The following is a 55,424-nucleotide window of genomic DNA, read 5'->3' on the forward strand; positions in this document are numbered from 1 at the left end:
TGGGCCCTGGGGTTCGGGGCTTTGGGGCCCTTTTCCCTGCCGACGGATGTAAGTAGAGCACACGATTGAGTTGTGCACAACTGAATGGCTCGCGAGCATCCTGGGCCCGCCGCTCCGTGCCCACCGGCAAGGAGACCCTGGGCCCGCCGCTCCGTGCCCACCGGCAAGGAGACCCTGGGCCCGCCCGCCACTCCACGCCCACCGCCAAGACAAGGCCCACCGCCAAGACAGCGCCCACCGCCAAGAAACAAGAGGGCGGGAGCCGTCCCACCCGGCCCCGCCCTCGATCGCCGCCCCGCCCCACCCCGCGGCACCACCGATCCGCCGCGGCGTCAGAACCCGTGCCGTGCCCCGCCGTCCACCGACAGCATCACGCCGGTGATGTACGACGCGGCGGGGGAGAGCAGGAACGCGCCCGCGCGGCCGAACTCCTCCGGGGTGCCGTACCGGCGCAGGGGGATGCCGGACTCGTTGGCGGTGCGGCGGGCCTCGGGGTCGGCGGACAGGCCGTCCAGCTCGCGCATCCGATCCGTGCCGATCCGCCCCGGCAGCAGCCCGAACACCCGGATGCCGCGCGGCCCCAGTTCGTCCGCGAGCGCCTTGGCGAACCCGGCGAGCCCGGGGCGCAGTCCATTGGAGATGACCATGCCGGGGGCGGGTTCATGGACGGTGATCGACAGGACGAAGCCGATGGTGCCGCCGTCCCCGAGTTCCGCGGCGGCGGCGCGGGCGAGCCGTACCGAACCGAGGAACACCGACTCGAACGACGACTGCCACTGCTCGTCCGTGTTGTCGGCGACATTGCCCGCGGGCGGTCCGCCGACGCTGATCAGGATGCCGTCGAAGCCGCCGAACGTCTCCCGCGCGGTGTCGATCAGCCGCTGCGCGGCCTCCGGGTCGGCGTTGTCGACGGCGACCCCGGCCGCGTTCGCGCCCAGTGCGGCGGCGGCCTCGGCGGTGCGCCCGGCGTCCCGGCCGGTGATGACCACCTTGGCGCCGTCGGCGATCAGCTCGCGCGCGACGGCGTTGCCGAGACCGCGGGTGCCGCCGGTGACGATGTACACGCGGTCCTTCAGTTCCAGATCCATCCGGTTCCCTGCCGTTCCCTGTCGTCCTTGTCGTTCCCCTGCGGGGTCCGGTGCTCGCGCTCCCGCACCCGCCGGATCATCGCTCTAGGTTTTCTAGGTCAGTGACCTAGAGCCTGATCGCAGTAAACTAGGTTGGTGACCAATAGGCAACAGGGTGACCGGCTGGATCCGGCCACGGTGATCCGTACGGCGCTGGACCTTCTGGACGAGAAGGGCCTCGACGCAGTGTCCACCCGCGCGGTCGCCGACCGGCTCGGCGTCCGGATCAACACCGTTCAGTGGCATGTCAAGACCAAGGCCCGGATGCTGGAGCTGATGGCGGACGCCGTCCTCGGCGAGATCCGGCTGACCGGACTCTCCCCGGCCTCCGGCGAACGCGTCCGTGAGCTGGCCCGGCGCTACCGTCGCGCCCTGCTCTCTCACCGCGACGGCGCCTCCCTGGTCGTCGGCACCTACCCGGCCGAACCGAACACCCTGCGCTTCGCGGACGCCCTGGTCGGCGCGCTCCTGGACAGCGGCCTGGACGACCGGGCCGTCGCCTGGACCTCCTGGGCGATCATCTACTTCACCCTCGGTCTCACCCAGGAGGAACAGGCGGTCGACCAGCGTCCGCTGGGCGACATCCTGACCGAGGCGGTCTCCGAGACCACCCACCCCTCCCTGCATCGCGTCGTCGGCCATCTGGCACCGGGTTCGTTCGACGACCGGTTCGAATTCGGGGTGAGCGCGATTCTGTCCGGAAGCTGATGACCCGGCCGCGCCGTACGGTCGCGGGGGCGCGACCGGGTGGCGCCATCGTGGCACGCCGGGGCCCGGGACCGGCGGTCCCGCGCACTCCTCCCCTCACACCATGAGACGGAAAAGACATGCGCCATAATGGCGCCATGGAGGTAGGTTCGTGCGCGGACAGACGCGGGTGCGACCGGCATCCCCTCCAGCACGGAGGTCCCCCCGTATGAGAAGGGAAAGCCATGCCCGCTTTCGACACTCCTGAGCCGATCACCCTCAGGGTCGACGTCGGCGCGGTCGGCGATGTGCAGATCACCGCCGAGGACCGCACCGACACCGTCGTCGAGGTACGGCCGACCGACGAGACCGACAGCTCCGATGTGAAGGCGGCCGAGCTGACGACCGTCGAGTTCACCGATGGTGTGCTGGTGGTCAGGACCCCGAAGCCCCGGGCGCTCGGCTTCTCCCGCAAGACCCACTCGGTGGATGTGACGATCGCGCTGCCCAGCGGCTCGCACCTGCGGGGCGACGCCCCGGTCGCGGATCTGCGCTGCACCGGCCGACTCGGGGAGTGCGCCTTCAAGACGGCCACCGGTCATCTCCAGGTCGACCGCACCGGCCCGCTGCGGCTGAAGACCTCCGCCGGTCATATCACCGTCGGCCGGGTCGACGGCGACGCCGATGTCTCCACCTCCACCGGCCGGATCCGGATCGCCCGGGTCGAGGGCGCCGTCACCGTCAAGAACTCCAACGGCAACACCGACATCGGCACGGTCATCGGCACCCTCCAGGTCCGCTGCGCCAACGGCGACATCTCCGTCGACCACGCCCTCGGCACCCGTACCGATGTCGAGACCTCCAACGGCGGCATCCGTCTCGGCGAGGTCACCGGTGACACCGTCGCGCTGAAGACCGGGACCGGCGATCTGGAGATCGGCATCGGCGCCGGCCGCCCGGCGAAGCTGGAACTGAGCACCGGGTTCGGCCGGGTCCACAACATGCTGGAGAGCACCACCGAGTCCCCCGGACAGGCCGTCACCGTAAGGGGACACACCTCCTTCGGCGACATCACCGTCCTGCGCGCCTCCTGACAGAACGAACGCCCCTGCCCGGCGGAGGCCGGAGCAGGGGCGTCAGGTGTACGGTCCGGGCGGTCCCGCTCCGGCCCCGGGCGGGCGCTACTGCACCCAGCCGTCGAACCGCTGCTTCCCCCGGGGGGTGCGCTTGCTGTTGGCCAGCGCCGCGGCGGAGGCCCGCACCATCCAGGCGTTGACCGAGATGCCCTGCCGGGCCGCCGCCGCCTCGATCTGTTCCTTCATCTCCTGCGGCGGCCGGAAGTTGATCCGGGCCGTGGCACCGCCCGCGGTACCGGCGAGCGCCGCCGCCGACCACTCGCTCGCCGCCTCACCGGAGTCGTCCGAGGTGTCCTCGGCGGCGCCGGTACCGGCGGGCGGGGTCACCACGAAGCTGGGTTCCATCCCGCGCAGCCGCAGATCCACCGAACCGGGCGCCAGATCCCGGGTGATCTCCTCGGTGGCGGCGGACAGCACATTGAGCAGCGTGAGCCGGACGGCCGACTCCAGGGGAGCGATGAGCCGTTCGGCGACCGCGCGGGTCTCGGCGTCGCCCGCCGCGGAGGCCGCGACCAGCTCCTCGCGCAGGCTCTCGACGTACAGTCCAAGTTCCATGGAACCATCATGGCACGCTGATTGCGCCGCGCGGCACCTCCCCGGCCCCACAGCCGCCCGGAACCCCTCTGGCCAGGTCAAACGGGCCCAGGAAAGGCATGCGGCGATGATGTCCCAGCGCCGCTCCGGCCGCTGAGGGAAGGGTTTTGCGGACGCTTCCCGGCCAGGTTGGCCCCTCCATGGCGCCAGAAACGCGCCGCGCCCGATCGGCGGGCGGCCGGGGGAGGGGATCGGCAGCGGCGTCCCGTACGTCGCCCCCGCTCACCCTCACCCCGGCTGCCACACCTCCGCCAGCGCCGCCGGGGTCAGGACCTCGTCCGGACGCCCCTGCCCCACCAGCCGCCCGTCCCGCAGCAGCAGACAGACATCGGCCGTGCGGGCGGCGGTCAGATCATGGGTGGCCTGGACGACCGTCACCCCGTCGGCGACCAGCTCCGCGAGCAGCGCGGCGATCCGGTCCCGGGCCCCGGGGTCGAGGCCGGTCGTCGGTTCGTCGAGCAGCAGCAGATCGGAGCCCTGGGTCAACCCCTGGGCGATCAGGGCCCGTTGGCGCTGTCCGCCGGAGAGCGCGCCGAGCTGCCGGGCGGCGAGGTCGCCGATCCCGAGGCGGTCGAGGGCGTCGTCCACCAGGGCGTGATCCCGCCGGGTCAGCCGCCGCCAGGGACCTCGCTCGCCCCAGCGTCCCATCTCCACCGTCTCCCGCACGGTCAGCGGCAACGCGTCCGGCACCGCCGCCCGCTGGGGCACGAAGGCGGGCGGCGGGGCTCCCCGGCGATCGAGGGTGCCCGATGTCGGATGGATCACACCGGCCAGCACTCCGAGCAGGGTCGACTTGCCGCTGCCGTTCGGGCCGACGAGCGCGGTCATCGCCAACGCCGCTATGCGGGTGGTGAGTTGATGGAGCACGGGGCGGCGGTCGTAGCCGGCGGACAGTTCGACGAGAGTGAGACGCGCGGTCGCGTCCTGCTCCCGCTCGGGCCCGTGGGGCGGTTTGTTGAACATGGTTTTCATTGTAGTGTCGCGGCCATGGAGTGGTTGACGGCCCCTTTCGAGGTCACTTTTGTGCAGCGCGCCCTATGGGGCGGAATCCTGGTGTCCGCGATCTGCGCGCTCGCCGGGACCTGGGTGGTGCTCCGGGGAATGGCCTTCCTCGGCGACGCCATGTCCCATGGACTGCTGCCGGGGGTCGCGCTCGCGGCACTGCTCGGTGGCAGTCCGCTGCTGGGCGCGGTGCTGAGCGCGGCCGTCATGACCGCGGGCGTCACCGCGCTGGGGCGGGCGCCGAGGCTGTCCCAGGACACCGGCATCGGGCTGCTGTTCGTCGGGATGCTCTCGCTGGGCGTGATCATCGTGTCCCGCTCGCAGTCGTTCGCGGTGGACCTGACCGGCTTCCTGTTCGGGGATGTCCTCGCGGTCCGGGAACGGGACCTGGCCCTGCTGGCCGGTGCGCTGCTGGTGGCGCTGGTGGTCGCGGTCCTCGGTCACCGGGCCTTCCTCGCCCTCGCCTTCGACCCCCGCAAGGCCCGCACGCTCGGACTGCGGCCCCGGCTCGCCCATGCCGTACTGCTCGGGCTGCTGGGACTGGCGATCGTGGCCTCGTTCCATGTCGTCGGCACGCTGCTGGTCCTCGGGCTGCTCATCGCCCCGCCCGCGGCGGCCCTGCCCTGGGCGCGCGGTGTCCGCGCGGTCATGGCGCTCGCCGCGCTGACCGGGGCCGCCGCCACCTTCGGGGGACTGCTGCTCTCCTGGCATCTGGGCACCGCCGCCGGAGCGACCGTCTCGGCGCTCGCCGTGGCCCTCTTCTTCCTCTCCCACCTGGGCTCGGCCCTCCGCCACCGGACGGCCGGGACGGCACGGCTCCGTCCGCCCTGAGCGGCAACCGCGAGCGGCAGCCACGAACAGCACACCTCCACTCAACCGACCGCCACCCACCGAGGGAATCCCGAGGCGATTGCCTTGACCGTTCGACGAATCGTCACCTCACCTGCCCCGCCCACCGCGCCCGAGCGCACAGCCCGCCCGCTCGCACCCCTGCTGCTCACCGCCCTCCTCGCCACCGCCGCCTGCGCCGGACCCGGGGACGGCGGCGAGGACAACAGGCCCCCGGCGGGCACCGGTTCCACGTCCGCCACCACCCCGCACGGCCATGTCGAAGGCGCGCAGGAGACCGCCGAGCAGCAGTCCCGGCTGCTGCTCAACGACCCGGACAGCGGCAGCACCCGGGTCCTCGACCTGATCACCGGCGAGGCACACGACACGGCCCCGGTGCGGGACGCCGAACGGCTCGGTACGGACGGGCGGTTCGGGTTCCTGCACACCAGCGGGGGCGTCCGGGTGCTCGACACCGGGGCCTGGACCGTCGACCACGGGGACCACGTCCACTACTACCGCGCGGACCTTCGGGATCTCGGCGAACTCCCCGCTGCCGATCCCGCCCAGGTGCGCGGCGACACCACGGTCACCGCAGTGACCGACGGCCGGGGGCGGGCCGTGCTGTACCAGCGGGAGGAGTGGGAGGAGGGCCGCACCGGGACCGCCCGCCCGCTCCCGGGGACCTACACCGGAGCCGTCGTCCCCTACGCCGAGCATCTGGTGGCGCTGGTGGCGGGCGATGGCGGGGCGGCGCGGCTGACGGTGCTGGACCGGCAAGGGAAGCCGGTCGAGGTGCCGGACGCCGAGTGCGCGGAGCCGGCCGGGGACGCTGTCACCCGGCGCGGGGTGGTGCTGGGGTGCGCGGAGGGGGCGCTGCTGATCGGGGAGCGGGACGGTGACCTCACCGTCGAGGAGATCCCCTACGGGGAGCAGGTGCCCGAGGAGGAGCGGGCCGGAGACTTCCGGTACCGGCCCGGCAGCGACACCCTCACCGCGCCCGCCGGGGACGACGCCGTCTGGGTGCTGGACGTCGGGGAGAAGACCTGGACGCGGGTGGAGACCGGGCCGGTCGTCGCCGTGAACACCGCCGGTGAGGGCTCCCCGCTGCTGGTCCTGGCCGCCGATGGCACCCTGCGCGGGTTCGACATCGCCAGCGGTGAGCAACTCGCCCGCACCGAGCGGCTGATGACACCCGGAGGGGCGGCGGTCGCGCCGGTCATCGAGGTCGACCGCAGCCGCGCCTATGTCAATGACCCGCTCGGCAAACGGGTGCTGGAGATCGACTACAACGACCGGCTGCGGATCGCGCGGACCTTCGCGCTGGACATCGCGCCTCGGCTGATGACGGAGACCGGGCGATGAGCGGGGCACGGATGAAGGGGCGGGTCCGGGTGGCGGTGGCACGGGTGCGCGGGCTGCTGATGACGCTGGTCGCGCTGGTCACCGTCGCCGCCGCCGGGGCCTGTGCCCAGGGCGACGAGCCGCCCAGGATCGTCGTCACCACGAACATCCTCGGTGACATCACCCGGCGGATAGTCGGCTCCGAGGCCGAGGTGACGGTGCTGATGCGACCCGGTGCCGATCCGCACTCGTTCGGGCTGTCGGCGGTGCAGGCCGCCGAGTTGGAGCGGGCCGACCTCGTCGTCTTCAACGGGCTCGGTCTGGAGGAGAACGTGCTGCGGCATGTGACGGCGGCCCGGGAGGGCGGGGTGGCCACCTTCGAGGTGGGCCGGTCGGTCGATCCGCTCCGCTACCGGGCGGGGGACGACGGCGGCCCCCGGGGCGAGGCGGGCACACCCGACCCGCACTTCTGGACCGACCCGGACCGGGTCCGTACCGCCACCCGGCTGATCGCCGAGCAGGTCGTCGAGCGGGTCGACGGGGTGGACGGCACGGCGATACGCGCCAACGCCGCGCGCTACGACCGCGATCTCGCCGCCCTCGCCGACTGGATGACCGACTCCTTCGACCGGATACCCGAGGACCGGCGGGCCCTGGTCACCAATCACCATGTCTTCGGCTATCTCGCCGACCGGTTCGGCTTCCGGGTGATCGGCGCGGTCGTCCCCAGCGGCACCACTCTCGCCTCCCCCAGCTCCGCCGATCTGCGCTCGCTGACCCGGGCGATGGAGGACGCCGGGGTGCGCACGGTGTTCGCCGACTCCTCCCGGCCCACCCGGCTCGCCGAGGTGCTCCGCGCCGAACTGGGCGGCGGGGTCCGGGTGATCGAGCTGCACTCCGAGTCACTGACCGCCGAGGGCGCCGGAGCCGACACCTATCTGCGGATGATGCGCGCCAACACCACGGCCATGACCGACGGCCTGACCGGCGACTGAGTTCCGCTCTCCCCAGCCCTCAACCGTCCCATCCCCACGCCGCACCCACGCGGCATCGAAAGGAAAGACACAACGGTGAACACCTCCCGATCCATATCCCTGCCCGCGCGCGGGCGCCGGAGAGCCCTCGCGGGTACGGCCCTCACCCTCGCCGTGGCCACGGTCCTGACCGCCTGCGCGGGCGGCGGGTCCGGCTCCCCCCAGAAGCCGTCGTCCGAGGCGCGCGCCAAGAACGCGCCGAGCGCCACCACCTCCGCCACACCGGTCGAGAACCCCCTCGTCGCCACCTTCGACGGCGGATTGCACATCCTCGACGGCGAGACCCTGAAGGTCGCGAGCACCATCGAGCTGCCCGGCTTCAACCGGGTCAACCCGGCCGGGGACGCGGACCATGTCATCGTCTCCACCGACACCGGCTTCCGCGTCCTGGACGCGACCGCGCAGACATTCACCGGCATCGACTACCCGGGCGCCGAGCCCGGCCATGTCGTACGGCACGCGGGGCGTACGGCGCTGTTCACCGACGGCACCGGTGAGGTCGCCGTCTTCGACCCCGCCGACCTCGGCGGCGGCGAGAAGCCCGAGAGCCGTACCTACACCTCCGCCGTGCCGCATCACGGGGTCGCCGTCGAGCTGAGCAACGGGGAACTGCTCAGCACCCTCGGTACCGAGGAGGAGCGCACCGGGGCCCTCGTCCTGGACCGGGACAACCGGGAGATCGCCCGTGCCGAGAACTGCCCCGGGGTGCACGGCGAGGCCGCCGCCCGGGGTGAGGCCGTCGCGGTCGGCTGCGAGGACGGTGTCCTCCTGTACCGGGACGGCGAGTTCACCAAGGTCGACGCCCCCGACGCCTACGGCCGGATCGGCAACCAGTCCGGCAGCGACGAGTCCCCCATCCTGCTCGGCGACTACAAGACCGACCCGGACGCCGAGCTGGAGCGGCCCACCCGGATCTCCCTCATCGACACCGAGAAGGCCACCCTGCGCCTGGTCGACCTCGGCACCAGCTACTCCTTCCGCTCGCTGGGCCGCGGCCCGCACGGCGAGGCACTCGTCCTGGGCACGGACGGCGCCCTGCATGTCATCGACCCGGAGAGCGGTGAGGTGACGAAGGAGATCCCGGTCGTGGGGGAGTGGGAGGAGCCGCTGGACTGGCAGGAGGCCCGGCCCACCCTGTTTGTGCGCGGCCACACCGCGTATGTGTCCGAACCGGGGAAGAGCGCCCTGCACGCGGTCGATCTGGACGCCGGGAAGAAGACCACCTCGGTGACCCTGCCGGACCGCACCAACGAACTGTCGGGAGCGGTCTCCGGCCACTGACCGGCGTATGGCGGGAATGACGGCGAGGCCGCCCTCCGGGGAGGGCGGCCCGTCGTCCGTCAGAGGGCCGTGAGGTGTGCGGGGGCCGTCAGCAGACGGTGGGTGACGTCGGTCAGGTCGGCGATGAACATGCCGGCGAGTTCGGCGGTGAACCCGGTGCGGACCACCAGACGCAGTACGGACACGTCCTGGCAGGGCGCGGGGAAGTCGTAGGCGGGCAGATGCCAGCCGCGGGCGCGCATGGCGGCGGAGACGTCGAAGACCGTGAAGCCCGGAGTGCCGGGGGCCAGCCGGAAGGCGAAGGCCGGGAGTTCGGAGCCGTCGGTGACCAGCTCGTAGGGCGTGAGGGCGCGGATGCGGGCGGCGAGGGCACGGGCCGTCGTCCGGTTCTGGGCGGCCAGATTGCGCAGGCCCTCGAAGCCGTAGCGCAGAAAGCTGTAGTACTGGGCGACGACATGGGCGCCGGGGCGGGAGAAGTTGAGGGTGAAGCTGGGGGAGCTGCCGCCGAGGTAGTCCACCTCGAAGACCAGGTCGTCGGGGAGCGCGGCGGCGTCCCGCCACAGGGCCCAGCCCAGACCCGGGAAGACATGCCCGTACTTGTGGCCGGAGGTGTTGATGGAGGCGACCCGCTCCAGCTGGAAGTCCCACATCAGACCGGGGTCCAGGAACGGGGCGACCATCGCCCCGGACGCGCCGTCGACATGGACCGGGATGTCGGTGCCGGTGGCGGCCTGATAGCCGTCCAGGGCCAGACAGATATCGGCGACGGGCTCGTAGGAACCGTCGAAGGTGGAGCCGAGGACCGTGACGACGCCGATGGTGTGGTCGTCGCAGTGGGCGGTGAGGGTGTCGGGGGTGAGGTGGTAGCGGCCCGGCTCCATCGGGACGTAACGGGGCTCCACCTCGAAGTAGTTGGCGAACTTCTTCCAGCAGACCTGGACGTTGGCGCCCATCACCAGATTGGGGCGGGCGATGTCCTTGCCCTGGGCGCGGCGGCGCTGCTGCCAGCGGCGCTTGAGGGCGAGCCCGCCCAGCATGGCGGCCTCGCTGGAGCCGGTGGTGGAACAGCCCCGGACCCGCTCCGGGCGCGGCGCGTGCCACAGCCGCGCCAGCATCCGTACGCAGCGCTCCTCCATGGCCGTGATCTGCGGGTACTCGGCGCGGTCGGCGAGGTTCTTCTCCGCCGTCTCGGCCATCAGCTGCCGGGCCTGCGGCTCCATCCAACTGGTGACGAAGGTGGCGAGGTTGAGCCGGGCGTTGCCGTCGAGCATCAGCTCGTCCCTCACGCGCCGGGAGATCAGCTCGGGCGCGGACGCGGTGAGGGGCAACTCGTCGAGGGGCGGCGCTACATCGGCGAAGACCTCCGGGGATGGGAGAGGGGAGGGGGAGGGGGAGGGGGACAAGGACGGGAGCGGCGCGGTGCCGGTGCTGGTGCCGGTTCCTTCCTCGGGTTCGCTCTCGCTCTCTCCGTCGTACTCCCCGGAGCGGCCGGTGCGGGTGGTGGTGCCGGGCCTGACATCGGTCTGCGGTAGGGACATGGCTGCGAAGCTGCCTTTCTGGTGTGCGGCCCCCGTCGCATCCGACGCTAGATCGCCAAGGGGCCCGGCTGCCTCGCGGATTCCACCGATCCAGTGATCGATTTACATACTGATGAACTGGATTTTCCCTGGGACATACGGGGGGCGACCCCTCAAAGCGCCGGACTCACCCGCGGTCGTGGTCCGACCCGGAGCGGGGGGACTCGGTCCCGGCGTCGACCCAGGGAGCCACCGCCCCGGCGCAGCGCTCCCGTTCCTCCTCCAGCGGGAGGGCGGCGAGCAGCGGCAGCAGCAGCCCGGCGAGTTCGCGGGCGGTCTCCGGGTCCCGGCTGGTGAGGAGCGTCCACACCGCGTGGGCGTTGCGCAGGGTCCGGTGGGTCTCCTCGTCGGGGGCCTCGGCGGCCCGTCGGCGCTGGGTCGTCTCGACCAGATGCGCGGCCGTCTCCGCCCAGGCGTGGGTCCGGGCGGCCGACAGCAGGGTGAGCCAGGCCCGTACGGTCAGCGCGTTGACGGTGTACGGGTGCAGGGGGCCGAAGTCCTCGTCGAGGGCCGACTCCAGGCGGTCGGCGGCGGCGACGGCCTCCGGATAGCGGCCCGCGGCCACCCGTTCGGTGAGCCGCGCCCACAGCGGGTCGTACGCCATGGGCAGCGGGGCGGCCCAGTCGTCCGGTGCGAGTTGGTCGGTCACCGCGTGCGCTCTCCGATCCCTCCGGCGTCCCCGGGCGCCCGTCCGGCACAGCCGGTCCTCATGGTGGGCCCGTGACAGCGGTGGCGTCAATGCCGGGGCCGGTGCGAGCGCCGAAGGGGCATGTTCGGCGCCCACTCGGGCAGTTCACCCCGGGGCGGGCAGGAAGCGGGCGATCAGGGCGGCCAGCAGGCCGGGGCGCTGGAGATGCAGATCGTGACCGGTGCCGGTGACGCTCACGGCCAGCTCCGGCATCCTGCGCCGCAGCAGATCGTCGACCTCGGCCGGGGCGAGGAACCCCGACTCGGCGAGCACCAGCAGGGTGGGGCAGGAGATCCGGTCCCAGTCGGCCGCGAACGACCTCTCGGCGGTCTCCGCCAGCGCCCCCACCAGCACCTCCCGATCGAACCGGGGCCACAGACCGCCGTCCCGCGCCTGAAGCCCGTCCGCCCACCCCGCACTGACCGCGCCCCCGCCGAAGAACCGCACCGCGTCCCCGTACGAGGGGAACGGCACCGGCCAGGAGTCCAGCCAGCGGCCGATCCGCTCCGGCCCCTGGGGGTCGGGAGCGCCCGCCCCCGCCTCGACCACCACCAGCGCCCGGACCAGCTCCGGATGCCGGGCCGCCGTCAGCACCGCGGTGTGCCCGCCCAGCGACTGCCCGGCCAGCACGACCGGCACCGCGAGCCCCAACCCTTCGACCAGCGCGACGACATCGGCCACATACGCGGCCCGCGACACCTCACCGGGCCGCCGCTCGCTCCCGCCGTGCCCGCGCTGGTCCGGCGCCAGCACCCGCCAGGCACCGGTGAGCCGCCCCGCCAGCGCGTCCCACTCACCGGCGTGCCCGGCCAGCCCGTGCAGCAGCACGATCGGCGGCCCTTCCCCGCCCCAGTCCCGGCACACCAGCCGGACGCCGTCCCGTACGACGGTCCGCTCGGTCCACTGCACCCCGGTCACCTCGGCCTCCGGCCCGCTCCCCGACGGTCGTTCCGTCCGGGCGGGAACCCCCGTGGTACCACCGCGCCGGGCGGCGGCGCACCCGCGTTGTCGCCGAGGGGGCCTGCGCCGTCGCCCGGCTGCGCCGGACGGCCAGGGTGCCGGGGCTCCAGGGCGGCGGTGGCGCCTGCGCGCCGGCGGCCCTCGCACTGGGCGGCGGCGGTCAGAACGCCGATCAGGGGCCGGTTCAGGGTGCGCAGCCGGGCGGCGGGGCGGGGAGGGGGGTTCGTGGGAGCGGGCTCGGCGGGGGTGCGGTCCGGCGCGACGGCCCTGGGCGGACACTTGGGTACATCTCGTCGGTTGCGCTCGCGTGAGGGCGGGCTGCCATCGCGGTTGCGGGTCGGGCGGTAGGGAGGAGAGGCGAACGGTGGGGAGACTGTGTGTTCTGACGGGGGCGCCGGGTGCGGGGAAGACCCTGCTGGCCCGGGAGCTGCGGGCGTATCCGTTCGCCGCCGTCGACTTCGACGAGCTGCTGGAGCCGGACGGCAGCGTGCTGGGCATCGACATCGCGTCCCCGTCGGTCTCGGCGGAGTCGGTGTGGCCCGCGTACAACCGGCTGTGGCTGCGGATCACCGCGCTGCTGCTCCGGGCGGGCGGGCCGGTGCTGGTGCTGTGCCCGCTGACGCCGGGGGAGTGGGCGGCGGCCGGGCCCGACCTCGCCGGACTGCCGTCGGCCGACTGGGCGCGGCTGGACTGCGCCGACGCCGACCGGACCGCCCGGCTCACGGCCCGCGGCTGGGCGTCGGCCGACATCGCCGACGCCCTCGCGGACGCGGGGGAGCTGAGGGCGGTGGTGGAGCGGGAGTTCTCCACCACGGGGTGCGCCCCCGCGCGGGTGGGCGCGGGGGTCGCGGAGTGGGTGGTCGGGGGTGGGGGCTAGCGCTGGTCAGGGCTGTTTCTGTGGGTGGCGGGGGGACTCCGACTCCTGGTGGTGGGCTCGTTCGCCGGTCTTGTCCGGTGCTTCGGGCCTGGCGTGGGGGCGTGGGGGATGCAGGGCGATGGTCAGGGGGGAGGCGATGAAGACGGAGGAGTACGTGCCGACCGCCAGGCCGATGAGCAGGGCCAGGGCGAAGTCGGTGAGGGCGTCGTCGGCCAGGACGGCCAGGGTGGTCAGGATGATCGCCGCGCCCATCCCGGTGTTGACCGTGCGGGGGAGGGTCTGGAGGATCGCGCGGTTGGTGAGCCGGGCGATCGGCGTGGTGCGGTCCCGGGCCAGCAGTTCGCGGATGCGGTCGAAGAGGACCACCGAGTCATTGACCGAGTAGCCCACCACCGTCAGCAGCGCGGCCAGGAACAGCCCGTCGATCGGCTTGCCGAGCCAGGCGAACACCCCGACCAGGATGACCACGTCGTGCGCCAGCGCGCCCACCGCACCGGCGGCGAACATCCAGCGGAACCGCACCGAGAGATAGAGGAGCTGGGCACCCAGCGCCAGTCCCAGCGCGATCAGCGCGTTGCGCCGCAGCTCCTCGCCCAGGCTCGGGCCGATCAGCTCGTCCCGCAGTTGCTCCGCCTCACCGCCGAGCCGCCCGATGGTCTCGGCGACGGTGTCCGCGTCGGCGTCGCTCAGATCCTCCGCCCGTACCGTCACCGCGTCGTCCCCGGAGGACTGGACGAGCGCGCGGGGCACCCCGGCGTCGGCGAGCGCGGCGCGGGCCCGGTCCGGGTCGACCGGGGCGCTCGTGCGGTACTCGATCAGCCGGCCGCCGGTGAACTCGATCCCGAAGTCCAGCCCGCGCACCAGCACCCCCGCTGTGGCGAGCACCAGCGCGGCGGCCGAGACCGCCAGCCAGCGGCGCGGCCGGCGCATCAGGAACGGATCCCTGCGGGTCAGCCGCTCCCGCACCCACCCGATGCTCGCGATACCGCTGATCCGGGGCCTGCGCCGGACCAGTTCCCGGCCCGCCGCCCACTCGGCGAGCACCCGGGTGATCACCAGCGCGCTCACCATGGACGCCAGCACCCCGATACCGAGGGTGACCCCGAAGCCCCGTACCGGCCCGGAGGCCAGCGCGAACAGCAGCCCGGCCGCGATGAGGGTGGTGATGTTGGAATCGGCGATGGCGCTCAGCGCGCCCCGGAAACCGGCCGTCAGCGCCGAGCGCGGACTCGGCCGGCGGCGGGCCGCGTGCTCCTCCCGGGCCCGTTCGAAGACCAGGACGTTGGCGTCCACCGCCATGCCGATCGCCAGCACGAACCCGGCGAGACCGGGCAGGGTCAGGGTGGCGCCGAGCGCGGCCAGGGCGGCGTACGAGATCAGGCCGTAGCAGGCCAGGGCGACTGTGGCGAGCAGGCCCAGCAGTCGGTAGACGACGATGATGAACAGCGCGGTGAGCGCGGTGCCGATGACGGCGGCCCAGGCGGCGGCGGAGATCGCCGCGTCCCCGAGGGTGGCGCCGATGGTGCGCTGCTCGATGGTCTCCACCGGCACCGGGAGGGCGCCGCCGGAGATGAGCAGGGCCAGCTCACGCGCCTCGGCGTCGTCGAAGGAGCCGGTGATCTGGGTCGACGCGCCCGGGATGCCCGCGCCGCAGCCCACCGACGGGTCGACCTGCGGGGACGAGATCACCGTGTCGTCCAGCACGATCGCGACCCGGCGCTGCGGATCCCCGGCCGGATGGCAGGCGGCCTGCGCGGTCAGGGCCGTCCAGCCGTCCCGGCCGCCGTCACCGAAATCGACGGTGACATGCCAGCCGGTGCCGCTCTGCGGATCGAAGCGGGCCTCGGCGCCTTCGACGTCCTGGCCGGTGAGACCGGCGGGTCCGAGGCGCAGGGGCTGGCCGGATTCGTCGGGGAGGACGCGTTCGCCCTCGGCGGGTTCCTCACCGGCAGCCGCCGGGTCGGCGGGGGGCAGGACCGGGTGCATGGTGAGCTGGGCGGTCCGGCCGAGCACCTCGGCGGCCTGCTCCGGGTCCTGGACCCCGGGCAGTTCGACGATGATCCGCTGGTCCCCGGAGCGGACGAGGGTCGGTTCGGCGACGCCGAGCGCGTCGATCCGGCCGCGCAGCACCTCCAGGGTGCGGTCGGTGGCCGCCCGGTCGGCCTCGGTGGTCGGGGTGGAACGGGTCTCCAGCACGATCTGGGTGCCGCCGCGCAGATCCAGTCCGAGTCGGACGGGCACGGTCAGCGCGATGGCCAGTGAAGCGGCGAGCACGGCGAGGGCGAGCAGCGCGCGCAGGCGCTGCCCTGGGTGACGGCGTGTCAAGTCGGTGCCTCCGGCAGGCAGGTCACGGCACGACGGCGCCACGGCACGACTGGGCCGGGTCACCGACGCGGAAGTCGGGGGACAAAGGGGGGAGGGGGATGGGGGTAGGTCAGCTGCCGGGGTGTGCCGGAGGTGCCCGGCCGCGGTGCCGGTCTGCGGGGCCGGGGGAGAGGGACGGTGCCGGGACCCGCGCCGCGGCGAGGGCGGCACCGGCCGGGGCGGGCGCCGGGAAACGGGCCTGGGTGGCGTGCTGGTCCAGCGGGGACGGACGCTCACCGGGATGCTCGTACCGCGCCCCGCGGGCCTGGGCGGCACAGCCGGTGACGCAGGGTTCGTCGGCCCGCTGGGAGGTGGAGCCCGTGTGCTGGACCCCGGCGACCGACCCCGCCGGACCGGCCGGGGCCGCCCCGGACAGCGCGGTCGGCAGCACCGCGAGCAGGACGGCGAGCAGCGCGCCGACGGTCGCCGCGAGGCGGTGACCCGCGGGCGGACGGAGGGAGGGGCCGGGGCAGCGCGACGGCGGCCCGGCGGTGGGCGTCAGGGCTCCACCAGCCCGGCGCGGATCGCGTACCGGGTCAGCTCCAGCCGGTCCCGCAGCGCCAGCTTGTGCAGCAGATTGGCCCGGTGGCGGTGCACGGTCTTCACACTGATGAAGAGGATCTCGGCGATCTCCTTCGACGAATGCCCCTCGGCGATCAGCTTCAACACCTCCTCCTCACGCGGGGTGAGCACCTGCCCGGGATTCTCCTCCCCATGCCGCACCCGGTCCAGATAGCTGCGGATCAACGCCGTCACCGCGCCCGGGTACAGGAACGGCTCGTCGCGCATCGCCGCCCGGCAGGCGGCGACCAGATCCCGGTCCGCGACCGACTTCAGCACATAGCCGCACGCCCCCGCCTTCAGCGCCTGGAACAGATACTGCTCGTTGTCGTGCATGGTCAGCATCAGGATCCGCAGCCCCGGGACCAGTGTGCTCAGTTCACGGGTGGCCTGGAGGCCGGTGAGCCGGGGCATGGCGATGTCCAGGACGGCGAGATCGACCTCCAGGCCGCGGGCCGCCTCGATGGCCTCCGCCCCGTCCCCGGCCTCCGCGACGACTTCGAGGTCCGGCTCCCGGTCCAGGATCAGCCGCACCCCCCGGCGGACCAGGGCGTGATCGTCGGCCAGCAGGATGCGGATGGGCCGCGCCGGGGCCTGCGCGGCGGCGGCGGACGGCACGGGGGACGGCGGGGACAGAAGCGGGTCGGGCATGGTCACGGCTGCTTTCCGGTCGCGGCGGGCACGGGGGTGGTCAGTCGGACACGGGTACCGGCGGCGGGCGGGGAGGAGATGTCCAGTGCCGCCCCGGCCAGCAGGGCGCGCTCGCGCATACCGCGGATCCCGGCGCCCTCGTGGGCGGCCTCGATGCCCCGGCCGTCGTCGGCGATCTCCAGCACGACGGCTTCCCCGGCCCGGCGCAGCGTCACCTCGACCCGGGCGGCCCCGGCGTGCCGGGCCGTGTTCGTCAGGCTCTCCTGCGCCACCCGGTACAGCACGAGTTCCGTCTCCGGCTCCAGGGCGGGCAGCTCGGCGTCGAAGCGGCGCACCACCCGCAGCCCGGTGTGGGTGGCGAAGTCCTGGGTCAGCGAGATCAGCGCGCTGACCAGGCCCAGATCCTCCAGCACCCCGGGCCGCAGCCGCCGCACCAGCCGCCGTACCTCGTCCAGGCTCTCCCGGGTGATCTCCTGCACCTGCTGAAGCTCCGCCCGCAGCGGCTCCGGGGCGTCGTCGGCGGCCCGCTTCAGCACCAGCAGGATCGCGGTCATGCCCTGCCCCACCTCGTCGTGCAGCTCCTGCGCGATCCGGCGGCGCTCCGCCTCCTGCGCCAGCAGCGCACGGGCACTGGAGGTGGCCCGCTCGTGCTCCAGCCGGTCCAGCATCGCGTTGAACGTCCGGATCAGCTCGGCGACCTCGCCGCCGCGGCCGGGGGTGTCCTTGCCGGGGGTTTCGGCGGCGGGGGTGTCCTTGCGGTGGGTGTCTTTGCCGTGGGTGTCCTTGCGGTGGGGGTGCGTGTCGGGGGTGTGCGTGCGGTGGGGGTGCGTGTCAGGGGTGTGAGTGCCGGGGGTTCCGGGTACCGGCAGCCGTTGGCCCGGCCGCAGCAGATCCACCGTGCCCATCAGCCGGGTCAGTCGGCCCAGCGGGGCCAGGCCCCAGCGCAGCAGGGCGGCATTGGCGACCAGCATCACCCCGAGACCGCCGACCAGGACGACCGCCTCGGTCAGCAGCACCGGCACCGGCACCGACACCGTCACCGGCGCCCACAGCAGCAGCCCGGTGGCGGCGCCCAGCACCACGGCGTTCAGCCCGAAGATCCGCCAGAACAGCGACACCGGGTACGTCTCCTTCCACACCTTGCACGACCTGATCCGACCGGGTGGGTCCCGAGGGGTCGGCTCCTGCCCTCACCGTGCCTCGCCGCGCGCCCGCGCGTCGATGGGGTCCAACCCCCATTTCGCAGGTCACGGGCTACCCACGCAGGATCACCGCCCACCGCGTGTGGTCATCGCGTCCCCCGCCAAATGGGGTCCGCGCCCGATGGGATCCGAGCGCGCCGACACGCACAGTGGAGGCAGATCAGGCCGTCCGGTCCGGCGTGCTCCCCGTGGTCGCCGACGACCATGGGCCGCCGGACCCGACGGCCGTTGCTGCGCGTACCGCGCCTTGAGAGAGGAGCCGCCGTGGCGCTCGACATCTCCCCCAGTGGGAACTCCCCCAGCGGGAAGTCGGCCGAGGACCGGACGAGGGGGTCCAGGACCGCCGGGCCGGTGGTGCACGAGGCCCGCCAGCGCCTCGAACACGCCCGCAACAGCCGACTGGCCCAGCTGCACGCGCTCGAAGGCACCGGCCAGAGCGCCGACGACCATCTGATGTCCGTGCAGGCGGAGGCGATCCGCCGGGTGCTCACCGAGATCGACGAGGCGTTCGACCGGGTCGGGGCCGGTACCTACGGCGACTGCGTCGGCTGCGCCAGGCCGGTCGCCGCCGAGCGGCTGGAGATCCTCCCGTACACCCGCCACTGCGTCACCTGCCAGCGTCACGCGGCCGGCTGACCGGCCCGGCCGTACGAGGCTATGAGGTGATGCCGTGAACCACCGGACCGCCGACGACCGCGCCGCCGCCGAGCCGCCGCCCGAGGACCGGGGCCTGTCGCCCGAGGACCTCGCCGCGGTGCGGGAGAACCTGCGCGAACAACGGCTCTTCCGTCAGGAGCAGCTCCGCCAGATCGCGGCGGCGCCGCGCGCCGAGTATCTGCGCGGACGCCGCAGCGCGGGCCAGACCGAGGTGCAGATCAAACTCGCCGCGTCCGCGCGCATGGTGCTCGCCGATGTGGAGGCGGCCCTGCGCCGGATAGCCGAGGGCCGCTACGGCGTCTGCCGCCTGTGCCGCCGTCCCGTCGACCGCGAACGCCTGCTGATCGTCCCGCAGGCCCGCTACTGCGCCCGCTGCCAGCAGGTACGGGAGGCGGGGAAGGCGGAGGCGGTTCGGGTGGTGAGGGAGGTCGTGGGGGTGGCTGAGGTCGTGGGGAACGCGGAAGTCGTGGGGGAGGGGGAGCGATGACGGGCCTGGGTATGCCCCCGATGGGGCGGGGCGGGGGGTTCGGGGCGGGGTCCGGGTCTGGATCCGCGCCGGGTTCCGTGCCGGGCTCCGGGTCTGGGCCTGGGGCTGGATCGACGCCGGGTTCCGGGTCTCGGCCTGGGTCAGGATCGACGTCGGGTTCCGCGCCGGACGGCCTTCGCTCCCGCGATCCCGCGCCCCCGTCCCTCACCGACCCCCCGGCCGTCCCCCGGCACCGGCCCTGGCCGTTGTGTCGGCCGTGCTGCTGTGTCGCGCTGGATCTGGGCAGTGCCCGCACCCGGGCCTGGGTCGCCGGGCGCGGGCTGGTGCTGGACGTCCCCACCGTCACCTTCCCGGGCGCGGTGTACCCGGTCCGGCGCGGTGACATCGTCGACGTGCCGGGTGCGGCCCGCATGATCGACCGGCTGGTCGGCCGTCGGCTGCCCCGGCTGACCCGTCCGCTGGTGGTGATCACCGCGCCGGTACTGTCCGGGCCCGGCCACCGGGAGCGGGTCCGTGCGGCGGTACGGGTGCTGCGGCCCCGGTCGGTGCTGACCGTGCCGGCCGCGCGTGCCGTCGCCCTCGCCGCCGACGCGGATCTCTCGCTGCCGCTCCTGGTGGTGGACATCGGCGCCCAGCTCATCGAGGTGGTGCTGCTGGTCGACGGTTCCGTCTTCGACGCCCGGCGCACCTCGCTGGGCACCGCCGACCTCGGCGACGGCACCGCCCCGGCGGACCTCGTCGACACCGTCGTCACCATGATCGGCTCGATGCTGCGCCAGGACCCCACGACGCTGGTCGCGGACGCGCTGAGCAGGGGCGCGCTGCTCGCGGGCGGCGGGGCGCTGCGCCCGGACCTGGTCCACCGGCTCACCCGCGATCTGCACTCGCCGCTGTGGCCGGTGCCCGCACCGCACACCGCCGCGATCCGGGGCGCCGCGCGCATCCTGCGCTCCGCCCACGCCCACCCGTCCACCGGCGCCGCCCCGCGCCCCGTCTGACCTCCGCCCGCTCCCGACTCCTGTCCCCGTCCCCTGCCCACCCCCGATCCCGACCCCTGTCCCCGTCCCCTGCCCACCCCCGATCCCGACCCCTGTCCCCGCCCCCTGCCCACCCCCGATCCCCGTCCCCACCCCCGCCGCCACGGCCGGTGCGCCCCCACCGGTCGTGGCGGCCCCTTATCCGCATCCCCGGCTGGGCGGCCCAAGCTCCGATTCCTCGGCTCCCCGGTCCTGACGATCCGTCAATCTCCTTCTCCACGACCCGGCCGACCAGGGTCGCCCGCCCCAGGGCCCCCGGTCCCGACGATCCGTCAACTCCCGTCCACCGCAAGGAGGCCGGTCCCATGTCCGGTGCCATACCCCCCGCCCAGCCGCCGCCTCGCCCGCGGCCCGTCCGCCCCGTCCGTCCCGTTCCCTTCTGGCGCTGGCGTCGCAATCCGCTGCGCCGCCGCACCGACCGGCTCGAAGCGTGGAGCGCCCTCGCGCTGGTGCTGCTGGTGCCGCTGCTCGGACTCGCGGCCCTGTTCACCGCGGGCGACACCGCCGAGCGGCACTACCGCGCCCTCGCCGAGCGCGAGGCGAGGACCCGGCACCATCTCGCCGCCGTGCTGGTGCGGGACGCGCCGGAGCATCCCGAGCCCGGTTCCGACGAGGCCCGGCTCGCCCGCTACCCCGCCGAGGTCCGTTTCACCGCCCCGGACGGCCGGACCCGTACCGCCACCGCCGAGGTCACGCCCGGACTCGCCGCCGGGGACGGGGTCCGGGTCTGGGTCGCCGCCGACGGCACCCTCACCGAGCCGCCGATGACCTCCGACGAGATCCGCAGCCGCACCATGGGCTGGGCGATGCTGGCGTTCCTCGCCGTCACCCTGGCCGGATTTGTCGTCCACGGTGTCGCCGTTCTGGCGCTGCGCCGACGCAATCTCGCCGCCTGGGACGCCCGCTGGGCGGAGACCGCGCCCCGCTGGACGACGTCCACCTGAGCGACCGTTATGCCGGATTTGTTGAGTGGCGTTCGATTCTGTCGGGGATATTAGGAAAACGACACCCAAAATTCTCTTCGGCGCAACGATTGACTATGGACATCCCTGTACCTACGCTCCCTCATGTTCATGGTTGTCCCTACACAAAGCGGTGGGCCGATGAAGATCGCGGTTGTCGGAAGTTACGGAGCCGGCCTCACCATGAGGCTGCCGAAGGCTCCGGTGGCGGGGGAGACCGTCTCGGGCGGGGTGTTCGATCCGGGCCCCGGCGGCAAGGGCAGCAATCAGGCCATCGCCGCCGCCCGGCTCGGCGCCGAGGTCGCGCTGCTGACCGCCGTCGGCGACGACGACTTCGGCCGGGCCGCGCGCGAGCTGTGGCGGGCCGAGGGCGTCGACGCCGGGCAGGTGGTCACCGCCCAGGCCCCGACCATGGTCGGCTTCATCCTGGTCGAGCCGTCCGGCGAGAACCGCATCGCCATCGCCCCCGGCGCGCTGGACGCACTCGACGCCGCCGCGGTGGAGGGCTTCCGGGCCGAGATCGCCGCCGCCGATGTCCTCGTCGTCTCCATGGAGATCCCCGAGGCCGCCGTCGTCGCCGCGCTGCGCACCGGCCGGGAGACCGGCACCCGGACCGTCCTCAACCCGGCACCCGCCCGGCCGCTCCCCGACGACTGCTGGCCGCTGATCGATGTGATCATGCCCAACCAGACCGAGGCCCCCGTCCTGCTCGGCCTCACCGACGGGCACGGCCTCGGCGACGAGGACCTGGTCCGCGCCCTGCGCGAGCGCACCGGCGGTGCCGCGATCCTCACCCGGGGTGGCGCGGGCGCGCTGATCGCCCAGGAGTCCGGCCTCACCCCTGTCCCCCCGCACCCCGCCGGGACCGTCGTGGACACCACCGGCGCCGGGGACTCCTTCACCGCCGCGCTCGCCGTCGCCCTCGCCGAGGGCCGCCCCCTTGAGGAGGCCGCCGCCTTCGCCGCCGCCGCGGGCGCCCACACCGTGACGATCGCGGGCGTCGTCCCCGCCCTGCCCACCAGAGACCAGCTCACCGCCCGGATGGGAAACGCCTCGTGACCTCGACGACCTCCAAGCCCCCGACCACCGCCGCACCCCCGGCCGCCGACTCCGCCCGCCGGGCACCCGAGGCCCTGCGCAGACTGCTGCACGCCCGGGAGGCCGGGGTCTTCGCCGCACTGGTGCTGCTGTTCCTGCTCGGCACCGGTCTCTCCCCGACCTTCGCCTCCTCCGACAATCTGCTCTCCGTCGGCCAGCAGATCGCCCAGATCGGCATCATGGCCGTCGGCGTCACCTTCGTGATCCTCAACGGCGAGATCGATCTCTCCGTGGGCTCCACCTACGCGCTGTCCGCGATCTCCACCGGCATGCTCATATCGGACGGCTGGAACTGGACCGCGGCCATGCTGGTCGGCCTCGCCGTCGGCGCCCTCGCCGGGCTGCTCAACGGGCTGGCCGTGGTGCTGCTGGGCGTCCCGTCCTTCATCGTCACCCTCGGCACACTCAGCGTCTTCCGCGGGGTCGCCCTGCTCATCTCCGACGGCGCCCCGATCTCGCTCAGCTCCTCCACGCCCGGCGTCGCCGACTTCAACCTCCTCGGTCAGGGGCGGCTGTTCGGCGTCATCCCGATGCAGTTCCTGTTCTTCGCCGCCGTCGCCCTCGTCGGCGTCGCCCTCCTCGCCCGCTCCCGCTTCGGCTTCAACACCTACGCCGTCGGCGGCAACCAGGAGGCCGCCCGGCTGGTCGGCATCAATGTCAAGCGGGTCAAGCTCACCGCGTTCGTCCTGTCCGGGTTCACCGCCGGACTCGCCGGTGTCCTCGGTCTGTCCTTCCTCTCCTATGTGCAGGGCGTGACCGGGCAGGGCCTGGAACTCACCGTCATCTCGGCCGTGATCATCGGCGGCGCCGCGCTCTTCGGCGGCTCCGGCACCATGTGGGGCACCGTCATCGGGGTCGCCTTCATCGGTCTGCTCCAGAACATCCTCAACATCAAGGGCATCTCGTCCTTCTGGCAGACCGTCGTCACCGGTCTGGTCATCGTCGCCGCGGTCGCCGCGGACACCTGGCAGCGCCGCCGCAAGGCCCGCGCCTAGCTCTCCCCTCCACCCCGCTCGCCCCGGGAAAGGCACGACATCCGCGCCCGACCCTCGCCCCCACCCCGCTCGCCCCAGGACACGACAAGGGAGTCACCATGTCCCCGCGCACCCTCCTCAGATCCCTCGCCGCCGCCGCCGCCACCGCCGCCGCGGCGGCTCTCGCCCTCACCGGCTGCGGCGCGGTCACCTCCGCCGATTCCTCCGCCGACTCCGGTTCCGCCGGTGACGGATCCTTCCAGCTCGCCTCCTACATCCAGGAGCGCGTCGACGCCGACAAGCCGATGCGGATCAAGCTGAGCTACCACGACCCGTCCCTCGCCTTCGCCACCCCGATCGGCGCCGGTATGGACAAGGCGGGCAAGGAACTCGGCGCCGAGGTCCAGCTGATCGGCCCGACCGGCGGTGACGCGGGCAAGCAGGTCTCCGAGATCCAGACCCTGATCCAGCAGAAGGCGGTCGACGGACTCGCTGTCTCCTCCGCCTCCAGCGACGCCCTCAAGCCGGTGATCAGCCAGGCGTACAAGGCCGGGATCCCGATCATCTCCTTCAACACCGACAACCCCGACTCCGAGCAGATGGGCTTCGTCGGCCAGGATCTGAAGGGCTCCGGGAAGGCGCAGGCCGAACAGCTCCGCAAGGACCTCGGCGACAGCGACGTCAACGGCAAGTCGGTCGTCGTCTTCTCCGTCGACACCGGCGCGGGCTGGTCCCACGACCGCTTCAGCGGCTTCGAGGAGGGCCTTGAGGGCAGCGGCCTGAAGATAGTCGGCCCGGTCAACGTCGGCAACGAGCCCAACGCCGCCTACAACACCGTCGAGTCGACCATGTCCGGCAAGAAGGACGTCGTCGCCGTCGCCGGGCTGGACTGCTGCTCGACCACCGCCGCCGCCAAGTGGGTCGCCGGGTCCGGCAAGGCCGACACCATCACCATGGGCGGCTTCGACCTGCTCACCCAGACCGCCGAGTACATCGACCGGGGCGTCCTGAACTTCACCATCAGCCAGAACCCCACCGAGCAGGGCTACCAGGCCGTCAAGGTGCTCCACGACTTCCTCACCCAGGGCACCGAGATCAAGGGCGTGGACACCGGCGCCCAGTTCATCACCGCCGACAACCTCGACTCCGCCACCGTGGAGGACTGATGTCCCCGGCACCCCCCGACCCCGGCTGCGCCGTCAGCGTCCGCGGACTCACCCGCAACTTCGGCCCGGTCCGCGCCCTGCACGACGTCTCCTTCGACGTCCCCGCCGGCGAGATCACCGCCCTGCTCGGGGAGAACGGCGCCGGCAAGTCGACCCTGCTGAAGATCCTCGCCGGGCTCCAGCCGCCCAGCGACGGCACGGTCACCGTCTTCGGTGAGCCGGTCACCGCCTACGACCCGGCCACCGTCCTCGGCCGGCACGGCGTCGCCATCGTGCCGCAGGAGCTGTCGCTGCTGCCCGACCGCACGGTCGCCGAGAATGTGCTCAGCGGTGTCGAGCCCGGCAGCCGCTGGTTCCCCTCCCGGCGCCGGATGCGCGAACGCACCCGCGAACTCCTCGCCGAACTCGATCTCGACCTCGACCCGGGCGCCCCGGTCCGCACCCTGGACCTGGCCACCCAGCAGCTCATCGTGGTCGCCCGGTCCATCGCCCGGGGCTGCCGGGTGCTCATCCTGGACGAGCCGACCGCGATGCTCACCCCGGCCGAGGCCGACCGGCTGTTCGCCCTGATGGCCCGGCTCAAGTCGGCCGGGACGACCATGCTCTACGTCTCCCACCGGATGCCCGAGGTGTTCCGCCTCGCCGACCACATCCAGGTGCTCCGCGACGGCGGCCATGTCGCCTCCTGGCCGCGCGCCGCGACCACCCCCGACCGGGCCGTGGCCGCCATGGTCGGCCGCGAGCTGGGCCAGTTCACCCGCCGGGCCGCCCGCCCCGGCGACCCGGGCGTCGCACCGGTCCTCACCGTGCGCGAATTGAGCGGACGCCGCCACCACGGCGTCTCCTTCGACCTGCGCCCCGGCGAGATCCTCGGTGTCGCCGGACTGCCCGACTCCGGACGGGTGGAACTGCTGCACAACCTGTTCGGCGGCGACCGCGGCACCGGCGGCAGCGTCGAACTCCTCGGCCGCCCCTACGACAAGCGCGACCCCATCGCCAGCGTCGAACGCCGTCTCGCGTTCGTGCCCGGCGAGCGCCGCGCCCAGGGCCTGCTCACCACCATGAGCGTCGGCGAGAACATCGGCGCCCTCACCACAGGGACGTTCAGCAGGCTCGGCCTGGTCCGCCGACGCGCCTTCGACGCGAGCGCCGCCGACCAGGCACGGCGGCTGCGGGTCAAGACCGCCACCATGGGCCAGCCCATCACCAGCCTCTCCGGCGGCAACCAGCAAAAGGCCGTCCTCGGCCGCTGGCTGGCCATCGACCCCGGTGTCCTCATCCTCGACGAGCCCACCCGGGGCGTCGACATCGGCGCCAAGGCCGAGATCTACGAGCGGCTCTTCGCCCTCGCCGCCGACGGCCTGGCCATCCTCTGCTCCTCCTCCGACCTGCCCGAACTGCTCACCCTCACCGACCGGATCGCGGTGATGAGCGAGGGCCGGCTGGTGGACGTCGTGGACACCGCCCTGGCCACCGAGGAATCGATCATGACCCTGGCCACCGGAGCGGCCCCGGCCGCCGCCGCCTGACCCCGAAGCCCCCCCCGCGTGAAAGGCAACGCCCCATGAAGCGCTCCGGCATCCTCAACGCCGAACTGAGCGGCGCCCTGGCCACCCTCGGCCACACCGATCTGCTGCTCGTCGTGGACGCGGGCTTCCCCGTGCCCCGCGACGCCCACCGCATCGACCTCGCCCTCGCCGAGAACCTGCCCGATCTGCGGACGGTCCTCGCGCTGATCGCCGACGAGATCGTCGTCGAGGGCGTGGTCCGCGCCGAGGACGTCCCCAGCCACAACCCCCGGCTCGACGCATGGCTGCGCCACCGCTTCTCCGACGCCGAGTTCAGCACCCGCCCGCATGCCGACGTGCTCGGCGAACTGGCCCGCGAGGCCAAGGTCGTCGTCCGCACCGGCGCGTTCGAGCCCTGGGGAAACATCGGCCTGTACTGCGGTGTCGACGCGCCCCGCTGGTTCGGCGGGGAGGGCGTCGTCGTCCCCCCGCAGTACGCCGACAAGGTCTGAGCCACCGGCTCCCCGGCCCCACCCCCCCCACGCACCACCCCCACCCCACCAAGAGGAGATCACCCCGTGTCCGAAACCACCGCCACCGCGGTCGCCGCCGACCTCACCCCGGCCCGGCTGGCGCCCTACATCCAGCACACCAAGATCGATCCGGACGCCACGCGCGACGCCATGGCCGCCCATGCCCAGGAGGCCGTCACCCACGGCTTCAACGCGGCCATGGTGCCCGCCTCCTGGATCACCGTCGTCGCCGCCGAACTGCGCGGCACCGGGGTGGAGGTCGCCTCCGCCCTGGACTTCCCGACCGTCGGCGTGATGACCAGCGCCGGGAAGGCCGCCGAGGCCGCTGAGATCGCCCGCCTCGGCGCCACCCAGCTGGACATCGGCGTCCAGGTCGGCTGGCTCAAGAGCGGTCGCTACGACGACTTCCGCGAGGACATCGCCGGAGTGGTCCGCGCCTTCGGCGGGCCGGTCAAGGTGATGCTCGAACTGCCGCTGCTGACCGACGCCGAGAAGGACGCGGCCGTCGACCTCGCGATGGAGGCGGGCGTCGCCTTCCTCAAGAATGCGAGTAGCGGGCAGATCGAGACGGCGAACCCGGCCAGCGTTCGCTACCTTGTCGAGCGGGCGCGGGACGGTGTCCGGGTGAAGGCGTCCGGGGCCATCAAGACCTACCCGCAGGCCGTGGAACTGCTGCGCGCGGGCGCGTCCCTGCTCGGCACCAGCGCCGGACTGGCGATCATCACCGACACCGGTGACGCGTCGACCGTCAGCTACTGACCGGCCGTCGCCGCCGCGCCCCGGCCACCCGACTACCGTGGCCGGGGCGCGGCGGCACCCGCCCGCCGGGGCGACGACCTGGGGCGACCTGGGGCGATCCGGGGTGACCTGGGGTGAACCCGGGTGACCTGAGGTGAACCGGGGTGACCTGGGGTGACCTGGGGCGACGTAAGAAGACCTGAGCAGAGCCGAGAAGGAGACACGACGAACGTGACGGCCGACAATGGGGGACTTCCGGACATCAAGCGTGATGTCCCCACGGCGATCCACGCGCAGATCTCGGAACACATCCGGCTGCGCATCGCCAGTGGTGAGTGGCCGGCCCACTACCGCCTGAAGAGCGAACCGGAACTCGCCGAGGAGTTCGGTGTCAGCCGCGGCACCCTGCGCCGCGCCCTCACCACCCTCATCGAGGAGGGCCTGCTGCGCCAGGTCCGAGGTCGCGGCACCTTCGTCACCTCGACCACCATCGAACCCGCCATCGCCCAGAAGCTGAGCACCCTCTCCGAGGACTTCGCCAGCCAGGGCGTGGTGACCACCACCTCGGTCCGCGAGTGCTCGCTGATCGTGCCTCCGCAGCCGGTCGCCGCCCTGCTGGACGTCGCCCCCGGCATCCGCGTCCTGCGGCTGGTCCGGGTCCGCTCGACCGGCGAGGGCCCCGTCGCCCTGCTCTTCAACTTCGTCCGCACCGATCTCGCCCCCGGTATCGAGCAGACCGACTTCACCACCTCCAGCCTCTTCGGTGTCCTGGAGGGCACCTACGGACTGAAGATCGCCACCGCCCGCCGTACGTTCAGCGCGGAGGCCGCCACCCCCGAGGTCGCCGAGGCGCTGGCACTGACCGAGGCCGCGCCCGTCCAGTACCTCCAGCAGGTCACCTATCTCGCCGACGACCGGCCGGTGGAGTACTCGGACGTCTGGATCCACAGCGGCCGACTGCGGGTCACCTCGCTGCTGCTGCGCCGCTGAGCCCTCGCGCAGGGAGAGGCGGGAGGGGCGGGGCCCGGTGGTGGCCCCGCCCCGTGGAGCGCGGGGTCAGCTCCCGCCGAGCATCCCGTTCATCCGCTCGATCTCGGCGGACTGGGTGGTGATGACGGCATCGGCCATGTCCAGGGCGGGCCGGTAGGCACCGTCCTTCTTCTCGGTCTCGGCCATGGCCACCGCGCCCTCGTGGTGCTTGACCATCAGGGTCAGGAACGCGGTGTCGAACGCCGCCCCGGACGCGTTCTCCAGCTCGGTCATCTCGTCCTCGGTCATCATCCCGGACATGTCGTGCCCGCCATGACCGGAGCCCTCGGCGGGGACATCCTCGCCCCAGCCGGTGAGCCAGCCGGTCATCGTCCGGATCTCCGGGTCCTGCGCCGCCTTGATCTCCTCGGCGAGGGTCTTGACCTCCTCCGACCCGGCGCGGGTCGCGGCCAGATCGGCCATCTCCACCGCCTGCCGGTGGTGCGGGATCATGCCCTGCGCGAAGGCGATGTCGGCGGCGTTGTGCTCCCCCTGCGAGGCCGGGGCGGCTGCCGGGGCCGAGACCGAGGAGGTGGGGGAGGCACTGGACCCGTCGTGGCCGCCGTGCCCGGAGGACCCGGCGTCGCCGTCCCCGGAGCCGCAGGCCGCCAGAACGAGAGCGGCGCCGGTCCCGGCCGCCGCGAGGGCGGACCGGCGGAAGAACGTACGGTGTGCGGTCATGCTGCTGGAACTCCTTGTGCCGCGCGCCCGGGATCACGGGCGCGAAAGGGGATGAAGAGACGGTCCGGAGCACGGCGCCCGGCAGACAGGCCGGTGCCGCGCGGGTGTCTCTAGATCCGCAGGAGTTGCAGCTGCGCCAGATCGGGCGGCGCCCGGTCACCCCCGGTACCCGCCGCGACCCGCCCCGCGGGCAGGGGCGACACGGACGCCGGGCCGTCGGGGGCGGGCGCGAGCGCGGGAGTGGCGTACGAGGTGGAGACGCCGCTCGCGGCACAGGTCATGTCCGCGTGCCGCAGATGCCCTGAGCCGCCGTCACCTGCGGTCGCCTCGACACAGTGGACCGTGTGCGGGGCGCTCGGGATGGTGCCGGGCGCCGGGGTCATGGGGTCGCCGTGGGCGGCGGTCGGGGTGGTGGCCGGGGCGGCGGCTCGGGGCGGGGCCGTCGTGCCGTGCGCCGAGTGGGACGCGGGTGCTCCGGACGGGCCCAGCCCGTGCATCGCCAGCACCCCCGCCAGGACCGTGAACACCAGCAGCAGCACCGCGCGCCCCGAGGGGCGTCGGCCGGTGTGCTGCGCGGTGCTGGTCACCCGGCCATCGTAGAGGCCGCCATCGGCGGTGCCGGGCGCCGCCCCGCCGTCGGACACCCGTACGGCCTCGATCGTGCCCGGCGCGGTTGTGTGGTTAGACTGAGAGTCCAGAGGTTGGATTCTCAGTCCAAGGGGAGATGGGGCGGCAGAGATGGACGGACGGGAACGGGAAGCGCAGCGGGACGCGATCCTCGCCGCGCTCGCCCCGGTGGTCCAGGGCATCGCGGCGACCTTCGGCCCGGTGTGCGAGGTGGTGCTGCACGACTACCGGCGGCCGGAGCGGTCCGTGGTCGCCGTGGCCGGGTCGCTGACCGGGCGGGCCGTGGGCGGCGCGATGAGCGAGATCGGCCTGCGGGTCCTGTCCCGGGGCGACGCCGCCGAGGACGAGCTGAACTACCTCACCCGCACCGCCGCCGGGCATCTCGTCAAGTCCTCCACGATGGTGCTCCGCGACACGACCGGCGCGGTCTTCGGCGCCCTGTGCGTCAATGTCGACGCGGACGCGGTGGACCGGGCGCGGGCCCTGCTCGACGCCCTCGCCGGGCCGGTCGCCCTACGCCCCCCGGACCCGGTCACCACCTTCGGCGATGACATCGACGCGGTGGTCGACGCCCTGGTGGACGCCCATCAGGACACCGCCTGGGCCGCCCTCAACCGCCCCGGCCGCCTCGCCCTCTTCCGCCGCCTGGACGAACGCGGGGTCTTCGCCGTACGCCGCGCCGTCGAACAGGTCGCCGGGCGCCTCGGCATCTCCCGCGCCTCGGCGTACAGCTATCTGTCCCAGTCGCGGGACGGGGGGCCGGAGAGTGCGGCGGGCGCGGCCGATTCCGGGGGCGCGGCGGTGAACTGAACGCCCTCGGCACCATCCCCGCCACCTCGCAGCCCCCCCCCGCACCCGCCCCGGCACCCCAGGGAGAACGTCCGTGACCATGACCGCCACCACCCCGCCGCCCGTCACCCAGGACGACGTCCGTGACGCCGCCGCCCGTCTCGCCGGTGTCGCCCACCGCACCCCGGTCCTGCGCTCCCGCACCCTCGACGCCCTGGTCGGCGCCGAGGTGCTGCTCAAGTGCGAGAACTTCCAGCGGGTGGGCGCCTTCAAGTTCCGCGGCGCCTACAACACCGCCTCCCGCCTCACGCCCGCCGAACTGGCCCGGGGGATCGCCGCCTACTCCTCCGGCAACCATGCCCAGGCCGTCGCCCTCGCCGCCCGTGAACTCGGCTCCACCGCCGTCATCGTGATGCCCGAGGACGCCCCGCCCGCCAAGCGCGCGGCCACCGAGGGCTACGGCGCCGAGATCGTCACCTACGACCGCTACACCGAGGACCGGGTCGCCCTCGGCGAGGCCCTCGCCGCCGAACGCGGCCTCACCCTCATCCCGCCCTACGAACACCCCCATGTCATCGCCGGTCAGGGCACCGCCGCCCTGGAACTCCTGGAAGAGGCCGGAGAACTGGACGCGATCCTCACCCCCGTCGGCGGCGGCGGGCTGATCGCGGGCAGCTCGACCATCGCCAAGGCCCTGCACCCCCGTATCCGGATGATCGGCGTCGAACCGGAGTCCGGTGACGACACCCGGCGCTCACTGGCCGCCGGCCATCGGGTCACCATCCCCGTACCGCACACCATCGCCGACGGCCAGGCCCTGCACACCCCCGGTGAGCTGACCTTCTCCATCAACCGGCGGCTGGTGGACGAGATCGCCACGGTCGGCGAGGACGAGATCCGCGCGGCCATGCGGTTCGCCTTCGACCGGCTGAAGATCGTCGTGGAACCCAGCGGCGCGACTCCGCTGGCCGCGCTGCTCAGCGGGCGGACCGGCCCGCTCACCGGTCGGCGGATCGGGGTGATCATCTCCGGCGGCAATGTCGACACCCGGCGCTTCGCCGAACTGTGCGGCACGGCTTCCTGAGGCTCGTCCCGGCACGTTGGCCGTTCCCGGCCGCCGCCGGGGCCGTCCCGGCGCCTCGCGGTCGGTCCTGGCCGCCCCTCGGAGCTGTCCCGGCGCGCCTTGCGGCCGACCACCGGCGCCTCAGGGCCGTCCCGGCGCCCCGGGGGCCGTCGCCTTCCGATGGCGCCGGGCGTACCGGCGGGCGGAGGATGGAGAGCGAGGGGCCCGGCCCCGCCGACGCCGCTCGCGGCGGGTGAGCGGGAGACGGAGACCGGACCCGGTCGCAGCGCCCTGCGGCCGGAAAGGAGAAGCGTCATGTTCGAGACCAAGACGCTCGACAAGCCGGACGAGCGGCGGGACTTCCCCCGCGGCCACCTCGAAACGGTCCACCTCACCGGACTGGACTTCGCCATCGCCACCTTCGAGCCCGGCTGGCGCTGGTCGGAGTCCCTGGCCCAGCTCGCCGGGACCCCGACCTGCCAGATCCACCACAACGGCTATGTCGCCCAGGGCCGGATGCGGATCCACACCGACGACGGTGCCGAGGGCGAGGTCGGCCCCGGTGATGTCTTCGTGCTGTCCCCGGGCCATGACGCCTGGGTGGTCGGTGACGAACAGGTCGTGGTCTACGACTTCGCCGGGTCCATGGCCAATGAGTACGCCCGCGCGAAGGAAGGGCAGTCGTAGGAGGGAAGTGCGCCCGGGGCGACTGCGGGTGCGGGTCCGGTGAAGTGGGGCGGGGCCGGGGGTATGGCTGGTCTGCGCGCTCGCACCCCCGCCCATAGGCCCTCAGCATCACCCTCCCCCCCCGGTCACACCGTCACCACGATCTTCGCCCGCGCATGCTCCACCTCCAGATGACGGATCGCGTCCGCCGCCTCGCTCAGCGGATACGTCCGTTCCACGACCGGTGTGACCTTCCCGGAATCGGCCAGTTCCCGCAGGGCCGCGAGGTTCTCCTTGCGGGGCTTGGCCGGTAGCTCGCGCAGCCGGTCGCGGACGAACGCGTCCAGCAGCCGGCGCCGGAAGAACAGCAGCAGCGGGCCGAGCAGACTCCCGCCCTTGTAGAAACCGCCGCCCGAGAGGACCAGCGTGCCGCCGGGGGAGAGGACGCGCCGCAGATCGCCCAGGGAGCGGTTGCCCACCAGGTCCAGCACCACGTCGTAGCGGTGCCCGGCGCGGGTGAAGTCCTCCTGGGCGTAGTCGACGACCCGGTCGGCGCCCAGCGACCGGACCAGCTCCGCGTTCCGCGCGCTGCACACACCGGTGACCTCGGCGCCGTACGCCGTGGCGATCTGGACGGCGAAGGTGCCGACCCCGCCCGAGGCCCCGTTGATCAGCAGCGAGGTGCCCGAGCGCACCCCGGCCACGTCCCGCAGGCCGACCAGCGCGGTGTTCGCGGCCAGCGGCATCGCGGCGGCCTGCTCGAAGGTGAGCCGTGCCGGTTTGCGGTCCACGGCGCCGTCCGCCACGCACACGAACTCCGCGAACGCGCCGTCCGCCTCGCCGTACACCTCGTCGCCCGGCGCGAGATCCATGACCCCGGCGCCGACCGTCTCCACCACCCCGGCGAAGTCCCGGCCGCGGATCGCCGCCCGGGGTCTGCCGAGGCCGAACGCCAGCCGGGCGATCTTGGGATCACCGCGCAGATAATGCCAGTCGTAGGCGTTGACCGAGGCCGCGCGCACCCGGACCAGCACCTCGCCCGGCGTGGGCGCGGGCCGGGGGACCTCGCGCAGCTCCAGCGTGTCCCAGCCGCCGTACCGGTCCTGCACCACTGCCTTCATCGAGACCCCCCTCGACCATCGGGCCACCGCCAGGGGACCCGTCTCCACCCCTGCCCATGAGCGTAGGGACGCCGCCCCCGCCGGGCATCAGGGCCGAACCCTGAATCACCCCCGGATACGCCTCAGGGCGGTCTCGGGGCACCAAGGGCACCCTCATCCGCCATCGGAGGCTCGGAGGCAGGGGGGCGACCGCCGTAGCGACCGCCCCCCTGCCCCCGGGGTCCCCCCGGGCCCCACCGGCGTGAGCGCAACCCCCGTACGCCCTCACGCCGCCAGGTCCACCGCCCGGACCGCCGGGGTCCGCAGCACCCGGCGGGCGGTCAGCAGGGACGTCCCCGCGGTCACCGCCGCCGCGGCCGCGGCCACCGCCGCCCAGGTGCCCGGGAACTGCCCCGGCAGCACCCCGTCCGCGCGGACCACGGTGAACGGCACCACCCCGGCCAGTGCCGCCGCCGTACCGAAGAACAGGCCGGTCACCGTCAGCACCAGCGCCTCCGTGCCGACCATGGCCAGCACCTGGCCCGGGGTCGCCCCGGCCAGCCGCTGCCGCCCGAACTCGCCCTCGCGGTAGGTCGTCGCCGCGTACAGCGAGTTGACCAGCATCACGCAGACGAACACCGCGATGATGCCGACGACGGTGAGGTTCAGGGTCTCCAGGTTCTTCGCGTCGACCGACTTCACCAGCCCCGACGTCGCCACCTCGGCGCTCTCCACGGCCTGCATGGTGAGCGTCGCCGCGGACACCGCCGTGAACAGGATCAGGGACGTGAGGATCCCGGCGAGTTGGTCCGCGCGCCGCCGCAGGTTCCGTACCGCCAGCCAGCCGCTCGCCCCCGGTGGCTCCAGCCGGTCCAGGACCCCGTGCAGCAGCCGCGGCACCAGCAGCGCACAGCCCACCGAGAGCAGGATCGCCCCATAGGCGGCCGGTGCCATCAGCGCCGCGTCCGTCGCGTCCAGCGCGAAGGTGGTGGCCGCCGACAGCCCGCCCAGGACCAGCGCCCCGTACGCCAGGACCGTACGGGCCCGGCCGCGCGCCCTGGTGCGGCGGGTCGCCCGGCGGACCGCGAGGAACGCGGCGCCCGCCGACGCCAGCAGCGTGATGCCCAGGCCGGAGAAGAGGGCGATCGGCCCGAAGGAGGGGTCGACGGACCCGGCGACCTGCCCGCTGTCCCGGAACACCGCCAGCAGCGCCCGGCCGCCCAGCATCCCCGGCCCGATCGCGAGCACCGCCCCCACCAGGGCGACGGCCACCGCCTCACCGACCACCATCCGCTTCAGCTGCCCCAGGGTCGCCCCCGAGCAGCGCAGCAGCTCCAGTTCGGCCGACCGCTGGCGGACATTGACGGTCAGGGTGGAGGCGACGGCGAAGAACACCAGCAGCGAGCCGTAGCCGCCGACCACGCTCGCCGCCGTCGTCAACGTCTCGGAGCTGACCGTGTCGACGCCGGGACGACCGGCCGTGTCGTGCAGCGAGTTGAACGTCATGATGACCGTGGCGCCCAGGAACGCGGACAGCAGCGTCGCGAGGAACCGTCCGGGCCGGTGCCGGATCGACCGCAGGGCCAGTACCAGCATCGCTCACACCCCCGCTCGGACGGTGCTGCCGTGCACGTCGTCGCCCAGGTGCGCGAGGCGCTCGGCGACCCGGTCGGGCGTCGGCGCGTCCATCGACCCCGCCAGCCGCCCGTCCGCGAGGAACAGCACCGAGTCCGCGTACGAGGCGGCCACCGGGTCGTGGGTCACCATCACCACCGTGCGCCCGTGCAGCCGTACCGCGTCCCGGAGCAGGCCCAGCACCTCGCGGGCGCTGCGGGTGTCCAGGGCGCCCGTCGGCTCGTCCGCGAAGATCACCCGGGGTTCGGTCACCAGCGCGCGGGCGATGGCCACCCGCTGGCGCTGACCGCCCGACAACTGGTCCGGGCGGTGCCCTAGCCGGTCGCCGAGGCCCACCGACTCCAGCACCTCACGCGCCCGCCGCCGGTCCACCCGCCGCCCGGCCAGCTTCAGCGGCAGCACCGTGTTCTGCGCGACGGTCAGTGTGTCGAGCAGGTTGTACTGCTGGAAGACGAAGCCGATCCGGCCCCGCCGGAACCGGGTCAGCTCCGCCTCACCCCCCTCCGACATCACCGTGCCGTCCACCGTGACGACCCCGCTGTCCGGCCGGTCCAGCCCGGCCGCGCACTGGAGCAGCGTCGACTTGCCCGACCCCGACGGCCCCATCACTGCGGTGAACGTGGCCCGCGCCAGCCCCAGCGTCACCTCGTCCAGCGCCCGCACCGCGCCGTCGCCCCCGCCATAGGTCTTCGACACCTTCACCAGCCGCAGCGCCTCGACGGCGGGCTCCTCGTCGTGCGCCCGCCGCGCCCCCTTGCGAAACATCGCCATCACCCTCCGTACGGCACCCCCTGTGCCTCACCGATGACGCTACGGACCCCGGCGCCGCCGCACACGGGGCTCAGAACCCGTATCGCGGGGTGTACCCAGCGACACCCCCGCGCCCCGTACACCGGCCCACCCCGAACGGGTGACCCCAGCGCGCCGCACCGCGTCCCCGCCGCTGCAATGGACCCATGGCCGCGCCCCCGGACGACTGTCTCGCGCGCAACGACTGGATCTGCGGCGCGTATCTGAGCACCCGCAGTCAGATCCTCGTGGACGCGGTGCTCCAGCATCTCCAGCTGACGTTCGTGGCCGTACTGATCGGGCTCGTCCTCGCGCTGCCCCTCGCCGTGCTGGCCCGGCGCTGGGGCTGGGCGGCGCCCCCTGTCCTCGGGGTGACGACGATCCTCTACACCATCCCCTCCCTCGCCATGTTCTCCCTGCTGCTGCCCCTGTACGGGCTCTCCCCGGCCCTGGTGATCGCCGGACTGGTGCTGTACTCGCTCACCCTGCTCGTCCGCAACATCCTCGCCGGGCTGCGGGCCGTCCCCGAGGAGACCCGGCAGGCCGCCCGCGGCATGGGCTACGGCCCGGTCCGCCAGCTCCTCACCGTCGAACTGCCGCTCGCCCTGCCCGCCGCGATGGCGGGGCTGCGGATCGCCACCGTCTCCGCGGTCTCCCTGGTCACCGTCGGCGCGATCGTCGGCTACGGCGGGCTCGGCAATCTCATCTACGCCGGGATGAACACCTTCTTCAAGGCGCAGGTCCTCACCGCGTCCGTGCTCTGCGTGATCATCGCGGTCCTCGCCGATCTGCTGCTGCTCGGTGCGCAGCGGCTGCTCACCCCCTGGACCAGAACGGCCCGCGCCGGCACGGCCCGGAACATAGCCCGGGGCACAGCTCGGGACACGGCCCGGAGGTGAGCCGCCGATGAACACCCTCACCGACGCATGGGACTGGCTCACCGACCCCGCCCACTGGTCCGGCGCCGACGGCATCGGACAGCGGCTGCTCCAGCACCTCGTGCTCACCGTTGTCTGCCTCGCCGTCAGCTGTCTGATCGCGCTGCCGGTCGCCCTGGTCCTCGGCCATCTTGGCAAGGGCGGCGCGCTCGCCGTCAACCTCTCCAACATCGGCCGCGCGGTGCCCACCTTCGCCGTGCTGGTCCTGCTGCTGCTCACCCCGGTCGGCGCCTGGGGCGAGGGCCCCACCGTCGTCGCCCTGGTCCTGTTCGCCGTACCGCCGCTGCTCACCAACGCCTATGTCGGGATGCGCGAGGTCGACCGGGCCACCGTGCAGGCGGCGCGCGGAATGGGCATGACCGGGCGACAGGTGATGTTTCACGTGGAACTGCCCCTCGCCTCACCGATGATCCTCACCGGGGTCCGGATCGCCGCCGTCCAACTCGTCGCCACCGCCACGATCGCCGCCCTGGCGGGCGGGGGCGGGCTGGGCCGGATCATCACCGCCGGTTTCAATCTGGCCAGCACCCCGATGGTGGTGGCCGGGGCGTTTCTGGTCGCGGTCTTCGCCCTGCTGGTCGAGGGCGTCTTCGAGATCGCCGAACGCATGGCCCCGACCTGGGCGAGGGGAACCCGATGAGAGCCCACACGATCTGTACGCTCCGCACAATCCGTACGATCCGTACGGTCCTGGCGGGCGCGGTCCTGCTCGCGCTCACCGCCGCCTGCTCCACCGGCCCCTCCCTGGAGACCCGGGGTGAGGTCACCGCGTCCCCCGGCGACAGCCGCGAACTGACGGTCGGCTCGGCCGGGTTCACCGAGAGCGATCTGCTCGCCCAGCTCTACGCGCTGCTCCTGGGCCGCGCCGGATACCGGACGTCCTTCCTGACCGTCGCCAACCGGGAGCTGTACGAACCGGCCCTGGAGTCCGGCCAGATCGATGTCGTCCCCGAGTACGCCGCCACCTTCGCGGACTGGCTCAACGCCAAGACCAACGGCCCCGACGCACCCCCGGTCGGCTCCCCCGACCTCGCCGCCACCATGAAGGCAATGCGCGCCCTGGCCACCCCGCGCGGCCTCACCGTCCTCGACCCCGGCCGGGCCGTCGACCAGAACGCCTTCGCCGTCGCCGCCTCCTACGCCCGCGAGCACCGGCTCAAGACCCTCAGCGACCTCGGCGCCTCCGGCCTGCCGGTCCGCCTCGCGGCCGGTGACGAGTGCGTCCAGCGCCCGTACTGCGAACCCGGGCTGAAGAAGGTCTACGGCATCGACATCACCGCCGTCGACCCCAAGGGCGTCGGCACCACCCAGGCGAAACGGGCGGTGCAGAGCGGGCAGGACCAGATGGTGCTGACCACCACCACCGACGCCACCCTCGACCAGTTCGGCCTGGTACTGCTCGCCGACGACAAGCATCTCCAGAACGCCGACTATGTGGTCCCGGTCGTCAACCGCGCCCGCGCGGGCGGCCCCGGCGTCACCGGGGCGCTCGGCCGGCTCAACGAGGTCCTCACCACGGCCGACCTGGCATCGATGAACGAACAAGTGGACAGCTGGCGCCGCCTCCCGGAGGACGTGGCCCGCACGTACCTGACGGACAAGGGCCTGTTGGACTGAGGGTGCGTGTGGGGCGGTTGCCTGTTGGGGTGCTGGCTGGGGCGGTTGCTTGTCGGGGCGCTGGTTGGGCTGGTTGCCTGCCGGACCGTCCGCTGGGCTGGGCTGGTTGCCTGCCGGACCGACCTCCGGGCCGGTTGCCTGCCGGACGGGTTGCCTGCCGGACCGTCCGCCGGGCCGGTTGTCTTCCGAACCGCCCGCTGGGCCGATTGCCTTCCGGACCACTCGCCGGGCCCAGTTACCCGCCGGATCGACCGCCCGGCCGGGGTTCGCCGGACTGCCCGCCCGGCCGGTTGCCTGCCGGGACTGCCCGCCGGGCCGGTTGCCTGCCAGGCCGTCCGCTGGGCTGGTCGCCTGCCAGGGCCGCCCGCCGGGCCGGGTTGCCTGCCGGATCGCCCGCTGGGCCGATTGCCCGCTGGATTGACCGCCAGACCGGGGTCCGCCGGATCGCCCGCCCGGCCGATCGCCTGCCAGGCCGTCCGCCGGGCCAGTTGCCTTCCGGCTGGCTTCCCGACCGCCCGCCGGACCGGCTGCCTTCCGGATCGACCGCCCGGCCGGGGTCCGCCGGACCGTCCGCCCGGCCGATCGCCTTCCGGACCGCCCGCCCGGCCCGTTCCCTGCTGGGCCACCCGCCGGACCGATCGCCCGACCAGGGTTCGCCGGACCGCTCGCCCGGCCGAGGTGGACCGGACCGCTCGCCCGGCCGGGGTTCGCCGGACCGACCTCCCAGCCAGGGATCACCGGACCGGCCACCCCCGGGAAGCCCGCCCCGCCCGGGAAGCCGCCCCGCCCGGAAACCCCACCCCGCCCGGAGGGCCTACGCGTCTGACACCGAGTCGAAGTCCACGTCGCCGCGCTCCACGCCCTGCGCGTCCGCGTCCACCGAGCGGCGCAGTGCCTCGTGCAGCTTGGCCGGGGTCAGGACGCCGAGGAACCGGGAGCCGTCCAGTACCGCCACCCAACCGGCGTCGTGCTGCAGCATCACCCCGAACGCCTGCTTGAGCGGGGCGCCGACCGGGACCCAGGCGTTCATCCGGTGGGCGAGCGCCCCCACGTCCCCGGTGGTCTCCAACTCCTCCAGGCCCACCCAGCCGTGCAGATCGCCGTCCGCGTCCAGCACCACCGCCCAGCGCGCCCGGTCCGCCCGCAGCCGGGCCGCCGCCCGCGCCGCCGGTTCGTCCATCCGCACCACGGGCGGCTGTTCCAGGTCCCCGGGCTCGATCTCGGTCACCGACAGCCGCTTCAGCCCCCGGTCCGCGCCCACGAACCCGGCGACATACGGCGACGCGGGCGTGCCCAGCACCGCGCCCGGGGTGTCGTACTGCTCGATCCGGCCCTGGCCGTACACCGCGATGCGGTCGCCGAGCCGGACCGCCTCCTCGATGTCATGGGTGACCAGCAGCACCGTCTTGCGGACGGTGGCCTGCATCCGCAGGAACTCGTCCTGGAGCTGTTCGCGCACCACCGGGTCGACCGCCCCGAACGGCTCGTCCATCAGCAGCACCGGCGGATCGGCCGCCAGCGCCCGCGCCACCCCGACCCGCTGGCGCTGACCGCCCGACAGCTGATGCGGATAACGCGGCCCGTACGTCGCCGGGTCGAGGCCGACGAGGTCCAGCAGCTCCGCCGCCCGCTCCCGCGCCCTCGCCCGCTTCCAGCCGATCAGCGCGGGCACGGTGGCGGTGTTGTCGAGGACCGTGCGGTGCGGGAAGAGACCGACCTGCTGGATGACGTACCCGATGCGGCGGCGCAGCCGGACCGGGTCGACGGCCATGATGTCCTCGCCGTTCACCAGGATGCGGCCCGAGGTCGGCTCGATCAGCCGGTTGACCATCATCATCGTGGTGGTCTTGCCGCAGCCCGACGGGCCGACCAGGGTGACCAGCTCGCCCTCGGCCACCTCGAAGCTCAGCCGGTCCACGGCTGTCGTCCCGTCCGGGTACCGTTTGGTGACCTCCTCGAACCGGATCATCCCCTCACGCTAGCCGCGCCGCCCCCGGCCCGCTCATCGGCGTGATCCGGTCACCAGCACCACCTCCAGAACACGCGGGCCGTGCACGCCCTCCACCCGGTCCAGTTCGATGTCACTGGTGGCCGACGGGCCCGAGATCCAGGTCAGGGGGCGGGCCGGGTCGAGGCGTTCGAGGGCCTGCGGGACCGACGACACCACCTGCTCCGGGATCCGGACGACACAGACATGGTGATCGGGGATCAGGGTGATCCGCCGCCGCCCCTGGTCCGGGCCCCCGTCCAGCACGAGCGTGCCGGTCTCGGCGACCGCCACCGCGCAGCCCGTCACCACACTGTCCACCCGATCCAGTTCGTCCGGGGTGTCGGCGGCCCGGTCGGGGACCAGGGTGGTGTCCGACGCGCTCAGCCACAGCGGCGGCAGCCCCGGCGGGACCAGCACCGTGCCCGCCCCGCGCCCGGCCAGCAGCCGCGCCAGCGTCTGCGGCAGTTCCTCGTCCGTCGAGCGGTGCACGATCGCCCGGTAGTCCGCCAGATTCTCGGCGAGCAGTTCCACCGTCTCCGCGGCGGTCCGCCGCCCGTGCTCGCGGAGATAGGCCCGCTCGATCGCCGCCCCGTCCGGCACCTCGTCGCGCGGGACATCCGCCAGTGCCCGCCGCACCCGCCCCAGGATCCGTTCCCGGCCGCCGCTCACTCCGCCCCGCCTTTCGCGTCGTTCGTCCCGCCGTCCGTCCCGCGATCCGTCCCGCCGTTGGTGCGCAGCCACCAGTCCCGGAAGGGCTCCGCCGGTACCTCGGGGAGATCGCGGGTGCCGCTCCACGCCTTTCCCGGGCCGGGCAGGGAGCGGGGGTGGAAGCGCCGGGTGCGGGAGGCCAGTCGCTGGCCGGTGCGCAGCGCGCCGGGCCGCATCAGCGCCCAGCGGGCCGCGCGCATCGCCGCCCGCTCGGCCGCGTGCCCCTTGGCGGGCTTCAGCACCACCCTGTTGCCCTCCCGGACCGCCTCCCCGCCCTGCACGACCCGCTCCCGCAGATGCACCAGCACCTCCGGGATGTCGATGGCGACCGGGCACACCTCGTAGCAGGCCCCGCACAGCGACGACGCGTACGGCAGCGAGGCGTCGATCGCACTGCCCGTACCGCGCAGCTGCGGGCTGAGGATCGCCCCGATCGGGCCGGGATAGACCGAGCCGTAGGCATGCCCGCCCGCCCGCTCGTACACCGGGCACACATTCAGACAGGCCGAGCAGCGGATACAGCGCAGCGCCTGCCGGCCGACCTCGTCGGCGAGGGTGTCGGTCCGCCCGTTGTCCAGCAGCACCAGATGGAACACCGACGGCCCGTCCCCGTCCGTCGTCCCCGTCCAGGTACTGGTGTACGGGTTCATCCGCTCGGCCGTCGAGGAGCGCGGCAGCGTCTGGAGGAACACCTCCAGGTCCCGCCAGCTGGGCACCAGTTTCTCGATGCCGACGACCGAGATCAGCGTCTCGGGCAGCGTCAGGCACATCCGTCCGTTGCCCTCGGACTCGACGACCACCATGGTGCCGGTGTCGGCGACCATGAAGTTGGCGCCGGAGACGCCGACCCGGGCGCGCAGGAACTTCTCCCGCAGATGCAGCCGGGCCGCCTCGGCGAGCGCGGCGGGTGTGTCGGTGAGGCCCTCGGGGGCCGGGCGGCCCCAGGCGCCCATCTCCCGGCGGAAGATGTCCCGGATCTCACCCCGGTTGCGGTGGATCGCCGGGACCAGGATGTGGGAGGGGCGGTCGTCGCCGAGCTGCACGATCAGCTCCGCGAGATCGGTCTCGTAGGCCCGGATGCCGGCCGCCTGAAGGGCCTCGTTCAGTCCGATCTCCTGGGTGGCCATCGACTTGACCTTCACCACCTCCGACTCGCCGGTCGCCCGGACCAGCCGGGTGACGATCCGGTTGGCCTCGTCGGCGTCGGCGGCCCAGTGGACCGTGCCCCCGGCGGCCGTGACCGACTCCTCCAGCCGCAGGAGATAGGTGTCGAGATGACGCAGGGTGTGGTCCTTGATCCGGCGCCCGGCGTCCCGCAGCTCGGCCCAGTCGGACACCTCGGCCACCGCTCTGGCGCGCTTGGCGCGGATGGTGTGGGTGGCGTGCCGCAGATTGCTCCGCAGGGTGGTGTCCCGCACGGCCTCGCGCGCGGCCTCGGGGAAGGCCGGCATGCCGACGAACGTGCCGCTCATGGGGTGGGGTCCTCCTCCGTGCTCGCCAGGATCTCCGCGATGTGGACGGGTCTGAGGTCCGCGCCCAGCCGGGTCATCGTGCCGCCCAGGTGCAGCAGACAGGAGTTGTCCGCCGCGCAGAGCACCTCGGCGCCGGTCGACTCGGCGTGGCGGACCTTGTCCGCGCCCATCGCCGCCGACACCTCCGCGTTCTTCAGCGCGAACGTCCCGCCGAAGCCGCAGCACTCCTCGGCGCCCGGCAGCTCCACCAGCTCCAGCCCCCTCACCGACCGCAGCAGCCGGGCCGGGCGGTCCCCGAGCCCCAGCGAGCGCAGCCCGTGACAGGTCGGGTGATAGGTCACCCGGTGCGGGTAGTACGCGCCGACCTCCGTCACCCCCAGCACATCCACCAGGAACTCGGTCAGCTCATAGGTCTTCGGCACGACCGGCTCCAGCAGTGCCGCCAGCCCGCCGCCCCGGCCCTCCGCGCGGGCCCGCTCGCCCAGCCTCGGATACAGCTCCCGGACCATCGCCCCGCACGACCCGGACGGCGTCACGATCGCCTCGTACTCGCCGAAGACATCGGAGAAATGCCGGGCGAGCGGCTCGGCCTCATGGCGGTAGCCGGTGTTGTAGTGGGCCTGGCCGCAGCAGGTCTGCGCCAGCGGGAAATCCACCTCGACACCCAGCCTGGTCAGCAGTTTCACCACCGCGCGGCCGGTGTCCGGATAGAGCGTGTCATTGACGCAGGTCAGGAACAGGGCGACACGCATCGAGGCTCCTTGTCGTCCATGGGTCGGCCATGAGTCGTGGTTCATCGGAGGTGTTCCGGGGCAACGGTACGCGGGATCGGCGTCTTCGGGGACCTGCCGGGGAGCGCCTGCGAGCGGCGGGCACCGTACGGGATTCGGTGCGGACGGCCTCCCCGGGGGCCGGAGGCCGAGGCGGGTATCGCACCGGACCCGGTGCGGATGGCACCCGGGATCGAGGCGGGCACCGCACCCGTCGCGGCGCGGGCGGCTCCCCGGGGCCGAGGTGGGCATTGCATCGGACCCTGCGCGGACAGCCCCTGGGGTCGAGGCGGGCACCGCACCCGTCGCGGCGCGGACGGCCCCCTGTACCGAGCCGCGCACCGCACCCGACCCAGCACGCCCGACACCCGGCGCCGAGCCGGGCACCGCACCCGACCCAGCACGCCCGACACCCGGCGCCGAGCCAGGCACCGCACCTCACCCGGCACGCCCGCCCCCGGCCCGCCCGGCCCCCGCCCCGCCCAGCGCTGACCGTCCGTTCAGCATGTTCAGTCGATCCCCGCCGGTCCGGACCGGCGCCCGGTGTGCTGAACTGGGACGCGGTCACCGTCCTCGTCCGCACCGGGAGCCCCGTTGAGCGTCAGCTACCGCCAGCCAGGCGTCGTCCTCACCGACCACCGCTTCACCGTCCCCCTCGACCACGACGCCCCGGACGGCGAGACCGTCGAGGTCTATGCCCGGGAGGCCGTCGCCGCGGACAAGGCGGGCCGGGACCTGCCGTGGCTGGTCTTCCTCCAGGGCGGCCCCGGCTTCGGGGCGAACCGTTTCGTCGGACGGCAGGCATGGCTGGAACGGGCCCTGAAGGAGTTCCGCGTCCTGCTGCTGGACCAGCGCGGCACCGGCCGCTCCAGCCCCGCCAACCGCCAGACCCTCCCGCTGCGCGGCGGCCCCGCCGCCCAGGCCGACTACCTCACCCACTTCCGCGCCGACGCGATCGTCCGGGACTGCGAGCTGATCCGCCGCGAGCTGACCGGCGGCAAGCCCTGGACCGTCCTCGGCCAGAGCTTCGGCGGCTTCTGCGCGGTCCGCTATCTCTCCACCGCGCCCGAGGGCCTGAGCACCGCGCTCATCACCGGCGGACTGCCCTCCCTCGACGCCCACGCCGACGACGTCTACCGCGCGGCCTATCCGCGCATCGAGCGCAAGGTCGCCGCCCACTACGCGCGTTACCCCCAGGACATCGAACGCGCCCGCCGGATCGCCGACCATCTGCTCGCCCACGAGGTGGTCCTCCCGGGCGGCTACCGGCTCACCGTCGAGGCGTTCCAGTCCCTCGGCATCCTCCTCGGCGGCGGCGACGGCAGCCACCGCCTCCACTACCTCCTCGAAGACGCCTTCGTCCGCACCCCGGGGGGCAGCGTCCTGTCCGACGCCTTCCAGGAGGACGTCCAGGCCCTCCTCTCCTACGCGGGCCACCCGCTCTACGCGCTGGTCCACGAGGCCATCTACGGCCAGGACACCCGGCCCACCGACTGGTCGGCGGAGCGGATCCGCGCCGAGTTCCCGCAGTTCGACGCCGCGAAGACCCTCGCGGGGGACGGGCCGCTGCTGTTCACCGGCGAGTCCGTGCACCCCTGGATGTTCGACTGCGACCCCGCGCTGCGCCCGCTGCGCGAGACCGCCGCCCTGCTCGCCGCCCGCACCGACTGGCGCCCCCTCTACGACCCCGAGCGCCTCGCCGTCAACGAGGTCCCGGTCGCCGCGGCCGTCTACCACGACGACATGTACGTCGACACCGCCCACTCCCTGACCACCGCCCGCGCCATCCGCGGCCTGCGGACCTGGGTGACGGACGAGTTCGAACACGACGGCGTCCGGGCGGGCGGCCCGAGGGTGCTGGACCGGCTGCTGGCACTGGCACGCGACGAGGTCTGACGGTCGGGCGCGGGCGGCAGCCCCCGGCACCTTCCCCGTCCTGCCGGTGTGGTGGCTGACGGCCCTGAGCGGGCGGCAGCCCCCCGCGCCTGCGTGCGATGTCCGCGGGCTAGTCTTCCGGCATGAGCGACGAGCCGACGACCACTCAGCTGGAGCCCATGCCCGAGGACTGGCGGCGCGCCCTCGCCGTGGTCGCCCACCCGGACGACCTGGAGTACGGGTGCGCGGCGGCCATCGCCCGCTGGACGGACGGCGGGCGGGAGGTCGCGTACGTGCTCGCGACCCGGGGCGAGGCCGGGATCGACACCCTGGAGCCGGCCGTGGCCGCCCCGCTGCGGGAGCGCGAGCAGCGGGCCAGCGCCGCCGAGGTCGGGGTGTCGACGGTGGAGTTCCTGGACCACCGTGACGGCGTCATCGAGTACGGCATCGCGCTGCGCCGGGACATCGCCGCCGCGATCCGCCGCCACCGCCCCGAACTGGTCATCACCCTCAACCACCGGGACACCTGGGGCGGGGTCCACTGGAACACCCCCGACCATGTGGCGGTCGGCCGGGCCACCCTGGACGCGGCGGGTGACGCCGGGAACCGCTGGATCTTCCCGGAACTCGCCGAGCAGGGCCTCGAACCCTGGGACGGGGTGCGCTGGGTCGCCGTCGCCGGATCGGTGTCCCCCACCCACGCCGTGGACGCCACCGACGGCATGGAGCGGGCCATCCGCTCCCTGCTCGCCCACCGTGCCTATATCGAGGCCCTGACCGACACCGAGCCGGAGACCTACGCCCGCGACCTGCTCACCGGCTTCGCGGCGGACGCGGGCGCCCGCTTCGGGGGCCGCCCGGCGGTGGCGTTCGAACTGTTCACACGGTGACCGGCGGCGGGGCGGGGTGCGCGACCCGCTGGTCCTCGCCCGTCCCCGCCGCGCCCCGCCCCCTCGGCCCAGGCCAGGTCATCAGGCCGAGCCCAGGTCATCGGGCTGAGCCCAGGTCATCAGACTGAGCCCAGGTCATCAGACTGAGCCCAGGCCATTGGGCCGAGCCCAGGTCATTAGGCTGAACCGTATGCGAGATCCCTCCGCCGGCCTGGCGGTTCTGCGCGGTGACTGTGCGAACTGCTTCGGGCTGTGCTGTGCCGCCCTGCCCTTCACCCGCTCCCATGACTTCGCGGTCGACAAGCCCGCCGGGACACCCTGCCGCCACCTCGCCGAGGACCACCGCTGCGGGATCCACACCCGGCTGCGCGAGAGCGGCTTCCGCGGCTGCACGGTCTACGACTGCTTCGGCGCGGGCCAGCAGGTCTCGCAGGTCGTCTTCGGCGGCCTGGACTGGCGCACCGGACCGCCCGAGCGGGCCCGCCGGATGTTCGAGGTGTTCCCCGTCGTCCGCCAGCTCCATGAACTGCTCCGGTATCTCACCGAGGCGCTCACCCTGCCCGCCGCCCGCCCCGTCCACCCCGAGGTGCGCCGGGCCCTGGAGCGGACCGAGCGGCTCACCGACGGCAGCCCCGGCGAACTCGCCGCGCTCGATGTGGCCGCGCACCGGCAGGAGGTGGGCGCCCTGCTGCTGCGCGTGAGTGAACTGGTCCGCGCGGGCACCGGGGGCCCGGACCGGCGCGGCGCCGATCTGGTCGGGGCCCGCCTGACCGGCGCCGGGTGGCGCGGCGCGCACCTGCGCGGGGCGCTGCTCATCGCCGCCGACCTCACCGGCGCGGATCTGCGCGGCGCCGACTTCATCGGGGCCGACCTGCGCGACACCGACCTCGCGGACGCCGATCTCACCGACGCCTTCTTCCTCACCCAGCCCCAGGTCAACGCGGCCCGCGGCAATGAGCGGACCCGGCTGCCGGGGTCAGTGACCCGGCCCGCGCACTGGACAGCCGCCGGGGTCTGAGGGGAGCGGGTCCGGCGCGGCAGGACCGTCCGCCGGGCGGGCGGCGGCCGTCCGGCGGGTCGGCGCCAGCCGCAGCCCCCGCGGCATCAGCGTCAGCCGTTCCGTCACCCGCAGCCGGTAGTCGGGGTCGGCCGCCAGGTCGTAGCGGCGCAGCAGCAGCCCCAGGACGAGGGTCGCCTCGTGCAGCGCGAACTGGCGGCCGATACAGGCCCGTGCGCCCGTGCCGAACGGCTTGAAGGTGTGCGGTGCCCGCGCCCGGACCGCCGCGGCCTCGAAGCGGTCGGGGTCGAAGCGTTCGGTGTCCGGGCCCCAGGCGCGCGGGTCGCGGTGCAGCAAGGGGGTCAGGACGAGGGTCCAGGCGCCGCGCAGCATGGGGTGCTCCCCGCCGAGCACGGTGTCCTCGGTGGCCTCGCGGGCGAACGCCGGGGCGGTCGGCCACAGCCGCAGTGTCTCGTCCAGCACCCGGCGCACGTATCGGAGTCTGGCGACCTGGTCGTAGCCCGGGGTGGCGGTGGGTCCCCAGATCCGCTCGACCTCGGCCCGTGCGCGGGCGGCCACCTCGGGGTGGCGGGAGAGATGGTGCAGGGCGAAGGAGAGGGCGCCGGAGGTCGTCTCATGCCCGGCGACGAGGAAGGTGAGGACCTGGCGCCGGACGTTCTCGGCGGACAGCCGCTCACCGGTCTGAGGGTGGGCCGTCGCCAGCATCCGGTCCAGCAGATCGCCCTGCCCGCCGGTGGTGCGGCGGGCGCGGACCAGGTCGTCGACCGTGCGGTCGAGGTGGGCGAGGTCGGCGGCGTTGCGGCGGTTCGACCGGCGCAGCAGCAGCCCGGAGAGCGGGGCGGGCACGGTGTTGAGGCGCTGGGCGTGGCCGAGGGCGCCGACCATCGCGGTGACGAAGGGGTGGGGGCGGGCCCGCTCGAAGGAACCGAAGTCATGGCCGAACCCGGTGCGGGCGATGGTCTCCAGGGTCAGCCTGGTCATGTCCCCGGGGACGTCCACGGTCCGTCCGGCCGCCGCCGCCCGGTCCCAGTGGTCGGTGAGCCGGGCCGCCACATCCAGCATCATCGGGTGGTACCCGGCCATCGCCTCCCGGCTGAACCCGGGCGCCAGCACATCGTGCGCCAGCCGCCAGTTGGGTTCGTGGTTGTACGCGGTGAAGAGCCCGTCCCCGGCGAGCGGGCGGAGATTGGCGATGCCGAGCCCCACATGCTTGGCGAACCGGGACTCGTCCGACAGCTCGGCCACCAGATCGGCGCCCCAGACGAAGACGAACTCCTTGCCGAACGCCCGGCGCCGGAAGATCGGCCCGAGCCGGCGGCCGTGGCGCAGCGAGTCCTGGAGCGGACTGCTCGGCCGGGACCCGATCACATCGCCGACCAGCGGTACCCGGTACGGCGGGCGCGGGATGCGCTCCAGCTCCGGCCAGCCCCGCTCGGCACTGCGGAACCCCCTCGGCAGCGGGCCCTTCCCGGGCGTCTTCCCCTCGGTCGCGGACTCCGTGGTCTCCGCCATGCGCGGCCTCCCTCGGCTCGGTGGCGGCTGCTGTTGTTGGACGTGCGTTCAATAGCGGATTCCAGTGTCGTGCCGTCGCTGAACCGGCGTCAAGTAACGCGCGGCACGGTGCCGTAGGGTGCCGCCATGGCCGCGAACCAGGACGAGCGGACCCGCCGCAGGCTCTCCACCGAGCAGCGCCGCGCCGAACTGCTCTCGGTCGGCGCCCGCCTCTTCTCCGAGCATCCCTACGACGAGGTGCGGATCGAGCGGGTCGCGGAGATCGCGGGTGTCTCGCGCGGGCTGCTCTACCACTACTTCCCGACCAAGCGGGACTTCTTCGCGGGTGTGGTGGAGCGCGAGAGCGACCGCATGCTGCGGATGACGGCCCCCCGCCCCGGCGTCCCGGTCCGCGACCAGCTCACCGCGGGCCTGGACACCTATCTGGAGTACGTGCGCGAGCACGCGCACGGCTATCGCGCCTTCCATCGCGCGGACGCGGCAGGCGACCAGGCCGTACGGCGGGTCTACCAGCGGGCGCTGGCCGCGCAGGAGCGGCAGATCCTCGCCGCGCTGGCGGCGGACCCGGAGTTCGGACCGGCCGTCGCCGCCCGGCCGGAGCTGCGGCTCGCGGTGCGCGGCTGGCTGGCGTTCACCACCTCCGTCTGTCTGGAGTGGCTGCGGCGGCCGGAGCTGACGCGGGAACAGCTGCGGGAGCTGTGCGCGCGGGCCCTGCTGGGGGTCATCGCCGACTGAGGCCGCCCCGGCGTCGGGAGGGGTTCTTTATGCGCCGCCGACATCGGGTGATGCCGGGTCGGCCGTCATGTGACCCCTGTGTAAACCCCCGGTGCGCCTGGTTGGCGCGGGCCCCGAAGTCCGCTAGGTTAGGCAAGCCTAACCTTAGGAGGATCGCATGGGTGACAGCCAGCCCTGGACGGCCGTACCCGGCGCGGCGGAACGCGCCCGGTCGGTGCTCGCCGCCACCTGGTCGTGCACGGTGACCGCGGACGGCGGCCGGGAGGAGTTCGTCGGCGCGCACGAGACCGCCGAGGACGGCCGGGTGCTTCTGCACGTGCCCGAGGACAGCGCGCTGCTCGCCGCGGCGATCTGCGCCCCGCGCGGCGAGCCGTCCGCCGTCCTGGAGTTCGCCGATGTGGCCCCCGTGCCGGTGCGCCACCGGATCCGGGCCCGGCTCTGGCTCGCCGGCTGGTTCTCCTGCGTCGACGGCCATCTCGTCTTCCGGGCCACCCGGATCGTGCTGCACCAGCCGTCCGGCGCCGAGGTCATCGACCTCGACGAGTTCGCCGCCGCGCGCCCCGATCCCCTCGCCACCGCCGAGGCCTCGCTGCTCACCCACCTCGCCGACGCCCACCCCGACGCCGTCGAACGCCTCACCCGGCTCGTGGAGCCCGAGAGCCTGCTGGGCGCCGTGCGCGTCCAGCCGCTCGCCGTCGACCGCCATGGGCTGACCCTGCGCATCGAACGCAGCCGCGCCCACGGCGATGTACGCCTGCCGTTCCACACCCCCGCCGACACCGTCGCCCAGCTCACCGAGCGGATGCACGTACTGCTCGCCCAGGCCGGTTCCGCCGCCTGCTCCCGCCCCGCACTCCAGCGCCAGCGCACCGACGGCGACGGGTGACCCGCCCGGCGCCCCGGCAGCCGCAGCCGGGCACCGGGGCGTACGCGCACACCGCGAGGACGTCGGCCGGTCAAGCGGCCCCGACCGTCACCACTGGCCGTCCTGCACCGGCTTCCCCGGCGCGTCCCCGAGCGGCTTGATCTGGTGGGGGGCCGGTTCCTGCCAGGGCTCGTGGTCGTCGCCCAGCCAGTCGCCGACCGGCCTGACCTCGCCGAGGGTGTCCGCCGGGGACAGGTCCTCGGCCCCCTCGTCGTAGTAGTCGAACCAGGGGAGTCCCGCGCGGGTGTAGGCCGCGCGGTCCACCGGTGACGGCGGCGGGGCCTCGCCGGTGATCCGGCGCCACTCCGGCGGCGTCACCAGATGCACGAAGACCCGCCCGGCGGGCTCCGCCGCCCAGTCGGACGCGGGACGGTCGTCGCGGTACACCTCCTGGCGCATCGACCCGCCGACGCCCAGCCCCATCGCCGTACCGCGCGTCCGGGCGCCCCCGCCCGCCGGTGCCGGTGCCAACGGGGCCGCGCCCGCGGCCATCATCGGCCCCCTGAACGCCTGGGTGCGCCGCTCGGCGGCCAGCTGCCGCTGCTTCTCGCGCCAGGCGGCGAGCGCCCGGTCGTTCAGCGCGAACGACTGGAGCTGGATACCGCCCCACACCTCCTCGCCCGTCACCTGGCCCTCCACGGTCGCCCCGAGGCCCAGCGGCACCGCGACGAACTGCCGGACCGTGCCCTCACCGGAGTTGATGCCGTCCAGCCACGGCTGACGCGGCAGCACCAGATAGTTCTGCGGATCGCGCTCCAGCCGGTCGCTCCACGGCCTGCCCGACACCGCGCACACCTTGCCCACCCCGACCTGGAGCGCGGCCGGCTCCGTCGTGGAGCCGAAGCTCAGCCACATCGCCTCGCGCAGATACACCGGCAGCATCACCCCGCCGCGCGCCAGCCAGTCGGACGGCGCCGTGTCCGGGAAGTCCGCGACCCGGCGCACCGGGAAGTCACCGAGGCCGGGCGGCAGCGCGTGCGTCCCCGTCTCCGGCAGCCGCAGCGTCCGGATGAACCGCACCGCCGCACCGCCCGGCAGCCGCAGCGTGTTCCCCTCCATCCGTACCGTGCCGCCCGTGCCGCCCGTGCCGTCCGTGCCGTCCGTCGCGCTCGCGCTCGTCATACGTGCCGTCCCCCAGAGTCCGCCCGTGTGTGCGGTCCGCCCCGGAAGCCAGCCGCCGGACATCCGGCGGCAGCCCCTGCGCGGACCGCGCTTCCTCAGTGAGAACGTCCGACGCCCGCCGCCCGGTTCCGCATCGCCCGGCGCGAGGCGCGGGCCCGGTCGCGCAGCCGGGTGATCCGCGGCCGGCGTTCACGCTGCTCGCGCGAGTGCCGGTCCAGTTCCTCGAACAGCCGCCGGGTGCGGTGCTCGGTGTCCAGCTCGTCGATGATCCGGGTGGCCTCGGCGAGGATCGCCCCGTACAGCCGCCACTGCCGGGAGTCGTGCCGCACCTCCGCCAGCAGCAGCCGGTCGAGCGCGTCGCGGGTCGTGGCGGCCTGGCGCAGCCCGGCGGCGAGCCGGTCCTCCGCCGACTCGGCGCTCACACTCACACTCGTGGTGACCAGCACCGCGAAGCTCACCACCGCGTCCGCCACCTCCGACAGCAGCCGCTCCACCACCTCCCCCGTGCCCGCCGGGAACAGCGGCTGCGGATCCCGCTCCTTGGCGAGGTCGGTGAGCGTACGCGCGATGACCCGCAGCACGACCGTGCAGATCTCCAGCGTGTCCAGTCCGGTGCGCAGCACGATCCGGTGCAGCAGCCCCTCCTTCACCCGGGGATTGAGCCGCAGACTGTCCTCGGCCTGCCGCAGATCGGCGTCCACCCCGCCGATGTCGTGGTCCAGCCGCCGGGCCTCGTGCAGCCGCTCGGCCGCCTCCTGGGGCGGGGTCCGCCCGGCGGCCTCCTCACCGACCCGCAGCATCAGCTGCCGCACCCGCCGGGCCAGCTCCTCGATCGACGCGCCCGCCTCGTCCACCCACACCGGCGGCGCGATCAGCAGATTGCAGGCCAGCCCGACGACCGCGCCGATCAGCGTCTCCACCACCCGCGACCAGGCGGTGTCGCCCACCGCGGTCACCCCGAGCACCAGCATCGCGCTGATCGCCACCTCGGGCACGAACTCGTCGACCCGCACCAGATGCCCCACCGTCAGCGCGGCGATGATCACCAGCGCCAGACTCCACCAGGTCAGCCCCACCAGCAGACTGAACGCGATGGCGACCAGCACCCCGGCCACCACCGAGTTGACCCGGCGGATCCCGGTGGTGAGCGTCGAGTACAGGGTGACCTGCACCACCAGCAGCGCGGTCAGCGGCGCGGTCAGCGGCGCCGCCTCGGGACTCAGCCGCAGGGCGATGACATAGGCGATCGTCGCCGCGAAGGTGGACCGCAGCATCTGCACGATCACCGGATCACGGCTGCGCCGCCACACCTCCCGGACGGCCCGCGTCCACCACTCCCGTACGTTGCGCATCACAGGGGTGTTCCCGCGCGACGGCCCTTGAGTCACCTCGGACCCGGGCGGCTCACTCGTACAGCTTGTCCAGGAACGCCGACAGATTGCCCGTCGTCCGGGCGATCTGCTGCTCCAGGGTGAGGCTCTCCTCGAACCGGGCCCCGCTGTCCGGCACCTTCCGGCCCCGCAGATACAGGGAACAGGCCAGGTCGGTGCACATGTACAGGCCGACCGAGTTCCCCTCGCGCCCGGCGGCCCCGGCCTTGCGGGCGGTCATCAGGGACACCCCGCCGCCGCGATGGGTGGTCAGGCACAGCGAGCACATGCTGCGGTGCAGAAATCCGTGCCGCGCGGCCGGAAAGCGCAGCGCCACGCCGACGAGCCCGTCGGCCCGCTCGGTCACCAGATAGCTGCGGTCCGGGGCGCCCGGGTCCCGCCAGCCGAGGAAGTCCAGCTGGTCCCAGTCGCGCTCCCCGAGGTCCCGGGGCACGGCCAGGCGCTTGGCCTCGCCCTTGGAGCAGTTGACGAACGAGGTGCGGATGTCCTGCTCGGTGAGGGTGCGCATCGGATCTCCGGGAGGGGGTGCCAGGCCGGTCCCCGAGGATCCCGGGAACCGGCTCAGGCTAGGCAGCCGGGGGAGGGGCGAGCCACCGGTTTTCCGCCGGGCCCGGCGCTCGGCCCCTCCGCGCTCGGGAACGGTGGCCGGGATCGGCGCCCGGGGCCAACCCTCGTGCCGGGGAGCGGTGGCCGGGATCGGCGCCTGGAGCCAACCCTCGTGCCCGGGTGCGGTGGCCAGGATCGGCGCCTGGAGCCAACCCCCATGCCCAGGAGCGGTGGCCAGGACCGGCGCCCCGCGCACGCCCCGTGCCCGGGAGCGGGCGCCCGCCCAGGTCGGCGCATGAGCCCCCACGCCCGGGAGGCTCGGCGAACGGAGCAACCCCCGTGCCTGGAAGCGGGCGCCCGCCCATTACGCCCGGCGCCGGGAACACCCGTCCCCGCAGCCGGGAGCGGGCGCCCGCCCAGGTCGCCCGGCGTCGGAACACACACCCCGCGCCCGGATACGAGCACCCCGCCCAGGACGCCCGGCGCCCCGAACACACCCCCGCCCCGCCCTCACCCTCCCCCCACCCTCACTCGTGCAGCAGCCGCTCCGGAGTGATCGGCAGGTCGCGGACCCGCCGCCCGGTCGCGTGGTACACCGCGTTGGCGACGGACGCCGCGACCCCGATGGAGCAGATCTCGCCGAGCCCCTTGGTGCCGATGGGATGGGTGTCGTCCTCCAGCTCCACGAACCGGACCTGGATGTCCCCGACATCGGCGTGCACCGGGAAGTGGTAGTCGGTCAGCGCGGGGCTCAGCTGCACCCCGGTCACCGGGTCCGGGGTGATCTGCTCCATCAGCGCCCCGCCGATGGCGAAGATGATGCCGCCGCGGGCCTGGTTGGAGGCGGTCTTGGCGTTCAGTACCCGCCCGATGTCGAACACCGACAGATGGCGCACCACCCGCACCCGGCGCAGCCCGCTGTCGATCCGCACCTCCGTGAAGTGCGCCGCGAAACTGGCGCTGGCCCGGCCGCTCTCGACGGGGTCGTACTGCCCGGTCTCGGTGAGCGAGCCGATGCCGTGGCGGCGCAGCAGCGCGCTGTAGGTCTCCCCGGTGCGCGGCCGGGCGGTGAGGAACATCCGCCCGTTCTCCACGTCCACGGCGTCCTCGGCCGCCCCGTGCAGCGGCGAGCGGGGGTCGGCGACGGCCAGCCGGACCGCCGCCGCGCGCACCGCCTGCCCGGCCAGCATGACCGCGCTGCCGGTGTTGCCGGTGGCCGCCGACCCGTAGGTGGGCGCCGCCATGGGCTGGGTGGTGCTGCCCGCATGGATGGTGATCCGGCCCGGGGCGACCCCGAGATGGGACGCGGCGAGCTGCACCATCACGGTCAGCGTGCCGCCGCCGATCTCCTGGGCGGAGGTGGAGAGGTCGACGCGGCCGTGGGCGTGCAGCTCGATCCGGGCGCGGGCCGGGTCGTAGCCGTCGTGCCGGCAGCCCCCGGCCATGCCGTAGCCGATCAGCTCGTCCCCGTCGCGCATCGAGCCGGGGCGCGGATCGCGGCGCTCCCAGCCGAACTCGCGGACCCCGAGGTCGTAGCAGCGCGGCAGCCCGTTGCTGGTCCAGGGCTCGTCGGTGCTGAGGTCGGCCGTCGCGTAGTGGCGGCGGCGCAGCTCCACCGGGTCGCTGCCGGTCGCGTAGGCCAGTTCGTCCAGCGCGGACTCCAGGGCGAACTGCCCGGCGAGGTCGCCCGGGGTGCGCATGGAGGTGGGGGAGCCCTTGTGGACCTTGGTGATCCGGGCGCCGATCAGCACCGAGTCCACCGCGTAGACGTCCGGGGTGGTCATCGGGGCGCGCTCGGTGTAGTCGGTGTGCACGGAGGTGCCGTTGACGGTCTCGTGGATGATCGCGCGCATCCGGCCGTCCCGGTCGGCGCCGATCCGCACCCGCTGCCGGGTCGCGGCCATGTGCCCGGTGGTGGTGAAGTGCTGCTTGCGGGTCAGTACGAGACGCACCGGACGGTCCACCGCCCGCGCGGCCATCACCGCCAGCAGCGTGTACCCCCACACCTGGATCTTGCAGCCGAAGGCGCCGCCGATCAGCGAGGTGTCGAAGGTGATGTTCTCCTCCGGGACGGCGAAGGCCGCGGCGACCGTCTCCCGGGCCCGGTACACATACTGGTTGCTGGCGTACACCGTGAGCCGGTCGCCGTCCCAGTGGGCGAGCGCGGCACTGGGCTCGATCGGCGCGTGCGCGTAGTCGGGCGTGGTGAAGGCGCTGTCGATCCGTACGGCGGACGACGCGAAGTCGGCGTTCGCGTCGCCGCGCGAGTACCGCATCATCGGGTGCGGCGACGGATACAGGGCACCGAGCCCGGCCTCCAGGGTGGGCACCACGGGCAGCGGCTCGTAGTCGATGTCCACCAGGGTGACCGCGTGCTCGGCCTGCTGGAGGGTCTCGGCCACCACCACCGCCACATACTGCCCGCCGTAGTGCACCCGGTCGTCGGCCAGCGGGAAGCGGCCC

The 55,424-nt window shown here is 73.6% G+C and carries 52 protein-coding genes and 1 pseudogene (1 of these 53 running past the window's edge); 29 read left to right on the plus strand and 24 right to left on the minus strand.

Annotated elements, in window-relative coordinates; all coding sequences use genetic code 11:
• Window positions 1–332 precede the first annotated feature (332 nt).
• Entirely contained in the window at window positions 333–1,088 is a 756-nt protein-coding gene (locus ABZX40_RS14275) for an SDR family oxidoreductase (protein WP_355750489.1), read from the minus strand.
• A 135-nt stretch (window positions 1,089–1,223) separates the two neighbouring features.
• On the opposite strand from ABZX40_RS14275, the gene ABZX40_RS14280 reads away from it, so the two are divergent.
• Together ABZX40_RS14280 and ABZX40_RS14285 are read left to right on the plus strand one after the other, a co-directional pair.
• The gene (locus ABZX40_RS14280) at window positions 1,224–1,835 is read left to right on the plus strand and encodes a TetR/AcrR family transcriptional regulator C-terminal domain-containing protein (RefSeq protein WP_355750491.1); all 612 of its coding nucleotides are present in this window, start codon (window positions 1,224–1,226) and stop codon (window positions 1,833–1,835) included.
• Between the two features lie 224 nt (window positions 1,836–2,059).
• A complete protein-coding gene (locus tag ABZX40_RS14285) occupies window positions 2,060–2,908 on the plus strand; it encodes a DUF4097 family beta strand repeat-containing protein (RefSeq protein ID WP_355750494.1) in 849 nt (282 codons plus the stop codon).
• 87 nt (window positions 2,909–2,995) lie between these two features.
• Here ABZX40_RS14285 and ABZX40_RS14290 read toward each other — a convergent pair whose 3' ends face one another.
• Both ABZX40_RS14290 and aztA read right to left on the minus strand, forming a co-directional pair.
• On the minus strand, window positions 2,996–3,505 hold the full coding sequence (locus tag ABZX40_RS14290) for a toxin-antitoxin system HicB family antitoxin (RefSeq protein ID WP_355750497.1): 510 nt from the start codon (window positions 3,503–3,505) through the stop codon (window positions 2,996–2,998).
• A gap of 267 nt (window positions 3,506–3,772) precedes the next feature.
• Window positions 3,773–4,516, minus strand: a complete 744-nt coding sequence (aztA, locus tag ABZX40_RS14295; RefSeq protein WP_355750500.1) for a zinc ABC transporter ATP-binding protein AztA — start codon at window positions 4,514–4,516, stop codon at window positions 3,773–3,775.
• Between the two features lie 15 nt (window positions 4,517–4,531).
• Here aztA and aztB point away from each other — a divergent pair, with 15 nt between their 5' ends.
• From aztB to aztD, 4 genes are all read left to right on the plus strand, one after another.
• A complete protein-coding gene (gene aztB / locus ABZX40_RS14300) occupies window positions 4,532–5,377 on the plus strand; it encodes a zinc ABC transporter permease AztB (RefSeq protein ID WP_355750503.1) in 846 nt (281 codons plus the stop codon).
• A 159-nt stretch (window positions 5,378–5,536) separates the two neighbouring features.
• Complete coding sequence (locus tag ABZX40_RS14305) at window positions 5,537–6,739, plus strand: hypothetical protein (RefSeq protein ID WP_355750553.1); 1,203 nt, start codon at window positions 5,537–5,539, stop codon at window positions 6,737–6,739.
• The gene (gene aztC, locus ABZX40_RS14310; protein ID WP_355750506.1) at window positions 6,736–7,713 is read left to right on the plus strand and encodes a zinc ABC transporter substrate-binding protein AztC; all 978 of its coding nucleotides are present in this window, start codon (window positions 6,736–6,738) and stop codon (window positions 7,711–7,713) included. Before ABZX40_RS14305 ends, aztC begins: the two co-directional genes overlap by 4 nt.
• Before the next feature lie 75 nt (window positions 7,714–7,788).
• Complete coding sequence (gene aztD, locus ABZX40_RS14315; protein WP_355750509.1) at window positions 7,789–9,033, plus strand: zinc metallochaperone AztD; 1,245 nt, start codon at window positions 7,789–7,791, stop codon at window positions 9,031–9,033.
• Window positions 9,034–9,092: 59 nt separating this feature from the next.
• On the opposite strand, the gene ABZX40_RS14320 is transcribed toward aztD, so the two are convergent.
• The 3 genes from ABZX40_RS14320 to ABZX40_RS14330 all read right to left on the minus strand — a co-directional run bounded on the left by ABZX40_RS14320 (window position 9,093) and on the right by ABZX40_RS14330 (window position 12,207).
• Window positions 9,093–10,571 carry a glutamate decarboxylase gene (locus ABZX40_RS14320; protein WP_355750512.1) on the minus strand — a complete coding sequence of 493 codons (1,479 nt, stop codon included), beginning with the start codon at window positions 10,569–10,571 and terminating at the stop codon, window positions 9,093–9,095.
• Window positions 10,572–10,737: 166 nt separating this feature from the next.
• Complete coding sequence (locus tag ABZX40_RS14325; protein ID WP_355750515.1) at window positions 10,738–11,259, minus strand: hypothetical protein; 522 nt, start codon at window positions 11,257–11,259, stop codon at window positions 10,738–10,740.
• A gap of 144 nt (window positions 11,260–11,403) precedes the next feature.
• Window positions 11,404–12,207 carry an alpha/beta hydrolase gene (locus ABZX40_RS14330; RefSeq protein WP_355750554.1) on the minus strand — a complete coding sequence of 268 codons (804 nt, stop codon included), beginning with the start codon at window positions 12,205–12,207 and terminating at the stop codon, window positions 11,404–11,406.
• A 415-nt stretch (window positions 12,208–12,622) separates the two neighbouring features.
• Here ABZX40_RS14330 and ABZX40_RS14335 point away from each other — a divergent pair, with 415 nt between their 5' ends.
• Complete coding sequence (locus ABZX40_RS14335) at window positions 12,623–13,135, plus strand: hypothetical protein (RefSeq protein WP_355750517.1); 513 nt, start codon at window positions 12,623–12,625, stop codon at window positions 13,133–13,135.
• A 6-nt stretch (window positions 13,136–13,141) separates the two neighbouring features.
• On the opposite strand, the gene secD is transcribed toward ABZX40_RS14335, so the two are convergent.
• The 4 genes from secD to ABZX40_RS14355 all read right to left on the minus strand — a co-directional run bounded on the left by secD (window position 13,142) and on the right by ABZX40_RS14355 (window position 17,829).
• Window positions 13,142–15,460, minus strand: a complete 2,319-nt coding sequence (gene secD / locus ABZX40_RS14340) for a protein translocase subunit SecD (RefSeq protein ID WP_355750520.1) — start codon at window positions 15,458–15,460, stop codon at window positions 13,142–13,144.
• A gap of 109 nt (window positions 15,461–15,569) precedes the next feature.
• Window positions 15,570–15,890: a hypothetical protein gene (locus ABZX40_RS14345; RefSeq protein ID WP_355750523.1), complete on the minus strand. Its 321-nt coding sequence runs from the start codon at window positions 15,888–15,890 to the stop codon at window positions 15,570–15,572.
• Window positions 15,891–15,997: 107 nt separating this feature from the next.
• Window positions 15,998–16,711, minus strand: a complete 714-nt coding sequence (locus ABZX40_RS14350) for a response regulator transcription factor (RefSeq protein ID WP_355750526.1) — start codon at window positions 16,709–16,711, stop codon at window positions 15,998–16,000.
• A gap of 2 nt (window positions 16,712–16,713) precedes the next feature.
• The gene (locus ABZX40_RS14355) at window positions 16,714–17,829 is read right to left on the minus strand and encodes a sensor histidine kinase (protein WP_356008982.1); all 1,116 of its coding nucleotides are present in this window, start codon (window positions 17,827–17,829) and stop codon (window positions 16,714–16,716) included.
• Window positions 17,830–18,264: 435 nt separating this feature from the next.
• Between ABZX40_RS14355 and ABZX40_RS14360 the strand changes: the two genes are divergently transcribed.
• The 11 genes and pseudogenes from ABZX40_RS14360 (at window position 18,265) to ABZX40_RS14410 (ending at window position 28,063) form a co-directional block, all read left to right on the plus strand.
• Window positions 18,265–18,549, plus strand: coding sequence for a TraR/DksA C4-type zinc finger protein (locus ABZX40_RS14360; RefSeq protein ID WP_355750557.1), 285 nt, complete (start codon window positions 18,265–18,267; stop codon window positions 18,547–18,549).
• Between the two features lie 94 nt (window positions 18,550–18,643).
• Window positions 18,644–18,970, plus strand: a pseudogene (locus ABZX40_RS14365) (TraR/DksA C4-type zinc finger protein); the annotation flags it as partial.
• 332 nt (window positions 18,971–19,302) lie between these two features.
• Complete coding sequence (locus ABZX40_RS14370; RefSeq protein WP_355750532.1) at window positions 19,303–20,055, plus strand: rod shape-determining protein; 753 nt, start codon at window positions 19,303–19,305, stop codon at window positions 20,053–20,055.
• Between the two features lie 344 nt (window positions 20,056–20,399).
• Window positions 20,400–21,038, plus strand: coding sequence for a hypothetical protein (locus ABZX40_RS14375; RefSeq protein ID WP_355750535.1), 639 nt, complete (start codon window positions 20,400–20,402; stop codon window positions 21,036–21,038).
• 201 nt (window positions 21,039–21,239) lie between these two features.
• The gene (locus ABZX40_RS14380) at window positions 21,240–22,115 is read left to right on the plus strand and encodes a ribokinase (RefSeq protein WP_355750538.1); all 876 of its coding nucleotides are present in this window, start codon (window positions 21,240–21,242) and stop codon (window positions 22,113–22,115) included.
• Complete coding sequence (locus tag ABZX40_RS14385; RefSeq protein WP_355750541.1) at window positions 22,112–23,149, plus strand: ABC transporter permease; 1,038 nt, start codon at window positions 22,112–22,114, stop codon at window positions 23,147–23,149. The genes ABZX40_RS14380 and ABZX40_RS14385 overlap by 4 nt, the downstream gene beginning before the upstream one ends.
• A 98-nt stretch (window positions 23,150–23,247) precedes the next feature.
• Window positions 23,248–24,294 carry a substrate-binding domain-containing protein gene (locus tag ABZX40_RS14390; RefSeq protein WP_355750544.1) on the plus strand — a complete coding sequence of 349 codons (1,047 nt, stop codon included), beginning with the start codon at window positions 23,248–23,250 and terminating at the stop codon, window positions 24,292–24,294.
• Complete coding sequence (locus ABZX40_RS14395) at window positions 24,294–25,823, plus strand: sugar ABC transporter ATP-binding protein (RefSeq protein ID WP_355750546.1); 1,530 nt, start codon at window positions 24,294–24,296, stop codon at window positions 25,821–25,823. Before ABZX40_RS14390 ends, ABZX40_RS14395 begins: the two co-directional genes overlap by 1 nt.
• Before the next feature lie 35 nt (window positions 25,824–25,858).
• The gene (rbsD, locus tag ABZX40_RS14400) at window positions 25,859–26,314 is read left to right on the plus strand and encodes a D-ribose pyranase (RefSeq protein ID WP_355750549.1); all 456 of its coding nucleotides are present in this window, start codon (window positions 25,859–25,861) and stop codon (window positions 26,312–26,314) included.
• A gap of 66 nt (window positions 26,315–26,380) precedes the next feature.
• Window positions 26,381–27,094: a deoxyribose-phosphate aldolase gene (gene deoC / locus ABZX40_RS14405; protein ID WP_355750551.1), complete on the plus strand. Its 714-nt coding sequence runs from the start codon at window positions 26,381–26,383 to the stop codon at window positions 27,092–27,094.
• Window positions 27,095–27,304: 210 nt separating this feature from the next.
• On the plus strand, window positions 27,305–28,063 hold the full coding sequence (locus ABZX40_RS14410) for a GntR family transcriptional regulator (RefSeq protein WP_355737877.1): 759 nt from the start codon (window positions 27,305–27,307) through the stop codon (window positions 28,061–28,063).
• A gap of 66 nt (window positions 28,064–28,129) precedes the next feature.
• Here the strand turns inward: ABZX40_RS14410 and ABZX40_RS14415 are convergent, their stop codons facing one another.
• Window positions 28,130–28,783 (minus strand): DUF305 domain-containing protein, encoded by a 654-nt coding sequence (locus ABZX40_RS14415; RefSeq protein WP_355737879.1) that lies wholly within the window; start codon window positions 28,781–28,783, stop codon window positions 28,130–28,132.
• Window positions 28,784–28,893: 110 nt separating this feature from the next.
• Complete coding sequence (locus ABZX40_RS14420) at window positions 28,894–29,370, minus strand: DUF6153 family protein (RefSeq protein WP_355737882.1); 477 nt, start codon at window positions 29,368–29,370, stop codon at window positions 28,894–28,896.
• A 151-nt stretch (window positions 29,371–29,521) separates the two neighbouring features.
• Here ABZX40_RS14420 and ABZX40_RS14425 point away from each other — a divergent pair, with 151 nt between their 5' ends.
• The 3 genes from ABZX40_RS14425 (at window position 29,522) to ABZX40_RS14435 (ending at window position 31,949) form a co-directional block, all read left to right on the plus strand.
• Complete coding sequence (locus ABZX40_RS14425) at window positions 29,522–30,220, plus strand: PAS domain-containing protein (protein ID WP_355737885.1); 699 nt, start codon at window positions 29,522–29,524, stop codon at window positions 30,218–30,220.
• Window positions 30,221–30,299: 79 nt separating this feature from the next.
• Entirely contained in the window at window positions 30,300–31,283 is a 984-nt protein-coding gene (locus tag ABZX40_RS14430; RefSeq protein ID WP_355738354.1) for a pyridoxal-phosphate dependent enzyme, read from the plus strand.
• A 294-nt stretch (window positions 31,284–31,577) separates the two neighbouring features.
• Window positions 31,578–31,949, plus strand: a complete 372-nt coding sequence (locus ABZX40_RS14435) for a cupin domain-containing protein (protein ID WP_355737888.1) — start codon at window positions 31,578–31,580, stop codon at window positions 31,947–31,949.
• Window positions 31,950–32,074: 125 nt separating this feature from the next.
• Here the strand turns inward: ABZX40_RS14435 and ABZX40_RS14440 are convergent, their stop codons facing one another.
• The 3 genes from ABZX40_RS14440 to ABZX40_RS14450 all read right to left on the minus strand — a co-directional run bounded on the left by ABZX40_RS14440 (window position 32,075) and on the right by ABZX40_RS14450 (window position 35,428).
• Window positions 32,075–33,049, minus strand: coding sequence for an NAD(P)-dependent alcohol dehydrogenase (locus ABZX40_RS14440; protein ID WP_355737891.1), 975 nt, complete (start codon window positions 33,047–33,049; stop codon window positions 32,075–32,077).
• Window positions 33,050–33,313: 264 nt separating this feature from the next.
• Window positions 33,314–34,624, minus strand: coding sequence for an FtsX-like permease family protein (locus tag ABZX40_RS14445; RefSeq protein ID WP_355737894.1), 1,311 nt, complete (start codon window positions 34,622–34,624; stop codon window positions 33,314–33,316).
• A 3-nt stretch (window positions 34,625–34,627) separates the two neighbouring features.
• On the minus strand, window positions 34,628–35,428 hold the full coding sequence (locus ABZX40_RS14450) for an ABC transporter ATP-binding protein (protein ID WP_355737897.1): 801 nt from the start codon (window positions 35,426–35,428) through the stop codon (window positions 34,628–34,630).
• 191 nt (window positions 35,429–35,619) lie between these two features.
• Here ABZX40_RS14450 and ABZX40_RS14455 point away from each other — a divergent pair, with 191 nt between their 5' ends.
• From ABZX40_RS14455 to ABZX40_RS14465, 3 genes are read left to right on the plus strand one after another with little or no spacing between them, the layout of a single operon-like run.
• The gene (locus ABZX40_RS14455) at window positions 35,620–36,351 is read left to right on the plus strand and encodes an ABC transporter permease (protein ID WP_355737900.1); all 732 of its coding nucleotides are present in this window, start codon (window positions 35,620–35,622) and stop codon (window positions 36,349–36,351) included.
• Window positions 36,352–36,358: 7 nt separating this feature from the next.
• The gene (locus ABZX40_RS14460; protein WP_355737903.1) at window positions 36,359–37,030 is read left to right on the plus strand and encodes an ABC transporter permease; all 672 of its coding nucleotides are present in this window, start codon (window positions 36,359–36,361) and stop codon (window positions 37,028–37,030) included.
• Window positions 37,027–38,007, plus strand: a complete 981-nt coding sequence (locus ABZX40_RS14465) for an ABC transporter substrate-binding protein (RefSeq protein ID WP_355737905.1) — start codon at window positions 37,027–37,029, stop codon at window positions 38,005–38,007. The genes ABZX40_RS14460 and ABZX40_RS14465 overlap by 4 nt, the downstream gene beginning before the upstream one ends.
• An 814-nt stretch (window positions 38,008–38,821) precedes the next feature.
• Here ABZX40_RS14465 and ABZX40_RS14470 read toward each other — a convergent pair.
• The 4 genes from ABZX40_RS14470 to ABZX40_RS14485 are packed head-to-tail and all read right to left on the minus strand — an operon-like array spanning window position 38,822 to window position 42,929.
• Window positions 38,822–39,976, minus strand: a complete 1,155-nt coding sequence (locus ABZX40_RS14470) for a betaine/proline/choline family ABC transporter ATP-binding protein (protein WP_355737908.1) — start codon at window positions 39,974–39,976, stop codon at window positions 38,822–38,824.
• Window positions 39,977–40,009: 33 nt separating this feature from the next.
• Entirely contained in the window at window positions 40,010–40,666 is a 657-nt protein-coding gene (locus tag ABZX40_RS14475; protein ID WP_355737911.1) for a lactate utilization protein C, read from the minus strand.
• Window positions 40,663–42,177, minus strand: a complete 1,515-nt coding sequence (locus ABZX40_RS14480; protein ID WP_355737914.1) for a lactate utilization protein B — start codon at window positions 42,175–42,177, stop codon at window positions 40,663–40,665. Before ABZX40_RS14480 ends, ABZX40_RS14475 begins: the two co-directional genes overlap by 4 nt.
• Complete coding sequence (locus ABZX40_RS14485) at window positions 42,174–42,929, minus strand: (Fe-S)-binding protein (RefSeq protein WP_355737917.1); 756 nt, start codon at window positions 42,927–42,929, stop codon at window positions 42,174–42,176. The genes ABZX40_RS14480 and ABZX40_RS14485 overlap by 4 nt, the downstream gene beginning before the upstream one ends.
• 612 nt (window positions 42,930–43,541) lie before the next feature.
• Here ABZX40_RS14485 and ABZX40_RS14490 point away from each other — a divergent pair.
• The 3 genes from ABZX40_RS14490 to ABZX40_RS14500 all read left to right on the plus strand — a co-directional run bounded on the left by ABZX40_RS14490 (window position 43,542) and on the right by ABZX40_RS14500 (window position 46,730).
• Window positions 43,542–44,843, plus strand: a complete 1,302-nt coding sequence (locus ABZX40_RS14490; RefSeq protein WP_355737920.1) for an alpha/beta fold hydrolase — start codon at window positions 43,542–43,544, stop codon at window positions 44,841–44,843.
• 122 nt (window positions 44,844–44,965) lie between these two features.
• Complete coding sequence (locus ABZX40_RS14495; protein WP_355737923.1) at window positions 44,966–45,712, plus strand: PIG-L deacetylase family protein; 747 nt, start codon at window positions 44,966–44,968, stop codon at window positions 45,710–45,712.
• 190 nt (window positions 45,713–45,902) lie between these two features.
• On the plus strand, window positions 45,903–46,730 hold the full coding sequence (locus tag ABZX40_RS14500; protein ID WP_355737925.1) for a pentapeptide repeat-containing protein: 828 nt from the start codon (window positions 45,903–45,905) through the stop codon (window positions 46,728–46,730).
• On the opposite strand, the gene ABZX40_RS14505 is transcribed toward ABZX40_RS14500, so the two are convergent.
• Window positions 46,689–48,242: a cytochrome P450 gene (locus tag ABZX40_RS14505; RefSeq protein WP_355737928.1), complete on the minus strand. Its 1,554-nt coding sequence runs from the start codon at window positions 48,240–48,242 to the stop codon at window positions 46,689–46,691. The genes ABZX40_RS14500 and ABZX40_RS14505 overlap by 42 nt on opposite strands.
• 126 nt (window positions 48,243–48,368) lie before the next feature.
• Here ABZX40_RS14505 and ABZX40_RS14510 point away from each other — a divergent pair, with 126 nt between their 5' ends.
• Window positions 48,369–48,977, plus strand: a complete 609-nt coding sequence (locus ABZX40_RS14510; protein ID WP_355737931.1) for a helix-turn-helix domain-containing protein — start codon at window positions 48,369–48,371, stop codon at window positions 48,975–48,977.
• Between the two features lie 157 nt (window positions 48,978–49,134).
• A complete protein-coding gene (locus ABZX40_RS14515; protein ID WP_355737934.1) occupies window positions 49,135–49,863 on the plus strand; it encodes a DUF2470 domain-containing protein in 729 nt (242 codons plus the stop codon).
• Between the two features lie 87 nt (window positions 49,864–49,950).
• Here the strand turns inward: ABZX40_RS14515 and ABZX40_RS14520 are convergent, their stop codons facing one another.
• The 4 genes from ABZX40_RS14520 to ABZX40_RS14535 all read right to left on the minus strand — a co-directional run.
• Window positions 49,951–51,024 (minus strand): hypothetical protein, encoded by a 1,074-nt coding sequence (locus ABZX40_RS14520; RefSeq protein ID WP_355737937.1) that lies wholly within the window; start codon window positions 51,022–51,024, stop codon window positions 49,951–49,953.
• Window positions 51,025–51,119: 95 nt separating this feature from the next.
• The gene (locus ABZX40_RS14525) at window positions 51,120–52,376 is read right to left on the minus strand and encodes an FUSC family protein (protein ID WP_355737939.1); all 1,257 of its coding nucleotides are present in this window, start codon (window positions 52,374–52,376) and stop codon (window positions 51,120–51,122) included.
• A gap of 52 nt (window positions 52,377–52,428) precedes the next feature.
• On the minus strand, window positions 52,429–52,923 hold the full coding sequence (locus ABZX40_RS14530) for an FBP domain-containing protein (protein WP_355737942.1): 495 nt from the start codon (window positions 52,921–52,923) through the stop codon (window positions 52,429–52,431).
• 565 nt (window positions 52,924–53,488) lie between these two features.
• On the minus strand, window positions 53,489–55,424 hold the 3' portion of the coding sequence (locus ABZX40_RS14535; RefSeq protein WP_355737945.1) for a xanthine dehydrogenase family protein molybdopterin-binding subunit. The gene runs 272 nt beyond the window's last position; the window shows 1,936 of its 2,208 coding nt (coding positions 273–2,208); the start codon falls outside the window, past its right edge — the gene reads right to left on this strand; the stop codon is at window positions 53,489–53,491.

The sequence above is a fragment of the Streptomyces sp. NPDC004610 genome (assembly GCF_040609715.1).
In the GTDB taxonomy this organism is placed as follows: Bacteria; Actinomycetota; Actinomycetes; order Streptomycetales; family Streptomycetaceae; genus Streptomyces.

Excerpts from the sequence above, each read along its gene's own strand:
- ABZX40_RS14275 (WP_355750489.1), bottom strand. The coding sequence starts at position 1,088 with ATGGATCTGGAACTGAAGGACCGCGTGTACATCGTCACCGGCGGCACC.
- ABZX40_RS14285 (WP_355750494.1), top strand. The coding sequence starts at position 2,060 with ATGCCCGCTTTCGACACTCCTGAGCCGATCACCCTCAGGGTCGACGTC.
- ABZX40_RS14290 (WP_355750497.1), bottom strand. The coding sequence starts at position 3,505 with ATGGAACTTGGACTGTACGTCGAGAGCCTGCGCGAGGAGCTGGTCGCG.
- aztA (WP_355750500.1), bottom strand. The coding sequence starts at position 4,516 with ATGAAAACCATGTTCAACAAACCGCCCCACGGGCCCGAGCGGGAGCAG.
- aztB (WP_355750503.1), top strand. The coding sequence starts at position 4,532 with ATGGAGTGGTTGACGGCCCCTTTCGAGGTCACTTTTGTGCAGCGCGCC.
- aztC (WP_355750506.1), top strand. The coding sequence starts at position 6,736 with ATGAGCGGGGCACGGATGAAGGGGCGGGTCCGGGTGGCGGTGGCACGG.
- ABZX40_RS14320 (WP_355750512.1), bottom strand. The coding sequence starts at position 10,571 with ATGTCCCTACCGCAGACCGATGTCAGGCCCGGCACCACCACCCGCACC.
- ABZX40_RS14350 (WP_355750526.1), bottom strand. The coding sequence starts at position 16,711 with ATGCCCGACCCGCTTCTGTCCCCGCCGTCCCCCGTGCCGTCCGCCGCC.
- ABZX40_RS14375 (WP_355750535.1), top strand. The coding sequence starts at position 20,400 with ATGTCCGGTGCCATACCCCCCGCCCAGCCGCCGCCTCGCCCGCGGCCC.
- ABZX40_RS14380 (WP_355750538.1), top strand. The coding sequence starts at position 21,240 with ATGAGGCTGCCGAAGGCTCCGGTGGCGGGGGAGACCGTCTCGGGCGGG.
- ABZX40_RS14390 (WP_355750544.1), top strand. The coding sequence starts at position 23,248 with ATGTCCCCGCGCACCCTCCTCAGATCCCTCGCCGCCGCCGCCGCCACC.
- ABZX40_RS14395 (WP_355750546.1), top strand. The coding sequence starts at position 24,294 with ATGTCCCCGGCACCCCCCGACCCCGGCTGCGCCGTCAGCGTCCGCGGA.
- rbsD (WP_355750549.1), top strand. The coding sequence starts at position 25,859 with ATGAAGCGCTCCGGCATCCTCAACGCCGAACTGAGCGGCGCCCTGGCC.
- ABZX40_RS14415 (WP_355737879.1), bottom strand. The coding sequence starts at position 28,783 with ATGACCGCACACCGTACGTTCTTCCGCCGGTCCGCCCTCGCGGCGGCC.
- ABZX40_RS14425 (WP_355737885.1), top strand. The coding sequence starts at position 29,522 with ATGGACGGACGGGAACGGGAAGCGCAGCGGGACGCGATCCTCGCCGCG.
- ABZX40_RS14430 (WP_355738354.1), top strand. The coding sequence starts at position 30,300 with ATGACCGCCACCACCCCGCCGCCCGTCACCCAGGACGACGTCCGTGAC.
- ABZX40_RS14435 (WP_355737888.1), top strand. The coding sequence starts at position 31,578 with ATGTTCGAGACCAAGACGCTCGACAAGCCGGACGAGCGGCGGGACTTC.
- ABZX40_RS14440 (WP_355737891.1), bottom strand. The coding sequence starts at position 33,049 with ATGAAGGCAGTGGTGCAGGACCGGTACGGCGGCTGGGACACGCTGGAG.
- ABZX40_RS14445 (WP_355737894.1), bottom strand. The coding sequence starts at position 34,624 with ATGCTGGTACTGGCCCTGCGGTCGATCCGGCACCGGCCCGGACGGTTC.
- ABZX40_RS14450 (WP_355737897.1), bottom strand. The coding sequence starts at position 35,428 with ATGTTTCGCAAGGGGGCGCGGCGGGCGCACGACGAGGAGCCCGCCGTC.
- ABZX40_RS14455 (WP_355737900.1), top strand. The coding sequence starts at position 35,620 with ATGGCCGCGCCCCCGGACGACTGTCTCGCGCGCAACGACTGGATCTGC.
- ABZX40_RS14460 (WP_355737903.1), top strand. The coding sequence starts at position 36,359 with ATGAACACCCTCACCGACGCATGGGACTGGCTCACCGACCCCGCCCAC.
- ABZX40_RS14465 (WP_355737905.1), top strand. The coding sequence starts at position 37,027 with ATGAGAGCCCACACGATCTGTACGCTCCGCACAATCCGTACGATCCGT.
- ABZX40_RS14470 (WP_355737908.1), bottom strand. The coding sequence starts at position 39,976 with ATGATCCGGTTCGAGGAGGTCACCAAACGGTACCCGGACGGGACGACA.
- ABZX40_RS14480 (WP_355737914.1), bottom strand. The coding sequence starts at position 42,177 with ATGAGCGGCACGTTCGTCGGCATGCCGGCCTTCCCCGAGGCCGCGCGC.
- ABZX40_RS14485 (WP_355737917.1), bottom strand. The coding sequence starts at position 42,929 with ATGCGTGTCGCCCTGTTCCTGACCTGCGTCAATGACACGCTCTATCCG.
- ABZX40_RS14495 (WP_355737923.1), top strand. The coding sequence starts at position 44,966 with ATGAGCGACGAGCCGACGACCACTCAGCTGGAGCCCATGCCCGAGGAC.
- ABZX40_RS14500 (WP_355737925.1), top strand. The coding sequence starts at position 45,903 with ATGCGAGATCCCTCCGCCGGCCTGGCGGTTCTGCGCGGTGACTGTGCG.
- ABZX40_RS14505 (WP_355737928.1), bottom strand. The coding sequence starts at position 48,242 with ATGGCGGAGACCACGGAGTCCGCGACCGAGGGGAAGACGCCCGGGAAG.
- ABZX40_RS14510 (WP_355737931.1), top strand. The coding sequence starts at position 48,369 with ATGGCCGCGAACCAGGACGAGCGGACCCGCCGCAGGCTCTCCACCGAG.
- ABZX40_RS14515 (WP_355737934.1), top strand. The coding sequence starts at position 49,135 with ATGGGTGACAGCCAGCCCTGGACGGCCGTACCCGGCGCGGCGGAACGC.
- ABZX40_RS14520 (WP_355737937.1), bottom strand. The coding sequence starts at position 51,024 with ATGACGAGCGCGAGCGCGACGGACGGCACGGACGGCACGGGCGGCACG.
- ABZX40_RS14525 (WP_355737939.1), bottom strand. The coding sequence starts at position 52,376 with ATGCGCAACGTACGGGAGTGGTGGACGCGGGCCGTCCGGGAGGTGTGG.
- ABZX40_RS14530 (WP_355737942.1), bottom strand. The coding sequence starts at position 52,923 with ATGCGCACCCTCACCGAGCAGGACATCCGCACCTCGTTCGTCAACTGC.